This is a genomic window from Bacillus sp. HNG (assembly GCF_003400205.1).
Classification (GTDB): domain Bacteria; phylum Bacillota; class Bacilli; order Bacillales; family Bacillaceae_L; genus Ferdinandcohnia.
Window position 1 is genome coordinate 1 of sequence record NZ_QUQV01000022.1, and the last position, 52,827, is coordinate 52,827.

Annotated in this window: 56 protein-coding genes and 2 riboswitches; of the genes, 44 read left to right on the forward strand and 12 right to left on the reverse strand. The window is 36.7% G+C overall.

Annotation, left to right across the window (positions count from 1 at the left end):
• Positions 1 to 141: 141 nt before the first annotated feature.
• From DZB84_RS22230 to phoU, 9 genes are all read left to right on the forward strand, one after another.
• Entirely contained in the window at positions 142 to 624 is a 483-nt protein-coding gene (locus tag DZB84_RS22230; RefSeq protein WP_116354487.1) for a DUF456 domain-containing protein, read from the forward strand.
• 162 nt (positions 625 to 786) lie between these two features.
• Positions 787 to 1,395, forward strand: a complete 609-nt coding sequence (sodA, locus tag DZB84_RS22235) for a superoxide dismutase SodA (protein ID WP_116354488.1) — start codon at positions 787 to 789, stop codon at positions 1,393 to 1,395.
• A gap of 328 nt (positions 1,396 to 1,723) precedes the next feature.
• Positions 1,724 to 3,010: an MFS transporter gene (locus DZB84_RS22240; RefSeq protein WP_116354489.1), complete on the forward strand. Its 1,287-nt coding sequence runs from the start codon at positions 1,724 to 1,726 to the stop codon at positions 3,008 to 3,010.
• A gap of 149 nt (positions 3,011 to 3,159) precedes the next feature.
• Positions 3,160 to 5,301, forward strand: a complete 2,142-nt coding sequence (locus tag DZB84_RS22245) for a peptidoglycan D,D-transpeptidase FtsI family protein (RefSeq protein ID WP_189655339.1) — start codon at positions 3,160 to 3,162, stop codon at positions 5,299 to 5,301.
• A gap of 402 nt (positions 5,302 to 5,703) precedes the next feature.
• A complete protein-coding gene (locus DZB84_RS22250) occupies positions 5,704 to 6,690 on the forward strand; it encodes a PstS family phosphate ABC transporter substrate-binding protein (protein ID WP_116354491.1) in 987 nt (328 codons plus the stop codon).
• A gap of 114 nt (positions 6,691 to 6,804) precedes the next feature.
• Positions 6,805 to 7,746, forward strand: a complete 942-nt coding sequence (pstC, locus tag DZB84_RS22255; protein ID WP_116354492.1) for a phosphate ABC transporter permease subunit PstC — start codon at positions 6,805 to 6,807, stop codon at positions 7,744 to 7,746.
• A gap of 1 nt (position 7,747) precedes the next feature.
• Positions 7,748 to 8,632, forward strand: coding sequence for a phosphate ABC transporter permease PstA (gene pstA / locus DZB84_RS22260; RefSeq protein ID WP_116354493.1), 885 nt, complete (start codon positions 7,748 to 7,750; stop codon positions 8,630 to 8,632).
• 27 nt (positions 8,633 to 8,659) lie between these two features.
• Positions 8,660 to 9,466: a phosphate ABC transporter ATP-binding protein PstB gene (gene pstB / locus DZB84_RS22265; protein WP_116354494.1), complete on the forward strand. Its 807-nt coding sequence runs from the start codon at positions 8,660 to 8,662 to the stop codon at positions 9,464 to 9,466.
• Between the two features lie 38 nt (positions 9,467 to 9,504).
• Positions 9,505 to 10,164 carry a phosphate signaling complex protein PhoU gene (gene phoU, locus DZB84_RS22270; protein ID WP_116354495.1) on the forward strand — a complete coding sequence of 220 codons (660 nt, stop codon included), beginning with the start codon at positions 9,505 to 9,507 and terminating at the stop codon, positions 10,162 to 10,164.
• A 124-nt stretch (positions 10,165 to 10,288) separates the two neighbouring features.
• Here phoU and DZB84_RS22275 read toward each other — a convergent pair whose 3' ends face one another.
• Complete coding sequence (locus tag DZB84_RS22275; RefSeq protein WP_116354496.1) at positions 10,289 to 10,648, reverse strand: hypothetical protein; 360 nt, start codon at positions 10,646 to 10,648, stop codon at positions 10,289 to 10,291.
• A 193-nt stretch (positions 10,649 to 10,841) separates the two neighbouring features.
• Here DZB84_RS22275 and rpmG point away from each other — a divergent pair, with 193 nt between their 5' ends.
• From rpmG to DZB84_RS22335, 12 genes are all read left to right on the forward strand, one after another.
• Positions 10,842 to 10,991 carry a 50S ribosomal protein L33 gene (gene rpmG, locus DZB84_RS22280; protein ID WP_116354497.1) on the forward strand — a complete coding sequence of 50 codons (150 nt, stop codon included), beginning with the start codon at positions 10,842 to 10,844 and terminating at the stop codon, positions 10,989 to 10,991.
• A gap of 301 nt (positions 10,992 to 11,292) precedes the next feature.
• On the forward strand, positions 11,293 to 11,862 hold the full coding sequence (locus DZB84_RS22285) for a 5-formyltetrahydrofolate cyclo-ligase (RefSeq protein ID WP_116354498.1): 570 nt from the start codon (positions 11,293 to 11,295) through the stop codon (positions 11,860 to 11,862).
• Complete coding sequence (locus tag DZB84_RS22290) at positions 11,855 to 12,646, forward strand: DUF92 domain-containing protein (protein WP_116354499.1); 792 nt, start codon at positions 11,855 to 11,857, stop codon at positions 12,644 to 12,646. The genes DZB84_RS22285 and DZB84_RS22290 overlap by 8 nt, the downstream gene beginning before the upstream one ends.
• A gap of 42 nt (positions 12,647 to 12,688) precedes the next feature.
• Positions 12,689 to 12,868, forward strand: a complete 180-nt coding sequence (locus tag DZB84_RS22295; RefSeq protein ID WP_116354500.1) for a hypothetical protein — start codon at positions 12,689 to 12,691, stop codon at positions 12,866 to 12,868.
• A 143-nt stretch (positions 12,869 to 13,011) separates the two neighbouring features.
• Entirely contained in the window at positions 13,012 to 14,556 is a 1,545-nt protein-coding gene (locus tag DZB84_RS22300; RefSeq protein WP_223254533.1) for a rhomboid family protein, read from the forward strand.
• Positions 14,557 to 14,681: 125 nt separating this feature from the next.
• Positions 14,682 to 16,151 (forward strand): spore germination protein, encoded by a 1,470-nt coding sequence (locus DZB84_RS22305; protein ID WP_116354502.1) that lies wholly within the window; start codon positions 14,682 to 14,684, stop codon positions 16,149 to 16,151.
• Positions 16,152 to 16,278: 127 nt separating this feature from the next.
• Entirely contained in the window at positions 16,279 to 16,491 is a 213-nt protein-coding gene (locus DZB84_RS22310; protein WP_116354503.1) for a YqgQ family protein, read from the forward strand.
• A gap of 19 nt (positions 16,492 to 16,510) precedes the next feature.
• The gene (locus tag DZB84_RS22315; RefSeq protein WP_116354504.1) at positions 16,511 to 17,473 is read left to right on the forward strand and encodes an ROK family glucokinase; all 963 of its coding nucleotides are present in this window, start codon (positions 16,511 to 16,513) and stop codon (positions 17,471 to 17,473) included.
• Positions 17,474 to 17,774: 301 nt separating this feature from the next.
• Complete coding sequence (locus DZB84_RS22320) at positions 17,775 to 19,673, forward strand: LTA synthase family protein (protein WP_116354505.1); 1,899 nt, start codon at positions 17,775 to 17,777, stop codon at positions 19,671 to 19,673.
• Between the two features lie 101 nt (positions 19,674 to 19,774).
• The gene (locus DZB84_RS22325; protein ID WP_116354506.1) at positions 19,775 to 20,968 is read left to right on the forward strand and encodes a M14 family metallopeptidase; all 1,194 of its coding nucleotides are present in this window, start codon (positions 19,775 to 19,777) and stop codon (positions 20,966 to 20,968) included.
• A 379-nt stretch (positions 20,969 to 21,347) separates the two neighbouring features.
• Positions 21,348 to 25,019, forward strand: a complete 3,672-nt coding sequence (locus tag DZB84_RS22330; protein ID WP_116354507.1) for a S8 family serine peptidase — start codon at positions 21,348 to 21,350, stop codon at positions 25,017 to 25,019.
• A gap of 345 nt (positions 25,020 to 25,364) precedes the next feature.
• Complete coding sequence (locus tag DZB84_RS22335; RefSeq protein WP_142759859.1) at positions 25,365 to 26,492, forward strand: YqgU-like beta propeller domain-containing protein; 1,128 nt, start codon at positions 25,365 to 25,367, stop codon at positions 26,490 to 26,492.
• 46 nt (positions 26,493 to 26,538) lie between these two features.
• On the opposite strand, the gene DZB84_RS22340 is transcribed toward DZB84_RS22335, so the two are convergent.
• Entirely contained in the window at positions 26,539 to 26,712 is a 174-nt protein-coding gene (locus DZB84_RS22340) for a DUF2759 domain-containing protein (RefSeq protein WP_116354509.1), read from the reverse strand.
• A 333-nt stretch (positions 26,713 to 27,045) separates the two neighbouring features.
• Here DZB84_RS22340 and DZB84_RS22345 point away from each other — a divergent pair, with 333 nt between their 5' ends.
• Positions 27,046 to 27,681 (forward strand): MBL fold metallo-hydrolase, encoded by a 636-nt coding sequence (locus tag DZB84_RS22345; protein ID WP_116354510.1) that lies wholly within the window; start codon positions 27,046 to 27,048, stop codon positions 27,679 to 27,681.
• A 189-nt stretch (positions 27,682 to 27,870) separates the two neighbouring features.
• Positions 27,871 to 28,989, forward strand: a complete 1,119-nt coding sequence (locus DZB84_RS22350) for a class I SAM-dependent methyltransferase (protein ID WP_116354511.1) — start codon at positions 27,871 to 27,873, stop codon at positions 28,987 to 28,989.
• 27 nt (positions 28,990 to 29,016) lie between these two features.
• Here DZB84_RS22350 and DZB84_RS22355 read toward each other — a convergent pair whose 3' ends face one another.
• On the reverse strand, positions 29,017 to 29,259 hold the full coding sequence (locus tag DZB84_RS22355) for a DUF2626 domain-containing protein (RefSeq protein WP_116354512.1): 243 nt from the start codon (positions 29,257 to 29,259) through the stop codon (positions 29,017 to 29,019).
• Positions 29,260 to 29,336: 77 nt separating this feature from the next.
• Positions 29,337 to 30,029: a helix-turn-helix transcriptional regulator gene (locus tag DZB84_RS22360; protein WP_116354513.1), complete on the reverse strand. Its 693-nt coding sequence runs from the start codon at positions 30,027 to 30,029 to the stop codon at positions 29,337 to 29,339.
• A gap of 366 nt (positions 30,030 to 30,395) precedes the next feature.
• Between DZB84_RS22360 and comGA the strand changes: the two genes are divergently transcribed.
• From comGA to moaA, 9 genes are all read left to right on the forward strand, one after another.
• Complete coding sequence (gene comGA / locus DZB84_RS22365; protein ID WP_116354514.1) at positions 30,396 to 31,466, forward strand: competence type IV pilus ATPase ComGA; 1,071 nt, start codon at positions 30,396 to 30,398, stop codon at positions 31,464 to 31,466.
• Positions 31,453 to 32,493 (forward strand): competence type IV pilus assembly protein ComGB, encoded by a 1,041-nt coding sequence (gene comGB, locus DZB84_RS22370; RefSeq protein ID WP_116354515.1) that lies wholly within the window; start codon positions 31,453 to 31,455, stop codon positions 32,491 to 32,493. Before comGA ends, comGB begins: the two co-directional genes overlap by 14 nt.
• A 14-nt stretch (positions 32,494 to 32,507) precedes the next feature.
• Positions 32,508 to 32,831 (forward strand): competence type IV pilus major pilin ComGC, encoded by a 324-nt coding sequence (comGC, locus tag DZB84_RS22375; RefSeq protein ID WP_116354516.1) that lies wholly within the window; start codon positions 32,508 to 32,510, stop codon positions 32,829 to 32,831.
• Positions 32,794 to 33,261, forward strand: coding sequence for a competence type IV pilus minor pilin ComGD (gene comGD, locus DZB84_RS22380; protein WP_116354517.1), 468 nt, complete (start codon positions 32,794 to 32,796; stop codon positions 33,259 to 33,261). The genes comGC and comGD overlap by 38 nt, the downstream gene beginning before the upstream one ends.
• Complete coding sequence (locus tag DZB84_RS22385) at positions 33,245 to 33,583, forward strand: type II secretion system protein (protein WP_116354518.1); 339 nt, start codon at positions 33,245 to 33,247, stop codon at positions 33,581 to 33,583. The genes comGD and DZB84_RS22385 overlap by 17 nt, the downstream gene beginning before the upstream one ends.
• Positions 33,573 to 34,007 carry a competence type IV pilus minor pilin ComGF gene (gene comGF, locus DZB84_RS22390; protein ID WP_116354540.1) on the forward strand — a complete coding sequence of 145 codons (435 nt, stop codon included), beginning with the start codon at positions 33,573 to 33,575 and terminating at the stop codon, positions 34,005 to 34,007. Before DZB84_RS22385 ends, comGF begins: the two co-directional genes overlap by 11 nt.
• 2 nt (positions 34,008 to 34,009) lie before the next feature.
• Positions 34,010 to 34,393 (forward strand): competence type IV pilus minor pilin ComGG, encoded by a 384-nt coding sequence (gene comGG, locus DZB84_RS22395; RefSeq protein ID WP_116354519.1) that lies wholly within the window; start codon positions 34,010 to 34,012, stop codon positions 34,391 to 34,393.
• A 74-nt stretch (positions 34,394 to 34,467) separates the two neighbouring features.
• On the forward strand, positions 34,468 to 34,659 hold the full coding sequence (locus DZB84_RS22400; protein WP_116354520.1) for a YqzE family protein: 192 nt from the start codon (positions 34,468 to 34,470) through the stop codon (positions 34,657 to 34,659).
• A gap of 422 nt (positions 34,660 to 35,081) precedes the next feature.
• Entirely contained in the window at positions 35,082 to 36,104 is a 1,023-nt protein-coding gene (gene moaA / locus DZB84_RS22405) for a GTP 3',8-cyclase MoaA (protein ID WP_116354521.1), read from the forward strand.
• A gap of 311 nt (positions 36,105 to 36,415) precedes the next feature.
• Here the strand turns inward: moaA and DZB84_RS22410 are convergent, their stop codons facing one another.
• Positions 36,416 to 36,772, reverse strand: coding sequence for a DUF2512 family protein (locus tag DZB84_RS22410; protein ID WP_116354522.1), 357 nt, complete (start codon positions 36,770 to 36,772; stop codon positions 36,416 to 36,418).
• A 61-nt stretch (positions 36,773 to 36,833) separates the two neighbouring features.
• A complete protein-coding gene (locus tag DZB84_RS22415) occupies positions 36,834 to 37,178 on the reverse strand; it encodes a YqzG/YhdC family protein (RefSeq protein WP_223254534.1) in 345 nt (114 codons plus the stop codon).
• Positions 37,179 to 37,278: 100 nt separating this feature from the next.
• Between DZB84_RS22415 and DZB84_RS22420 the strand changes: the two genes are divergently transcribed.
• Both DZB84_RS22420 and DZB84_RS22425 read left to right on the forward strand, forming a co-directional pair.
• Positions 37,279 to 37,902, forward strand: coding sequence for a hypothetical protein (locus tag DZB84_RS22420; protein WP_116354524.1), 624 nt, complete (start codon positions 37,279 to 37,281; stop codon positions 37,900 to 37,902).
• Between the two features lie 102 nt (positions 37,903 to 38,004).
• Positions 38,005 to 38,604 (forward strand): hypothetical protein, encoded by a 600-nt coding sequence (locus DZB84_RS22425; protein ID WP_116354525.1) that lies wholly within the window; start codon positions 38,005 to 38,007, stop codon positions 38,602 to 38,604.
• A gap of 45 nt (positions 38,605 to 38,649) precedes the next feature.
• On the opposite strand, the gene DZB84_RS22430 is transcribed toward DZB84_RS22425, so the two are convergent.
• Both DZB84_RS22430 and DZB84_RS22435 read right to left on the reverse strand, forming a co-directional pair.
• Positions 38,650 to 39,246 (reverse strand): hypothetical protein, encoded by a 597-nt coding sequence (locus tag DZB84_RS22430; protein WP_116354526.1) that lies wholly within the window; start codon positions 39,244 to 39,246, stop codon positions 38,650 to 38,652.
• A 112-nt stretch (positions 39,247 to 39,358) separates the two neighbouring features.
• On the reverse strand, positions 39,359 to 39,742 hold the full coding sequence (locus tag DZB84_RS22435) for a helix-turn-helix domain-containing protein (RefSeq protein ID WP_116354527.1): 384 nt from the start codon (positions 39,740 to 39,742) through the stop codon (positions 39,359 to 39,361).
• 310 nt (positions 39,743 to 40,052) lie between these two features.
• Between DZB84_RS22435 and DZB84_RS22440 the strand changes: the two genes are divergently transcribed.
• From DZB84_RS22440 to DZB84_RS24725, 7 genes are all read left to right on the forward strand, one after another.
• Positions 40,053 to 40,676 (forward strand): TasA family protein, encoded by a 624-nt coding sequence (locus tag DZB84_RS22440; protein ID WP_116354528.1) that lies wholly within the window; start codon positions 40,053 to 40,055, stop codon positions 40,674 to 40,676.
• Between the two features lie 132 nt (positions 40,677 to 40,808).
• Positions 40,809 to 41,396, forward strand: coding sequence for a TasA family protein (locus DZB84_RS22445; RefSeq protein ID WP_116354529.1), 588 nt, complete (start codon positions 40,809 to 40,811; stop codon positions 41,394 to 41,396).
• A gap of 116 nt (positions 41,397 to 41,512) precedes the next feature.
• On the forward strand, positions 41,513 to 42,352 hold the full coding sequence (gene tapA / locus DZB84_RS22450; RefSeq protein ID WP_189655340.1) for an amyloid fiber anchoring/assembly protein TapA: 840 nt from the start codon (positions 41,513 to 41,515) through the stop codon (positions 42,350 to 42,352).
• Positions 42,349 to 42,930 (forward strand): signal peptidase I SipW, encoded by a 582-nt coding sequence (sipW, locus tag DZB84_RS22455; protein WP_116354531.1) that lies wholly within the window; start codon positions 42,349 to 42,351, stop codon positions 42,928 to 42,930. Before tapA ends, sipW begins: the two co-directional genes overlap by 4 nt.
• 51 nt (positions 42,931 to 42,981) lie before the next feature.
• Positions 42,982 to 43,608: a TasA family protein gene (locus DZB84_RS22460; RefSeq protein ID WP_116354532.1), complete on the forward strand. Its 627-nt coding sequence runs from the start codon at positions 42,982 to 42,984 to the stop codon at positions 43,606 to 43,608.
• 159 nt (positions 43,609 to 43,767) lie between these two features.
• The gene (locus tag DZB84_RS25695; RefSeq protein WP_116354533.1) at positions 43,768 to 44,064 is read left to right on the forward strand and encodes a DUF5658 family protein; all 297 of its coding nucleotides are present in this window, start codon (positions 43,768 to 43,770) and stop codon (positions 44,062 to 44,064) included.
• Between the two features lie 14 nt (positions 44,065 to 44,078).
• Positions 44,079 to 44,282 (forward strand): hypothetical protein, encoded by a 204-nt coding sequence (locus DZB84_RS24725; protein WP_142759860.1) that lies wholly within the window; start codon positions 44,079 to 44,081, stop codon positions 44,280 to 44,282.
• A gap of 41 nt (positions 44,283 to 44,323) precedes the next feature.
• Here the strand turns inward: DZB84_RS24725 and DZB84_RS22470 are convergent, their stop codons facing one another.
• The 4 genes from DZB84_RS22470 to DZB84_RS22485 form a co-directional block, all read right to left on the reverse strand.
• On the reverse strand, positions 44,324 to 44,650 hold the full coding sequence (locus tag DZB84_RS22470; protein WP_116354534.1) for a helix-turn-helix domain-containing protein: 327 nt from the start codon (positions 44,648 to 44,650) through the stop codon (positions 44,324 to 44,326).
• A 168-nt stretch (positions 44,651 to 44,818) separates the two neighbouring features.
• Complete coding sequence (locus DZB84_RS22475) at positions 44,819 to 44,947, reverse strand: anti-repressor SinI family protein (RefSeq protein WP_116354535.1); 129 nt, start codon at positions 44,945 to 44,947, stop codon at positions 44,819 to 44,821.
• Positions 44,948 to 44,976: 29 nt separating this feature from the next.
• A riboswitch (cyclic di-GMP riboswitch) is annotated at positions 44,977 to 45,066 on the reverse strand.
• A 378-nt stretch (positions 45,067 to 45,444) separates the two neighbouring features.
• Complete coding sequence (locus DZB84_RS22480; protein ID WP_116354536.1) at positions 45,445 to 46,239, reverse strand: YqhG family protein; 795 nt, start codon at positions 46,237 to 46,239, stop codon at positions 45,445 to 45,447.
• Positions 46,217 to 47,908, reverse strand: coding sequence for a DEAD/DEAH box helicase (locus tag DZB84_RS22485; RefSeq protein ID WP_116354537.1), 1,692 nt, complete (start codon positions 47,906 to 47,908; stop codon positions 46,217 to 46,219). The genes DZB84_RS22480 and DZB84_RS22485 overlap by 23 nt, the downstream gene beginning before the upstream one ends.
• A gap of 297 nt (positions 47,909 to 48,205) precedes the next feature.
• A riboswitch (glycine riboswitch) is annotated at positions 48,206 to 48,298 on the forward strand.
• Positions 48,299 to 48,509: 211 nt separating this feature from the next.
• Here DZB84_RS22485 and gcvT point away from each other — a divergent pair.
• The 3 genes from gcvT to gcvPB are packed head-to-tail and all read left to right on the forward strand — an operon-like array spanning position 48,510 to position 52,464.
• Positions 48,510 to 49,637 (forward strand): glycine cleavage system aminomethyltransferase GcvT, encoded by a 1,128-nt coding sequence (gcvT, locus tag DZB84_RS22490; protein ID WP_116354541.1) that lies wholly within the window; start codon positions 48,510 to 48,512, stop codon positions 49,635 to 49,637.
• Between the two features lie 27 nt (positions 49,638 to 49,664).
• On the forward strand, positions 49,665 to 51,011 hold the full coding sequence (gcvPA, locus tag DZB84_RS22495; RefSeq protein WP_116354538.1) for an aminomethyl-transferring glycine dehydrogenase subunit GcvPA: 1,347 nt from the start codon (positions 49,665 to 49,667) through the stop codon (positions 51,009 to 51,011).
• Positions 51,004 to 52,464 (forward strand): aminomethyl-transferring glycine dehydrogenase subunit GcvPB, encoded by a 1,461-nt coding sequence (gene gcvPB / locus DZB84_RS22500; protein ID WP_116354539.1) that lies wholly within the window; start codon positions 51,004 to 51,006, stop codon positions 52,462 to 52,464. Before gcvPA ends, gcvPB begins: the two co-directional genes overlap by 8 nt.
• The last annotated feature ends 363 nt before the right edge of the window (positions 52,465 to 52,827 follow it).

Below are 52,827 nucleotides of genomic sequence, written 5' to 3' on the forward strand. Positions count from 1 at the left end.
TTTGCATGTGAAAAATGTGGGGGTGAAATGTATCCTGAGTATTATAAAGGGGTACATGGCATAGAGTACAAATTATCGGATATTCTCTAACCATGAAAAGGACCGGGCTATGCCCGGTTTTTCTTATAAAGGAGGGTACTTATGAGCTTTATTATGTGGACAATTATTATTGTATTGTTTGTTATCGCCTTTGTTGGACTTGTCTATCCTATCATTCCGAGTGTGCTTTTTATCGCCGGTGGCTTTTTGGTTTATGGATTTTTTCAAGGCTTTGATTCGTTGAGTATATGGTTCTGGGTTATTGAAGGATTGTTTCTCCTTCTCTTAATAGGGGCAGATTACGCAACCAATTTATTAGGAGTGAAAAAATACGGTGGGAGCAAGGCGGCTGTTTGGGGAAGTACGATTGGACTTCTTGTTGGCCCTTTTGTAATCCCGATTTTTGGTATTGTCGTCGGTCCTTTCCTTGGAGCCTTTCTAGCTGAATTACTCATACATAAAAAAAATCTTAAGGAAGCTTTTAAGAGTGGGATAGGCTCTCTTATTGGTTTTCTAAGTGGAGTTCTTGCAAAAGGAGTCATTCAAGCAATCATGATAATCTATTTTTTGTTTGTCGTGCTTTAAGAATAAAATCGAATCTTCAGTGGAATCTTAAATCTGGTGTTGTGACAAAGCTTTTTATTTGAAAGATTATACTTATTTTGGTAATCTAACAAGTGAGGGCTGTTGAAGACGTATTCGTTTTCAAAAGGTTCATTATTACATATTTTTAAGGAGGAATTTACCATGGCATACGAATTACCACAATTACCTTATGCTTATGATGCACTAGAACCACATATTGACAAGGAAACAATGAACATTCACCACACTAAGCATCACAACACGTACATTACTAATGTAAACAATGCGATTGCTGGTAAAGCTGATTTAGAAAGCAAATCAGTTGAAGAATTAGTTTCTAATCTTGATGCTGTTCCAGAAGATATTCGTACAGCAGTAAGAAACAATGGTGGTGGACATGCAAACCACAGCTTATTCTGGACAATTCTTTCTCCAAACGGTGGCGGTGAGCCAACTGGCGAACTAGCTGACGCTATTAACAGCAAATTTGGAAGCTTTGAAGCATTTAAAGATGCGTTCTCAAAAGCAGCAACAACTCGTTTCGGTTCTGGTTGGGCTTGGTTAGTTGTTAACAATGGTGAGCTTGAAGTAACAAGCACTCCAAACCAAGACTCTCCATTAATGGAAGGTAAAACTCCAATCCTTGGTCTTGATGTTTGGGAGCACGCTTACTACCTAAACTATCAAAACCGCCGTCCTGATTACATTGCAGCATTCTTCAATGTAGTAAATTGGGAAGAAGTAGCAAATCGTTATAACGCTGCAAAATAATACAGAGTAAAGCCAGTGGATTCGTTCACTGGCTTTTTATTTTGGCTCTTTTTAAAAGAATGTTGCTATTATGTAAATCAATTGAACGAAACAACAATGTTTGTGAAACAGCCTTTATTTTATATCGAACTTTAAGTAACTTGCGCTTTTCCTTATGTCAAACTTTAGGTGCCATCGGCTCGAGGTCACAAGTCAATGACTTTTAAGGAAAAAAAAGCGCCTTCTGTCAGTGCCTGTTGCGATTGGTACGCAGCTAAAGCATTTCTTTGTATATCTCCTTTTTTTTATCACACAATAATGAGTGTAGTTAGAAAAGGGGAGTCAGCAAATGTTTCGTTTTAAAAAGGTACTAGGTGATGTACCCATACACAGAGATTTAATTTTGTTACTTGTCATTGGTGGATTATATGCACTAAGTATCGCTTTATCAAACACATTCGTTAACGTTTACTTATGGAAGCAATCAGGTGAATTTAAAGATTTAGGCTTATATAATTTGGCAGTTGTCGTCTTGCAACCATTAACCTTTATCCTTGCTGGGAGATGGGCTAAAAAAATTGATAGAGTGATCGTACTTAGGCTTGGAGTTTCATTCTTAGCCATTTTTTATATCACTGTCTTATGGATTGGTGAGAGTGCCTCGCACTATTTGTTACTTTTAGGAGCACTACTTGGAATTGGCTATGGTTTTTATTGGTTGGCCTTTAATGTCTTAACGTTTGAAATTACAGAGCCCGAAACACGTGATTTTTTTAATGGATTTCTAGGATTGCTTGGTTCATTTGCAGGAATGATCGGTCCAATTGCAGCAGGAATTATCATTTCCTCAATGAAGAGTTTTACAGGCTATACCGTCATATTTGGAATATCCTTGGGCTTGTTTGCTGGAGCAGTTGTTCTTAGTTTTTTCTTAAAAAGACGAAGTGCTGAAGGCGATTTTGTTTTTAAGAGAATTCTGGAAGAACGAAAATATAATTCAAATTGGAAGCATATCCTACATGCCCACTTTTTTCAAGGAATCCGTGAAGGCACCTATGTATTTGTTATCTCAGTTTTTGTATTCGTGGCAACTGGTAGTGAACTGGCTTTAGGAAAATTTGGATTGATAAATTCAGCCGTATCCTTTTTGGTTTATTTTTTAGCAACGAGGTTAATCAAAAAGAAAATGCGCAAAAAGGCAATTCTTGTTGGTGGTTTATTGGTTTATCTGGCTATTTTTGTGATTCTTTTTGAGGTAACTTATGCAAGGCTGATTTTATATGGTGTTATTATTGGGCTTGCATATCCAATTTTGCTTGTTCCATATAACTCATTAACCTATGATGTTATCGGAAAAGGGTGGAATGCAAAAGAAATGAGGATTGAATATGTGGTCGTTAGAGAAGTCTTTTTAAATATCGGAAGGATTCTATCGATTGTATTGTTTTTGATCACGATCACATTTTTTAATGAAAAGCAAAGTATTCCGATTCTTTTAGCCATTATCGGGGCTGGGCATTTACTACTATATTTTCCAATCAGGCGAATTGAAACTCCTGATGCAGCAGGTAAAGTTCAATCAAAATCAGCTGCAAACCGAAAACTAATTGAAGGAGAAGGTGGATCCACCGCATAAAACCAGTTTTTATCATGGAAAAAAGTTTGAGTTTCTTATACAATAGAAGATAAAGGCACCTAGCCTGGCTAGGTGTTTTTTTCATTCATAAGAAATTAACCCATTGATAAAATTAGTAATAGGCAAAAAAATAAAGGTAGTTGATGCTCATGATTAAAAAGAAAAAATCACATGTCCCTTTTCGTTTAAATATGCTGTTTTTTGCTGTCTTTTTACTATTTTCAGCCCTGATTTTACGACTTGGGGTTGTTCAAATTGTTCACGGTGAAAAATTTCAAAAGGAAGTTGAAAAAACGGAAAATGAAATTGTCAATCTTCCTGTTCCACGGGGGAAAATATACGACAAAAATGGAAATGTCATCGTAGATAATAAAGCTTTAAATGCCATCACTTATACTCGTGCGAGAGACACGAAGCAAGAGGCTGTACTAGAGGTGGCGGAAACACTTGCGACGTTAATTGATATGAAGACGGATAAAGTTACAGAGCGTGATCTGAAAGATTTTTGGATGCTAAAATACCCAGACGAAGCAAAAGAAAAGGTTCAGCAAGAACTGACGAAAGTGGAGAATGGGGAGATTGAACTATCAAGCAAAGAAATCTATAAACTTCAAATCGAGAGGATTACGGAAAAGGACCTTGAAAAGATAACTGAACCCGAGTTAGAGGTAGCTGCGATTTTTCGTGAAATGACGAAGGGCTATGCACTTGTCCCTCAAATCGTAAAAAATGAAAATGTGACACCTGAGGAATATGCGGTCGTCAGTGAAAACCTTGAAAACTTACCGGGTGTCAATACCACAACTGATTGGGTTCGAGATTATAAATATGATTTTACGTTAAAGTCCATACTTGGTAGAATCTCTGAAACGGATGAAGGACTCCCAAGTGAAAAACTTGATTATTATTTAGCACGAGGATATAACCGTAATGACCGAGTTGGATTAAGTTATTTAGAGGCACAATATGAATCCGTACTTCATGGTCAAAAGGCTAAAGTCGAAAATGTCATTAAAGGAAATGCAGTTCAGGAAACAATCTTAATATCAGAAGGACAACGAGGAAGTGACCTTGTTCTTACCATCGACATGGAACTGCAAAAAGCGGTTGAACAAATTCTTGAAGAACAAATGCTGGCTCATAAACAAATGAGGAATACACAATATCTTGACCGAGCATTTGTCGTCATGATGAACCCTAATACAGGTGAAATATTAAGTATGGCCGGAAAGGTCTATACAAAAGGCGAAGACGGAAAAATGGGCTTCCAGGATTATGCACTTGGGACAATGAATGCCGCTTACGAAATGGGTTCCACTATTAAAGGTGCCACCATGTTAACTGGTTATGATACGGGAGTCATTGATATTGGTTCAATGTACTATGACACTCCAATCCGAATTAAGGGAACACCCACAAAGTCATCTTGGAAAAACTTAGGCCCGACAAATGATCTAAAAGCACTTGAAATGTCATCTAACGTATATATGTTTAGGACCTTCCTTGATTTAGCAGGTGGACGCTATGTCCCTGGACAATCGATTTCAATCGACTATGGTGCGTTTCAAACAGCCAGAAATTATTTCAGTCAGTTTGGTTTAGGGGTAAAGACAGGAATTGATTTACCGGGTGAAGCCTCTGGATATCCTGGCCCATTGTTTGGACCTGGTTTGTTAATGGACTTGGCGATTGGACAATATGACACCTACACAACTTTACAATTAGCACAGTATGTGTCAACGATTGCAAATGATGGATACAGAATGCAACCGAAGATTGTAAGGCAAATTCATCAACCAACGATGGAAGAAAATGAATTAGGCCCAATTCAAAAACCATTTGAACCAACTGTGTTAAACAAAGTCGATATCGATCAGAAATATTTCGATCGGGTTCAACAAGGATTTAAGCTCGTGTTCCAAGGGGCAAATGGTACGGCTCGTAGTGTATTTGCTGGTAAACCATATAATCCTGCTGGAAAAACAGGTACAGCACAATCATTTATAAATGGGATAGAAGCTGTTAATAGTACACTTGTTGGGTATGCTCCATTTGACAATCCCGAGGTAGCATTTGCTGTTGTCATACCATACGCATATTACGGAAACACATCACATAATATGAACCTTAAAGTTGGGGAAGCCATTTTAGACAAATATTTTGAACTAAAAGAAAAGAGAGCTACACAACCACAGCAAAAAACAGAGACAACCGAGACACCAGAAACAACAGAAACGGATTCACAACAAGAAACTCCAACAAATGACGGTGAAGAACAAGGAACTGAATAACGTTTATGCAAAGCCTAGCGATTTCGCTAGGCTTTTTTCTATGCAACTCCAGCGCCAATACCCTCGAGGTCGAAGCGTTTTCTATCAACGCCCGTCATTGCTTGTCGGACTTGCACAGGACAAGGAAAGCTTCGACAGCATGATCTTCGCACGAAGAAAATGCATAGCATTTTCGAGGAAGTGCTGATGTCAAGGTTTGCCACAGGACGTGAGTAGACGTTCAACACAAGGCGCTTGCGCTTTTGTACTTGCAAGTTACATCGACAAAAATAGGGTATATTCATCATTTTATTTAAATTTACAAAACCTTTACATTCAATTCATATGAGATTAATAGTATGCGAGTATTCTTATTTTTGTAAGACAAAGCAAGACTAACTCACTCTTAGGGGGAATTAAGGAATGAAACACTTGAAGTTCTTAGGTTTAGCAATGATCACAATCGCGATGCTTGTATTAGCTGCATGTGGTAACAACGAGAGCAACACAGAAGGTGACGAGTCACAAACAGGTAATGGTGATGCGGCTGAAGAAAAATTAGAAGGCAGCGTTGTGATTGATGGATCTGGTACTGTATTTCCTTTCATGTCTAAAATGGCAGAAAATTATATGACAAATGAACAAGAAGATGTATCCGTTGAAGTTAGCCGCGCTGGAACAAGTGCTGGTTTCAAAAAGTTTTTAGTTGAAGATGGCGGAACAGATTTCAATGATGCTTCACGTAAAATTAAAGACGAAGAAGCAGCAACTGCTGAAGAACTTGGAATTGATGTCAAGGAATTAAAAGTTGCACTTGATGGCTTAACATTTGTTGTAAACCCTGAAAACGATTGGGCGGAAGAGCTTACACAACAAGAAGTAATTGATATTTTCCTAGCAAGTGCTGGTAAGAAAAATTGGTCAGATGTTCGCTCTGATTTTCCAAACGAGCCAATCAAGACATATGGTCCAAACGAAAACCATGGTACTTATGAATTCTTCTGGGAAAACATTCTAGATGAGCAAGATCTAGTAGCTGAAGCAAATCTACAACAAGAATACTCAACTTTAGTAGACTTAGTTTCTAAGGATAAAAATGCAATTGCATTTTTCGGATATGGTTATGCAGCAAACAACAAAGAAAAAGTGAAAATTGTTAAAATTGACTTTGGTAATGGCCCTGTAGAACCTAGCACAGATACAATCAGTGAAGATGGTGACTATGCTCCATTTACTAGACCAGTATTTACGTACCTTAATGTAAATATGGCTAAAGAAAAAGCACAAGTATTAGACTATGCAATTTATACAATGAAAAACGCTGCTGATGTAGCATCTGAAACTGGATTTGCTCCACTTCCAGAAGCTGAATTACAAAAAGCAGTTGAAGAATTAGAAGGTTTAAAATAATATCCTTTAATTGAAGGTGAGAGCGGACTATGCTTCTCATCTTCAACCTGATTATAGATAGAAATATACATTTTGGTCTCGATAAATGATGAAATGGATTGAAGGGAGTTTATCATGAAGGAAGGTTCTAAAGATTTAAATGTGCGTGAACTGATTTCACAAAACAAAAGCACTAAAAGCATGAACACAATCATTGAAAAAGCCATTCCAAAAGGCTTACTTTTAATTGCAATTGTATCGATTTTAACTACAATTGGAATTATCTTTACTCTTCTATTTGAAACATTCGAGTTTTTTAAACGTGTACCGTTTCTCGACTTCTTTACCGGTACCATATTAAAACCCCTTGGCGAAAATGCACAGTTTGGGGTATTACCTCTTTTAACAGGAACGGTTATTTCATCGACTATAGCAATGCTAGTCGCAATCCCAATCGGTATGATGTCTGCTATTTATTTAAGTGAGTATGCTTCAGACCGAGTTAGAAGAATTTTAAAGCCAATTCTTGAAATTCTTGCAGGGATTCCGACAATTGTTTATGGTTTCTTTGCATTAACGTTCGTGACTCCTCTTTTACAATATATTATTCCTGGTCTTGAACCTACCAATATCCTCAGTCCAGGTATCGTAATGGGAATAATGATTATACCTATGGTCGCATCATTATCTGAGGATGCGATGAGCGCAGTGCCAAATGCTATGAGGGAAGGCGCACTTGGACTAGGCTCAACTAAACTTGAAGTTACATGGAAGGTTGTTATTCCTGCTGCAATGTCTGGAATTATTGCTTCTTTTGTTCTTGGTATATCAAGAGCAATTGGTGAAACCATGATTGTTACTCTTGCTAGTGGGAGTACCAAGAACTTTACTTTTGATATTACTCAATCAATGCAAACCATGACTTCTTATATAGTAGAAGTTAATAGTGGTGATGCACCTGCTGGCTCAACTTTATATTACAGTTTATATGCAGTAGCAATTACACTATTCGTATTCACATTGGTTATGAACTTACTTGCACAATATATTTCTCGCAAGTTTAAGGAGGAATATTAAAATGAAATATGTAAATGCTGCACAGGTGCAAAAGAAACTTAATTCACGATTAGCAATAAATAAAATTGCAAAAACGATATTTTTAATTTCAATACTATTCAGCTTAGTAGTTCTAACCATTCTTTTTTATCGCGTTATTTCTCAAAGTCTAGGTTGGATCGACATTCAATTTTTAACGAGTAAATTATCAACTGTTGCTGAAAAAGCTGGGGTTATGGGTGCCATTCTTGGAACCCTTTGGTTAATGGTCGTTGTAGCTCCGATTACTCTTATTCTTGGTGTTGGAACAGCTATTTATCTTGAAGAGTATGCTACAAAAGGACGCCTTCAACGCTTTATTCAAACAAATATTTCCAACCTTGCTGGTGTTCCGTCAATTGTATTTGGAATTTTAGGATTAACTGTTTTTGTCCGTGGATTTGGATTAGGAAATATTGTATTAGCTGGTGGACTTACAATGTCACTATTGGTACTTCCTATCGTTGTTGTGGCAAGTCAAGAAGCAATTCGTGCTGTACCTAACTTTTTACGTGAAGCTTCATACGGAATGGGAGCTACAAAATGGCAAACGATTAAAAATGTTGTTTTACCAGCGTCGTTACCAGGGATTTTAACAGGAGCTATTTTGGCTCTTTCAAGGGCAATTGGAGAAACTGCTCCACTTGTTGTTCTTGGAATTCCGGCCTTATTAATTCCATTTCCTGATAGTATTTTTGATAAGTTCACTGTATTGCCAATGCAAATTTATTACTGGACACTTGATTCTGCACTTGTTGCTGAATACGCAAATCTAGCAGCAGCTACAATTGTGATTTTGCTAATCATTCTATTCTTAATGAACTCAATTGCAATCATGATTCGAAACAAGTTCCAAAGAAGGTTCTAATCTGAATAAAGGGGAGAAACTCAAAAGATGACATTCCAAGTAACTACAAATAAAAATGAAAAAAAAGATCAAATTGATAAAAAAATTGTGTATGATACAAAGGATTTAAATCTATGGTATGGTGAAGATCATGCACTAAAAAATATTAACTTTCCAATCTATGAAAACGAAGTAACGGCGATCATTGGACCGTCAGGATGTGGGAAATCAACCTACATTAAAACATTAAACCGCATGGTTGAGCTAGTACCAATCGTACGTATTTCTGGTGAGATTTTATACCGTGGGAAAAATATTTTCGATAAATCCTATAAAGAAGAAGAACTCAGAACCCGAGTTGGAATGGTATTCCAGAAGCCAAATCCATTTCCAAAATCGATTTACGACAATATTGCCTACGGACCACGAATCCACGGAATTCGAAATAAAAAGATATTAGATGAAATTGTGGAAAAAAGTCTACGCGGGGCGGCGATTTGGGATGAGGTAAAAGACCGTCTTCATGAAAATGCATATGGTCTTTCTGGTGGTCAGCAACAAAGAATTTGTATTGCAAGATGTCTGGCTATTGAACCTGATGTAATTCTAATGGATGAGCCAACTTCCGCACTTGATCCAATTTCAACTTTGAAAATTGAAGAGTTAGTTCAAGAACTTAAGCAAAACTTTAGCATTATTATCGTTACACATAATATGCAACAAGCAGCGCGTATCTCTGATCGAACAGCATTTTTCTTAAGCGGAGAAATCATTGAATACGAAAAAACAGATAAAATGTTCTCAAACCCATCCGACAAGCGCACAGAAGACTACATCACAGGTCGTTTTGGATAAATAATTTGGGTAAATAAAATAGATAAGGGGAGAAGGGTATGGCTATACGCACGACATTGGATAAAGATTTAGATCGCCTTAAAGATTTACTCATTGAAATGGTAAACCTATCAAAAACTGCTGTTGAAAAATCTGTGCAGTCACTTGCACACCAAAATATCGAAATGGCAGAGCAAATCATTGAAGAAGACCAAAAGATTAACGATCTTGAAGAAAAAATTAATAACCTAATCATTCAGTTAATCGCCCAACAACAGCCTGTTGCATCTGACCTACGTACGATTATTGCTGGATTAAAAATCTCAAACGATATTGAGAGAATTGGTGACCTTGCTGTAAATATTTCTAAATCCGTCATCCATATTGGTGCTGGGCCGCACATCAAGCCAATTGTGGATATTCCTAGAATGGCGGATATGGCATTAGACATGTTAAATAACGTAATTAAAGCCTATATCGAAAAAGATATAGAACTTGCCATTACAACAGCTAAGGCTGATGATGAGATTGATGCTTTATATGGAAAAATTATTAAAGAACTCCTTGAATTAGTGCCAAGTAAACCTGATTCATTTAATCAAATCTCTCAACTATCCTTTGTTGCCCGTAATCTTGAAAGGATTGCAGACCATACAACCAATATGTCAGAACATATCATTTTTATGGTTAAAGGAAAAAATGTCGATTTGAATGCCTAGTAAAAAACTCAAGCCGAAATAAAAAGGCTTGAGTTTTTTTATGTAGTCATATAGTAAATCGTCCCGTAAACAATCGTTGATATAATAATTCCGATTGCAATTCCACGTAATAAATTTTTATCCATTAAATGAGCCCCATTTTCTTTGCTTGTTCTAGGATAAGTCGAACTTCTTCAACTGGTAAATTTGTTTTGTTTCCGATCTCTTCATAACTCAGGCCTTTATCATACAAAGATAAAATGGAAGCATTTGATAAAGACATGGCACTTGTTTGTGGCGTTCCTAATTCATAATCAATATCATTTGTAAGAAGTTCTTCCTCGAGGATCTTCATTTTTTTCTTTAAAAGGTACGTTTCCTGAACTACAGAAAGAGAAAGTTGATCGATTTCTTCTTGCATCATTTTAATCCGGTCCTTTCCATAAAAGGAGATGACAAGAAGTAGGATTGCGATACCTAATAATATAATAAATGCGTATTCCATATCTTCACTCCATTCCATTCTAATCTTATCGTAACTTATGAATGTGGACAACATTTAGTACACTGTAAGATTGTATTTTGGTATAGTAATTATGAAATTATATTCTCCCAAAAATAGGACTGGAATTTTGATTAGTAAAATGGTATGATAGGTAGGTCTGATTAAAGCTTTATATGTTTGGAGGGAAATAAAGATGCGTGTAAAAATCACTTTAGCTTGCACTGAAACTGGTGATCGTAATTATATTACAACTAAAAATAAGCGAAACAACCCTGACCGTCTTGAACTTAAGAAATATAGCCCAAGACTTAAAAAGGTTACTCTACACCGCGAAACAAAGTAACAGTAGGAAGCAATTTCCTGCTGTTTTTTTTATAGGCTTAATTCTATTGTGCGAAGGGAAAAGCAGTTATAGTCCTTCCTGTGATTTCAGCGGATGGTACGAAATCCTTAAAATGCAGGCATTTTCTTCGTGCGGTGTAGTTTCAAGGAAGCAACCTCAACGTCCTTCGGATCGCCCGCGGAAAGCGAGTGCCAGGTGCGGAAATCAACAGCAACAATCTTTTATTTCAAAAACAACATAGTTTACGAAAACAGCCTTTTTATATTATATAATTACAGTAATGTTGAGGGAGGAGATTACGGTGAAGACGAAACGGGACTTGAGAAAAGAAATGAAAGAAACTTTACTTTCGATTGATAGAGTTACACTAAATAAATGGTCACAGGAAATCACAGAACATGTTCTTTCATTACCTGAATGGGTGAACGCGAAGACAATCGGTATCACGATTTCTGGTGAATATGAGGTTAATACAAAATATTTAATTGAAAAAGCCTGGGAATCAAAAAAGCGGGTGGCAGTTCCAAAATGTCATTCAAAGACAAAAACAATGACATTCCGTGAAATTACATCCTTTTCACAGCTAGAGGTCGTCTATTATGGATTACAGGAACCAATTGAAGATCAAACAAAAGAAGTTTTACATAATGAAATGGATGTTTTATTCGTCCCAGGCTTATGCTTCGTGACAAACGGATATCGACTTGGCCACGGTGGAGGCTATTATGACCGATATTTAACAGAATATGGAGGAAATACTGTTTCCTTAGCTTTTCCGGAGCAACTAGTAGAGGAACTACCTGTTGAAGCATTTGATATTCCTGTGCAGAAAATTGTAACAAACACAAAGGTTATCATTGCCGATGATTAATCTTCTAATTCAAATCCTTGCTTCCATTATTGTAGCAGTAGTAGGGTACCGTCTTAAATCGTTAACCATAAGTGGGGCTGTCGGAACAATAATTGTAGGAAGTGCTGTATCGATCGGCTTTGGCTATCGAGGCTTACTATTATTAGGAGTCTTCTTTGCTAGTTCGAGTTTGTGGAGTAAATTCAAGACAGGAAATAAAGACAGCCTCCAAAATAAAGTGGAAAAAGGGGAGCAACGGGACATCATCCAAGTCTTTGCTAATGGTGGAATCGCCGCTGTTGCAAGTTTATTATTTACATGGACTGATTCAATTATTTGGCTATACTTATTTGCTGGCTCCATTGCAGCAGCAAATGCTGACACATGGGCTTCAGAAATTGGGACACTTAGTAAAAAGCAGCCATTTCTCATTACAAAAATGAGGCGGGTGGATGCTGGGACGTCAGGAGCCGTTTCATTATTAGGAACGATTGCTGGCTTTTTAGGTGCTCTTCTTATTGCTGCCGTTTCATTTTTAGTCTGGCCAGAGCTTTCAGTCATTCTGTTAGTTGGACTTACCCTGGTGGGTTTCAGTGGAAATGTAATAGATACGATCATGGGAGCAACCATCCAGGTTGTTTATAAATGCTCTGTCTGTGGCTTGGAAACGGAAAAAAAGGTACACTGTGGACAAGAAACAACTTATTTAAAAGGTCTACGTTATTGCAATAATGATGTTGTGAATTTTATCTCAATCCTCTTTGCATCTGGACTTGGCACATATTTCCTTTCGTATATAGGATAAAATGAAAGGGATAATCAAAAAGTATATCTAGGAGGGATAGAAATGCTAAGCTTATTGACCCGAATAGCTTTACTTTTTGGTGGGATTTATGCTGTTTACAGATACCGTTATCGAATTTTTAATACTGTTTTCGGTAGCCCAACAGTTCGACGAATTTTTATTAGTTCGTCAATGAAAATCCCATTTATTCGAAACAGAATGATTCACCAAGCCTTCCGATAGAAGAAGAAAACCTGTTGATTGCCTTTCAACAGGTTTTTTCATTTTTTTAAGACAGAAACTTGGTAACAGTTATAGTAAAACGTTTATAATAAAAGAAACTCTAAAGGATGTTCAACGCGCATTTTTTGACAAGGGGGGATTTGGTGTTTAAACAGGATTATCTTTATTGGAAATTGATCGAGGAGCTTCAGTTAGAGGGCGGCTACCGAATTCTCCAATTATCAAAATCAACGAATGAAGTTTGGTTAGAAGGCACACATAAAAATAAACCAAGAATTATCCGTATCCTACGCCACGATTTGGATTGGAGTAATTGGATGCAGAGGGACATGGAAATCGCAGCACAGCGACTAGAACAGCTAAGAAAACGCCTATTTATCCGTAAACTAGATGCTCTAAATATATATATTACGACATACCCACCTGTAGATGACTGGAAATACCGATTGGAAAGCCCACTCGTAGCAGGTGCAAAAGGACTTACTGCTTTACATACTGTTTTAATTGAATCAGAACATATAAATACAGGCTTACAGGAAGTATCAAAGTTTGTTGATTCTAATTTTGAAATAAATGATTCCATCTATATAGATGTTGAAACGATTGAAAACATCAAACGTGAGGTTATTAGCGTTGCAAATAAACGGATTTCAAGTGAAAAGCAGATTTTCCAAAATGGAAAACCGTTTTTTACATACATCTTAATTGCAATTCAATTAGTGATGTTTGCTATTTTAGAATTGCACGGAGGGAGTACAAATACGGAAACCTTACTGAAATATGGGGCAAAGGAAAACTTTCGGATTTTAAATGGTGAATGGTGGCGTTTTTTCACGCCTATGATTTTACATATTGGATTCTTTCATCTTCTTATGAACACCTTTGCGCTCTATTATTTAGGGACTGAGGTCGAACGGCTGTATGGAAAAGTAAGATTTTTATTGATTTATCTTTTTGCCGGATTCGTAGGAAGTTTAGCAAGTTTTGTGTTTAATGCAAATATTTCTGCAGGGGCTTCTGGAGCCATTTTTGGTTGCTTTGGTGCTTTATTATTTTTTGGAACTGCCTTCCCATCTTTGTTTTTTAGAACAATGGGGCCAAATGTGATTGGCATTATTATCATCAATCTAGTCCTAGGTTTTATGATTCCTGGAATCGATAACTCAGGTCATATTGGAGGCTTGGTTGGAGGCTTTTTAGCGGCGAGCATTGTGCATTTACCTAAGCGTAAGGAATTTGTGAAGCGATTAAGTGGGCTTCTGGTGACAATCGTAACAGTTGGTGTCCTTTTTTATGTCGGATATGTGGTTCAGCCACATTCTGATAATCCACAATTTGTCGTGCAAACAGCACAAGAATATATCCAATCAAATGAGTTACAAAAAGCATATGAGATGCTAAAAACGGCCGAGGAAAAAGGGACTGACTCACCTGAAGTCTATTTTTATTTATCTTATACCGAGATTAAACTCGGTAAGTTTGAGGAAGCACGAGACCATTTAGAAATTGTCACGACCAAGGCACCCGAAATTTCTGAAGCACATTTTAATCTAGCTCTAGTCTATGTCCAGCTACAGGAATATGAAAATGCAAAAAAGGCTGTGGAACAAGCGATTAAAATAGATCCTGACAATCAAAATTACGAAGATTTATTAAAAGAAATAAAAGCTATGGAAAGTGGCTCATAGTAAAAAGCGTCTATTTAGGCGCTTTTGTTTATTTTCCCTAAATAAGTATGTTTTTCCAGTTTTACGTCAATCATGGATTAGTAGCCTAGAACAAGTTGCTTTTGGACGTGATTGGAGTGATACAAATGGGAAATGAAAAAGAAAAGCCAAAACACCCGGTCTCAACAAATTTACAGGAAAATATAAATTATTTAAAAGAAGCTCTTGGAGTAGATAAAAGCTTTGATGTCATCCAACTTGACGTAGAATACGCAGGCAAGGATATGTCTATGTTTTTAATTGACGGTCTTGTCAAAGATGATATGCTACATCTTCTACAAAAATTTCTCGCAAAACAGGATGAAAATACTTTAAAAATAGATGGTTTAGAAAAACTTCTTAAAACGTATATCCCTTATGTTGAAGTTGAAAGTGTAGATGACCTTGAGAAGGTTGTTGACACCGTGCTTGCAGGCCCAACAGCACTAGTCATTGATGGTTTTGAAAAGGTAATTTTAATTGATGCAAGAACGTATCCTGTTAGAGGGCCAGAAGAGCCTGATACTGAACGAGTGGTAAGAGGAGCAAGGGACGGCTTTGTTGAAACGATCGTCTTTAATACTGCATTAACGAGAAGAAGGATTCGCGATAAATCACTTCGGATGGAATATATGCAGGTAGGGCGACGTTCCAAAACAGATATTGTTATTAGTTATATAGAGGATATCGCCGATCCTGCACATGTTAAAGAAGTAAAAGATGCAATCTCAAAAATTGACACCGATGGTTTACCGATGGGTGAGAAAACAGTTGAGGAATATATATCTGGCCGGCACTATAATCCTTATCCTGTTGTTAGATACACAGAGAGGCCAGACACAGCAGCAGCCCACCTTTATGAAGGTCATATCATCATTATGGTTGATGGTTCGCCGAGTGTTCTCATCACACCAACTACATTTTGGCACCATATGCAACATGCTGAGGAATATCGGAATAGTCCAGTTGCTGGACTATATCTCCGCTTAGTTCGCTATGTTGGTGTGTGGGCATCTCTCTTTTTACTACCACTTTGGTATTTATTTGCTGTTCATCCAGAACTGCTGCCAGAAAATCTTCGATATATCGGCCCAAATGAGGAAGGCAGATTACCATTGATACTACAGTTCTTTTTAATTGAAATAGGAATTGATATGTTAAGAATGGCAGCGATTCATACGCCGACCTCCTTGGCTACAGCACTAGGACTTGTCGCTGCGATGTTAATTGGACAGGTAGCCGTTGAAGTGGGACTATTCACGAATGAGGTTATTTTATATCTAGCCATTGCCGCAATTGGGACCTTCTCAACACCTAGCTATGAGATGAGTCTTGCTAACCGTTTGGCTCGATTATTTTTGTTAGTAACAACGAGTATTTTTGGGGTAATCGGATTTGTTGGAGGGATTACACTCTGGATTCTCTACCTTGCTCGAATGAAGTCCTTTAACGTCCCGTATTTATGGCCGTTTATTCCATTTTCCTACAAAGGTTTTAAAGATGTCTTATTCCGAGCACCAATTCCGTTGAAACGAAATAGACCAAAAGTATTGCATCCACAGGATCCAGATAAATAATAATTACAAGGAGTGTTCGAAGAAGAGCACTCTTTTTACAATTTTAAGGAGAATTAGGTGAAAGACTTGCGTGTTCTCCTTTTTTTGAATAAGCTAGATTATATTGTGGTATGCAGAAGGTGAAAAGGTGAAAACAATTTATGATATTCAACAATTTTTAAAAAAATTTGGAACCATCATTTACGTCGGTGACCGCGTCGCTGATCTTGAACTGATGGAATCGGAGATCCACGAGCTTTACAATTCACAGCTCATTGAAACAAAAGATTATCAATCAGCCATCTTTCTCCTCCGCCAAGAGATTGTGATCGAAACGGAGAAAAGAGCTAAAAACAAATAAACAAGGGAATGGAATACATATGGAAAACTTATTAATTGGTATCGATTTAGGTGGAACAACAATCAAGCTTGCTTTTATTACCCAAGAAGGTGAATTCATTACTAAATGGGAAATTCCAACTGATAAATCAGGAGATAAGATTATCCCAGACATTGCTGATGCTATTGAAGGAAAAATGAATGAATTACAGCTAAAGAAAGGACAATTTGTAGGTGTGGGGATGGGGGCACCTGGTCCTGTTAATTTCGAGGAAGGCGTTTTTTATAAAGCAACCAACCTAGGCATGAAGGAAATGTTCCCATTAAAAGCAGAGTTAGAGAAAGTAATCGGTTTACCAGCAGCAGTTGATAATGATGCGAATGTAGCAGCTATCGGTGAAATGTGGAAGGGTGCTGGTGAAGGAGCAAATAATCTTATCTGTGTAACGTTAGGAACTGGAGTTGGCGGAGGTATTATCGCCAACGGTGAGGTGGTTCGTGGAGCAAATGGTGCAGGTGGTGAGATTGGTCATATCACCTCCATACCTGAAGGTGGTGCTTTATGTGGCTGTGGCAAGACTGGCTGTATTGAAACAATTGCATCTGCAACAGGTATTGCACGTTTGGCAAAAGAGGCGATTCAAACGAAAAATGAATCAAGTCTTATCCGTGAACAGTATGACAAAGCGGGTGAAATCACCTCTAAAGATGTTTTTGAAGCCGCAGCAAAAGGGGACGAACTCGCGAAGAACATTATTGACAACGTAACGTATCATCTTGGTTTGGCTTTAAGTCATGTTGCGAATGGATTAAACCCTGAAAAAATCGTTGTCGGCGGTGGTGTCTCAAAAGCAGGTGATCAATTACTGCACCCATTAATAAAACAATTCAAGCGTTTTGCGTTTCCGAGTGTTGCGGAAGCTACCGAAATTGCAATCGCTACATTAGGAAATGATGCAGGTGTGATTGGTGCCGCATATTTGGCAAAAACAAAGCTGTCTTAAATAATCCCAAAGTACTAGGAAAAAGAGATTTCACAATGAAATCTCTTTTTTTGCATTTGTGTTAGAAAATTTAAAAGATTGTTACTTTTTATTACTATGAAACTTTCTAGTCAACTATTCGTCTTATATGTATATACATAATGTACATCATATTATTCTAAAAAAATTAGGTTGTTTTGATGATTGATTTTTGATAAAAAAAATATTAAGATTAGGATTAGGTTTTTTGGAATTACCTTTAAATGGAATTAACAAACGTTGTAATGGTGCTCCGCGGGCTTGAAAACAAGGAGGTATTTTGATGATTAAGTCATCAACATTATCCAAATCAAGGTTTATTTTTTTAGCTGCTTTTATGCTTTGGATAAAAACATATATCGTATATAAAACTAGCTTTGATATTAAGATAGAAAACTTGATGCAAGAGTTTATTTTACTCATCAATCCATTAAGTTTCTTATTGCTGTTCTTTGGTATTTCCTTTTTTATAAAGGAAAAACATCGTAACAAATTTATTATATTTGCTAGTTTACTATCTTCGTTTATATTGTTTGCAAATGTTGTATTTTACAGGTTCTTTAACGACTTTCTTACTCTTCCCGTTCTCTTCCAAACAAGTAATATGGGGGATTTAGGAACGAGTATTACAGGGAATTTGAAGTTTTCAGATCCACTAATGTTCATCGATGTCGTCATTTTGATTTTGATTAACAAGTATAAACCAAGCTTTACTATGGCTGAAGAGATAACAAAGAAGGAAAGAAGATCATATTTCATCCTAGTTGCTGCCGTGTTCTTCTTTAATCTTGGATTAGCTGAAGCACAGCGACCACAATTATTAACGAGAACATTCGACCGCGAAATGTTAGTGAAGAACATTGGGACATACAACTATCAAATTTATGATATCGTCCTTCAATCAAAATCTTCTGCACAACGAGCTTTGGCCGATAGCAGTTCATTTATCGAAATCGAAAATTACTTGAAAGCAAATCAAAAGGACCCAAGCGATAAATTTGGCATTGCCGAAGGAAAAAATGTCGTCATTATTTCGATGGAATCCCTTCAAAACTTTGTCATTAATGAAACGATAGATGGACAAGAAATCACACCATTCTTGAATGACTTAATAAATGAAAGCTATTACTTTGACAATTTTTATCATCAAACGGGTCAAGGTAAAACATCAGATTCTGAATTCTTATTAGAAAATTCATTGTATCCACTTGGTCGCGGGGCTGTTTTCTTTACACATGCAACCAATGAATTTACAGCAACACCTGAGGTTATTAAGGACTATGGATACTTTTCGTCAGTTTTTCATGCGAATAATAAAACCTTCTGGAATCGAGATATTATGTATGACTCTTTAGGATATGACAAATTCTTTGACGTTGAGAGCTATGAGGTAACAGAAGAAAACTCGATTGGTTGGGGCTTAAAGGATAAGGATTTCTTTGAACAATCTATTGAGCTTTTAAAATCTCAGCCACAGCCGTTTTATTCAAAATTTATTACATTAACGAATCATTTTCCTTTTGAACTTGAGGAAGAGGACCGAATGGTAAATGAATTTGACTCCAATTCTAGAACGTTGAATCGTTATTTTCCAACTGTTCGCTATATGGATGAGTCTATTAAAGTCTTTTTCGAGCGACTTAAAGAAGAGGGAATGTACGAAAATACAATCTTTGTTCTATACGGCGATCATTATGGAATCTCAGAAAACCATAATAAAGCGATGGCACAGTATTTAGGAAAAGAAGAAATTACACCGTTTGATTCAATCGAACTACAAAAGGTACCTTTAATCATTCACATTCCTGGTGTGACAGACAAAAATCCAGAAGTGATTTCAACTGTAGCTGGACAAATTGATTTAAAACCAACCATCTTGAGCCTTCTAGGTATGGATATTCAAAACGATGTTCATTTCGGAAGTGATGTATTTTCAAAGGAAAAATTACCGTTTGTTGTATTAAGAGACGGTAGCTTCATCACAGATAATCATATATTTACAAAGAATGCCTGTTATGACACAGCAACTGGTGAAGAGACGGATATCAGCTCCTGTGAGCCGTTCATGGAAAAAGCAGGATTTGAATTAGATTATTCAGATGAAATTGTTTACGGGGACCTTCTCCGCTTTTATAATGGAACATCCTATCGTGAACCAGTATCGGAAGAGTTTGCAGAATAATAAATTGAAGCCTTGGCCAAATGGTCAAGGTTTTTCATATGACATGAAGTACAGCCTTTTACTCATAGAATTGTAGGAGAAGTAACTAAGGAGGGTTTTTGGTGAAGATAAAAGTCCGCCCAGGTGACACGATATGGTATTATAGTCAATTGTTTTCAATCCCAACACATTTACTTATCGATTCCAATTTACATGTGAATAGTCAAAATTTGCAGGTGGGAGCAAATGTGAATATTCCGGGTTTTGTATTAAAACCTTATACAATTGGTGCTGGTGATACATTATGGAAACTTGCTAAATCGCGTACACTTTTGGCTGATGCTTTATTTTTAGTAAATCCAGGGATTGACGCAGAAAATCTACAAGTCGATCAACTTATTCAATTACCAGAGAGAGTTGTGGATTCGGTCGTTAATGGAAATCGGAAATATGATTATGAAGATCTGATGAAGGATATTCATGAATTACAAACGATCTATCCATTTCTACAAACACGTTCAGTTGGAAAGAGCGTATTAGGAAAGGAATTAGTAGAGTTACGATTAGGAAGAGGCGCAAAAAGAGTTCATTGGAACGGGTCTTTTCATGCGAATGAATGGATAACAACGAATGTGATCATGACCTTTTTAAATGATTATTTGCTAGCACTAACCAATATGGCACCAATACGTGGGTTTTATGTAGAGCCACTCTATTTAAAAGCAATCCTATCGATTGTTCCAATGGTAAATCCAGATGGAGTCGATTTAGTTCATAATGGTCCTCCTGAACAGGAACCATATAAACAGGAAGTAGTAAAAATAAACAATGGAAGTTTGGATTTTAAAGACTGGAAAGCAAATATTCGAGGTGTCGACTTGAATAATCAATTTCCGGCTAACTGGGAAATTGAAAAAAAACGAAAAGAGCCTAAGTCACCTGCACCACGAGACTATCCCGGTAATGCTCCATTTACAGAGCCTGAAGTCATTGCGATTGAAAAATTAACAAGGTCCTCCAATTTCTCCTGTGTATTGGCCTTTCATACGCAAGGAGAAGTCATTTATTGGGGCTATGAAGGGCTGGAACCTCCTGAAGCGGAAACACTGGTAAAGGAATTTTCGAGAGTTTCGGGTTATGAGGCAGTACGTTTTGTTGATAGCCATGCCGGCTTCAAGGATTGGTTTATTCAAGAGTGGAGACGCCCGGGATTTACGTTTGAATTAGGTAAAGGAGTTAATCCATTGCCACTATCTCAATTTGAAGAAATTTATCAGGAAACGCTGGGAGCCTTTTTGGCTTCGTTGTATATGTGAAGATTATATTTAAAAGTAGTGGACGATACCAGAAGTTATCTGGTGGGGAGTTAATCCCAACAAAATAATTGGGAACTCCCCATAATTTTATTGATCTTTATGACTATTTCTTACCCGGTAGTTCTTAATTAAGAATAGTTTGTTCTTTTTATAGTTTTAATTTTCAAATTACTATTGTATAATTCAATTTAATGAAAGAATTTAACTTTCATTCCTTTTTTGCAAAGAATGTTCTTTTTGAAGAACGAATGGAGGTGGTAAATTAATAGTTTCAAAGAATTTATTTAAAAAAGGAGGGAAGTAGTTTAGTGAGTTTTTAGATAACTCTAAAAATGACCAATAAAATATTGAAGAAATCAGTGGAGTAGGGGGAAGTAAATTGGGGAAAAGAAAGTTTACGAAACTATTTAGTAGTATTCTAGCTTTTATAATGGTGCTTTCGCTAGTAATGCCTGTATCAGCAATTGAAGCGGAACAGGCTGAGAATACATCTTTTAAACAAGAACTACAAGATGAAAAAAACATGCTATTAAAGGCAGCGATTGCGGAGCAAAATTCGACCTCTGAAGGATTACCAAAGCTACATAAGGATTTACAGGATAAGTCAGGTAATGAACTGATATCAGTCATTATCCATTTATCGGAAAACCCAGTAGCATTAGAAAAAGGGATCAATGAACTAAAAGGAAAAACTTTATCAAACACTAAGATTAAAGAAATCCGCGACAAAATTAAAAGACAGCAAACATCAGTCGATAAAGAACTAATTGCAAAGGGTATCCAAATTCAAAAAGGTTTTGCATATGATACCGTGCTTAATGGCTTCTCTGCTAAAGTAAAGGCAGATGACCTTAAAAAACTTCTAGACATTAGAGGCATCACTTTAGTTGAACCAGATGCAATTGTTTATGCAACAGAAGAGGACAAGCAAACAGATCCATCTTCATCTGAGCTTGAAAAAGACGTAAAATTCGAGACACAAATGAATACTAGCATTGACCACTTAGGAATTGAGCAAGTTTGGAATGAGGGGTACAAAGGAGCAGGAATCAAGGTAGCTGTGCTTGATACAGGAATTGATCCAGACCATCCGGAATTCCAAGGAATATATAAGGGCGGTAAGAACTTTGTAATACACGACTCTAAGTATGCTCGCGATCGTGCTGAAAATGATCCGCGCGAAACGTCACCTAAAGACCGTGCGGCAGGTCAGCCAGAATTTGATACAGATGGCAGATCCTTCTATACAGATCATGGTACACATGTGTCAGGAACAATTGCTGCGATTGGTGCGAATAAATATGGAATTAAGGGGGTTGCCCCAGAAGTTGATCTATATGCATATCGCGTCCTTGGTGCGTATGGTAGTGGAGCAACATCTGGAATTATTTCTGCCGTTGAAACTGCAGTTAATGAAGAAATGGATGTCATTAACCTCTCACTTGGTGGAGGCAGCAACTCAGAAAATGATAGCTTAGCATATGCATTAAATAACGCGATGATGGCTGGAGTCATTGCAGTGAATTCATCAGGTAACTCAGGCCCAAATCGTGGATCAGTAACAACGCCTGGTACATCACGTCTTGCAATTGTTGTTGGTAATTCTACGAATCCGGAAACTCAACATAATGCTGAAGTAATCGTAACTGTTGATAATGATTACAACTACTCGAAACAATTAAACTTCATGGGAACAACTTTCGGTCAAGATTTAGCAACCCAACTAGATGGTGAGTATGAGCTAGTTGCAATCCCAGGAGTCGGTAATAAGGCTGACTTTGAGGGGATTAATGTAGAAGGAAAGGTTGCCCTTATTTCCCGTGGAGAACTTGCGTTTGTTGATAAAATTGCCAATGCTAAGGAAGCCGGGGCAGTTGCAACGATTATCCATAACTTCTCAGGTGGAACCAATGCACCTGACGTTTCCGGTGTGTTTTTAGGTGATTCATTTGCCTTCATTCCGACAATTGATATGTCTGTAACAGATGGAGATGCAATTCGCAAAGCGCTTGCGAATGGAACTGGTACAGTCACATTCGGAAACTTTGGTCAGGAGCATTCCGTAGGTGATGAAGTAAATAATTCTAGTTCACGTGGCCCATCGACACCGAACTTTGATATTAAACCAGATGTATTAGCACCTGGAACAAATATTATGTCATCCATTCCAGCTTACAAATGGGATTTCCCAGATGCAAGTTATGAAGAGTCATATGATCGTTTTACAGGAACGTCAATGGCTGCTCCACATATTACTGGAATTGCAGCTTTAGTTAAACAAGCAAACCCAGATTGGGATGCGTTTGATGTAAAAGTAGCTCTATCAAATACTGCGAAACTACTTAATACAGAAAAATATGACGTTTTCGCACAAGGAGCCGGTCGTGTAGTCGCGTATGAGGCTGCATTCCCTAATGTTCTTGCTTATGCTGAAGACGAAGCGGTACTTGATGCTAGTGGCGAAATTGTTCCAAACATTAAAGGTACAGTAACTTTCGGACCGCAAAGCCTGGATAAAAATATTTCAGTCACGAAGCAAATTCGTGTGAAAGATCTTAAAGGAGTAGGCGGAGAGTTAAATGTAACGGTTGACGTAACAAAATCGTTTGGCGATGCTAAGGTAACAGTTGATAAAACATCATTCAGTTTAGCTCCGAATGGAGAGCAGCTATTAAACGTAACATTAACTGCTTCTGCAGCTAATACTAAAGCTGGTGACGAAATATTAGGTTATATCAATATTAATGGTGGTGCTAATAAAATTTCACTTCCTTTTGCTGCTGACTTCGGAGGGGTAGCACCAACTGAAATTAAGGATATGACCATCACAGAAACAGACCTATCCTTCAATGGAGACGGTGTGAAAGATGAAGCGATGCTTTACTTCACACTTACAGGAGATGTAAGTACAAACTATATTGAGCTTTGGAATATTGAAGATCCTAACGGTGGACATTATGGCGATGGCTATATTGGCTATTTACATGCGGGTAATTCCTTAGGAGCTGGTTCATATCAATTAAGAATTGCTGGACAATACAGACCTTGGGCACCACCTCAAGAACCTTCTAATATTCCTGATGGCCTGTACACAATTGACTTTTCTGCACTATCAAGTAATGGTCCTATTGGCGACTATGTCGGTCCAATTGTTGTAAAATCCACAAATCCTGAGATTTCAGGGAAAGTTAAAGGAAACAAATTATCGGGATCTGTTGTAGATAAGTATGTGGATTATAAAGATGTTCTAAAACCTTACGGACTAGATTATGATCTAAACACAAAGCTCACAGCTACTTATGTTGCCACAAGCAATGGAGAAGCTGGTAGTGCCGTGCCATTTACACTAAATCAAGATGGTTCATTCGAATTTGAGGTACCAAAAGCAGCAGAATTGGTCACAGTACATGTTGAGGACGCTGCCGGAAATAAGGGAAGCGTAGAATACACTATTGAAAAAGAAGATGAAGTAGAAGTTAGCCTAGCTGTAGACAAATCTGAAGTTTCAATCGAAGAAGGTGAAAATGCAACGATCGTTGTTACTCAAACAACTAAACAAGGCGACAACATCACTGAAAAAGATGTTACTGCAGATGCTACTTACACAGTAGCAGACGAAGCAGTTGCATCAGCAGAAGCAGGTGTCATAACAGCTAAAGCTGCTGGTGAAACAACTGTTACGATTTCTTACGGTAATAATGCAGTAACTGTTGATGTGACAGTAGTTGAGGGTGAACCTCAGCCAGAACCTGAGAAGGAAGTTAGCTTAGTCGCAGATAAGGATTTAATACTAGTCAATAAAGGTCAAACAGGTTATGTGAAAATCACTGAAGTAACTATAATCGGTGATGAAACAGCTTATGAAGATGTGACAACAAAAGCTACCTATACACTAACAAATTCTAGTGTTGCTACAGTTCAAAATGGCGTTATTACTGGTAAATCTTATGGTGTAACAGAAGTGACGGCTACTTATAATGAAAACTCAGTGAAGTACCTTGTTTCAGTGGTTGATATTTCTAATCCAAGACCACCAAGACTAACACGATAATTAGCTTAAAAGATTAGGTAATTGTTCTATCTCGCTCGATATAAAAGTAAAATTAAAAATGAATCCAAAATTACTGCCTGGCCCCGTAGTACTTAATGTGATGGGGGCCAGGCTCTTCTTTTTGAAGAAATTTATCAGGAAACGCTGGGAGCCTTTTTGGCTTCGTTGTATATGTGAAAGTGGTGTAAAAAAGCCGTGTTTTCTTCGGCTTTTTTTCTTGCTTTGAAACTTTTTAACATGCATAATCGTATTATCTGTTAAGAGAATAAATACTGGGTAGAAGACTCAGTATTGTATTAAAAGGCAGTATATGTTTAATTGGATAAAGAGGTGATTATCGAGTTGGTGAGAAAATGGATTTACGTTTTTATGTTTCTTTTTCTACTAACTGGCTGTAACTCTCATCAACCGTTTGATATTAGTGATGTGCCAAAAAGTAGTAATAAGAATGTTTCGAAGGGTCCTTTGCCATCTGAATTTTTGGGTGAGAATCAGCAATTACAACCACTAGATCTTCAGGGAGAAGAATTCAATATTGTAGGCGATTGGTATGATGATGAAAATATTCTTTATGTGACCGATAAGAACGGAACTTCTAGCATTTACAAGTACCATCTATTTACAGGTGAAAAGGAGTTATTTTTGAAAACCACAGCTCCTGTATTGACCATGAAAGCAAATGAAGACCACTCTTTGTTTTTAATACATACTTCGGATTCCCAAAACCAGGTCAAGTTAACAGCAGTCGACAAATCAGGCAATGTACAATACGAATGGAAAGTGAATTCCTTTGATTTGTTTTATAGCTGGAATCCATACAATATACATCAGGTTTTCGTTACTTCGTTTTTAGAGGATTGGTCATTTCAAACCCATTTGCTTGATATTAAGGCACAACAGACAACGAAATATGAGGTATTTCAACCGTTTATTCAATGGATAGATTCAAACACAATTTCCTATTTAAAATGGGACCAAAATTCGCTTGATTTCTTTGCACCGCTTTATTCGTATCATTTAAATACGAAAACAGAGGGTCTTTTATTTGAAAACATTATTTCTTTTGCAACCTATAAAGATTTGCTTGTTACATATGAATTAGTCCAAGGAGAGGATTCGGTTGCAAAGATTAGTTTTTTCAATCCTGAAAAAAATAAACAGTTACATGAATATAAAATGCCCCTTTTGAGTGACTATTCAAAATGGTACATTCCGTCTTCAGACTACATTGTGGGGCAAAAGAAGTTCTATTCCTTTAAGCCATATTCGAAAGGTGCATTTGATACGTATGGAGAAAAATTTGAGCTTGTTTCCTATGATATGAGTACTGGGAAGGAAGAAGTCATACTTGAAAAGGTAGATGATCAGCCAATTAATTTTTCTCCAAATGGTTTCTTAGGATTATACGGATTTCAATTCGAAAAGTTAATTGATTTGAAGACAAAAAAAGTTGAGGATCTTATTTTATATTAAAGTAAAAAGCCATCGAGTATCCGATGGCTTTTTAAAACTTTTCATATTAGTGAGCTGTTGGGAAACCATGTTTCCAGATTGTCATGATTGTGAACCAGCCTAATACTAAAAAGATTCCTGTTGAGAAAAGTATCGCTAAAAGGTTTTTTTCGCGTAATGAACGAATAATACCAAATGCAGCTAAAATGACGATTAAAGAAAAGATAATCATTAGACCCATGTGTCTTACCCCCTTGCTATAATCAATGTTTCAGTTAATAGTCGCCTTTACTTAATATTCAATACTATTTTCCCCATAGTATGAAAATTTACAACATCACAATCAGGTAAAATGTTGTTCCAAAAGGCTGAAAACCCTTTATGTAAAGAAATAGATAGATTCAATTTATATTCTAATGGTTTTAACCAGTTTTGTCGAGGAGGAAAAAGTGACACTTTGAAGACAAATGATCTCTTTTAGAAAAAGCACGTGTAGCAATTAGTAAAGCGCTTTTTCGTTTTTGTCTGTTAGTGTAAAATAGATGGTAGATTATAAAGCAATGGAGGTAAAATGATGAAATGGCAAAGGATTCCGCTAGGACCGTTACAAACAAATGCATACATACTTGCAAATTCGAAGAAAGAATGTGTCATTTTTGATCCAGGTGGAGATGGGCAAAAATTAATGACTATTTTACGACAGCAAGGGCTAACACCAATTGCTATTCTTTTAACACATGCTCATTTTGATCATATTGGTGCCATAGATGATTGTCTAGCCCATTGGAATGTTCCTGTATATATCCATGAAAAAGAGAAAAAATGGCTAAGGGATCCTGCTTTAAATGGATCGGCATATTTTATTCCAGGGCAAGAAATTTTGTCAAATGTAGAGCCAACCATTCTTCCGAAAGAAGGAGAATTTTCTGTTGGTGACTTTACATTCGGTCTTTTTTACACACCAGGGCATTCGCCAGGAAGTGTTTCATTTTATTGTAGAGAGCTTGGAGTTGTCTTTTCAGGAGACGCCTTATTCCAAGGAAGTATCGGTAGAACAGACCTTCCCGGTGGAAGTCATGACCAATTACTGGACAGCATACATAAAAAATTACTCACTTTACCAGAAGAAACAATTGTCCTTTCAGGACACGGTCCAGAAACAACTATCGAAGCCGAAATGGACTCAAACCCATTTTTAAACGGGTTTTAACTAAAAAAGGAAAAGTCTAACTCAATTAGTTAGACTTTTCCTTGGGGATGTTTTAGCACTAAGAATACCTTCTTAACGCTCTCAAGACTTATATATCCGTATAATGGGAGGGATATTGTAAGCTACTAAATTTACAATATAATAATATAAACACTGTGTCAATGGTGAAAACTAGCAAAAGGTGAGAAGATGCAACGCATACTAAAAGAACTCATAAAATCATCTCCAAACAACGAAATAACATATGAACAATATATGAATACCGTTCTTTATCATAAAGAAAAAGGTTATTATATGAAGAACGAAGAGAAGGTAGGGAAAAAAGGAGATTTTATCACAACCAGCAATATTTCCGATGTTTTCGGTAAACTATTTGCATCGATTTTTCATAAACTAATCATGCTAGAAAAAATAGCACCGTTTATTTGTGAAATTGGAGGAGGAAACGGGAGATTCGCAAGAGCAGTATTGGACGAATTACATAATACCTACAGCGATACATATCAGAAAATCACATATATCATGGTTGAAACAAGTCCGTACCACCGACGCTTGCAGCAGGAGCTTCTCCCGATAGGTAAAAAAGTAATCCAGTTTCAAAGTTTGGATGAAGCTAAAAAGAATTTTCCGATATTTAATGGCATTCTTTTTTCAAATGAATTGTTTGATGCTTTCCCAGTGCGAGTAATTGAGAAAAAAGATGATAGCATCTATGAAGTGAAAATCACACTAAATAAGGATGATCAGCTTTGTGAAATTCTTGAACCGCTTGCGGATAAGCGTATTATGCACTATTTAGATTGTACGAAGATCGCGCTTGTTAATGGACAAAGATTTGAGGCCCCACTTTCAATGCTTACTTATCTAGATGAGCTAAATGATTTTCTTGGAAATGTGGTTGCTTTTACGGTTGATTACGGATATACAAATGAGGAATGGATGGAACCTGCTAGAAGGAAGGGAAGCCTTCGTGGCTATTACAAGCACCATTTAATTAACAATCCACTTGAATATCCGGGGAGTATGGATCTTACCACCCATATTCATTTTGACACGCTTATTTCAAATGGGACAAAGTACGGTCTTGAATTTGTGAAGAAATTAAGACAGGATGAATTTTTACTAGCTGCGGGGATTCTGACGTTTTTACAGGATAACTTTGATTCGAATCCTTTCTCGGAAAAAAGTAAACAAAACCGTGCCATTCGTTCACTAATCATGGATGGAGGAATGAGTACTACTTTTCATGTACTCATCCAACAAAAAAATAGCAAAATAAATTGGGATCATGTTTTCCATGGCAAATAAAAAAAGCGATGTTCCCATCGCTTTTTTTTAGTGACCTCCGCCTAACGGCATCATAAATGTGGTGTAGTAAGAGAAGGCACAGAAGAAAACAGTTAAATATGCGCCAAACACGTAAATATACATTCTTTCAGACAATTTTAAGTAGCTTAAAAGGACGAAAAATCCGGTTTGTGCAAAGAAAATTAGTGCTAGAACATCCATACCACCAACGTAGAACATTACTGAAAAGATACCTGTCCAAAAACCTAAAACACGGTACATACGTTCCATATGTATATTTCCCTCCCTTGTAAATGATAAACACTCACTTTTATTATTATAATGTAACGATTACATAAATGTAAACATTACTTTGCGACAAATGCGCGATAACTGCAAGAATTACATCCGAGAATTATGTTTTCTGACTCTTCTAGCACCACATCGTCAAATAGTAAATCAAACATTCCTCTTAGAAAGGCATGATGCATGCCACAAACCGCTTCAAAATTTTCTTGTGCAATTTCTTTAAAAGGACAATTATTAATTTTTAAGAAAATTTTTGTCTTATCCTTATTATGGTCTAAATCTGGATAAAAACCCGCCACCGTAGATGCCTTTTTTAAAATATCTAACTTTTGATCAAAGGTTAGTTCATGAATCGAAACGGGAATCTGATGGTTGACCAATTCTTCACCAAATCGTCTACCTGTTAGTTCAAGTGCTTTTTTACCTACATCACCAAGTGCTGCCATTGTTTCAATTGCAATTTTTGAAAGCAACTGATAATCGCGATATGGAAAATTAATTTGAATATGGTCATTCGATAATCGGTACAGACGACTAGGTCTGCCACCTTTTCCGGTTTTCTTGGCTTCTGAAACAAGCATATTTACATCTTCGAGCTTTGTTAAATGAAGTCTAGCAACATTTGGATGAATATCAAATTCCTCTGCGATTTCTTGTACGGTGACCTCTTCATTTTGTTTAATAATGTATTGATAAATATAGTATCGTGTTGGATCTGCTAAAACGTTCGTAATCTTTAGTGTCTGTTCCACCGTTATCACTCCTTACGAGCCTAATGTTACTCTCATTATAGTACAGTTAAATACCATCAATAAGTGATTTATATCACTTGTAGGTAAATGTTCACAAAACTACAAAGTATTTTACATCTTGATTAGCATACTTTTTAAGCTACCTACATATAATGTATTGATTCCTCCTAATGATAGATAAAATCTTGAATTGCTTTTAAAAAATACAACCATAATGGCAGTGGTTGTATTTTTTATTGCTTAAAAAGTTCAAATAAAGTTCACAATTAATTTTTTGAAAAAAGAAGGAGTTTGTAGATTTTTGTTGAAATATGATACCTGCAAGAGAAAATAAATAAAATATGAGTTCAAGAAGGAGTGAATTATTTGAGTGAAATCGAACAACTCGGTGATCAATTGATCGAGGATGCTTGGTCAATGAGTGCATCTGATATTCACTTTGTCCCCAAAATCAATGATGCCATGATCCAATACCGACTCGATAGTGATTTATTCAATAAGCAAACAATCCCAAAAGATGTTTGTGAACGCTTGATTTCCCATTATAAATTCCTTGCTGGAATGGATATTGGAGAAAGGAGAAGACCGCAAAATGGCGCGATAACCCTAAATCTCAAAGGCGTAACCATTAACCTTCGATTGTCTACACTACCCACACCCTACAACGAAAGTCTAGTCATACGTATCCTACCCGAAACACCATCTCATTCTCTTGCAAACTTATCGCTTTTTCCAAATATGACAACTAAATTACTTTCCCTTTTGAAACATTCACACGGACTTATCATATTCACAGGGCCAACAGGCTCAGGTAAGTCAACCACACTCTATTCCTTACTACACGCAACGAAGAAGCTGTTCAACCGGAATATTATTACATTAGAGGATCCAATCGAAAAAAGAAGTGAAGATGTCCTACAGGTTCAGGTGAACGAGAAAGCTGGCATCACATATGCCCATGGTTTGAAGGCAATTTTGAGGCATGATCCCGATATTATAATGGTAGGCGAAATACGGGATACTGAAACTGCTAAAATTGCAGTCCGTGCAGCGCTCACAGGTCATTTGGTGCTGTCAACGATGCATACGAGAGATTCAAAGGGTGCGATTTATCGGCTCTTAGAATTTGACGTATCATTGCAGGAAATTAAACAAACCTTGATTGCCATCGCGGCACAAAGGCTTGTTGACCTAAAATGTCCATATTGTGAGGGCAAGTGTTCACCGCTTTGTAAGAAGCATCGTAAGGTAAGAAGAGTAGGTGTGTACGAGCTATTAAATGGACATGCCTTAACGGAAGTAATGAAGGAGGCGAGGGGTGACCAGGCAGATTATCACTATGAAAAATTAAAGGATGTCATCAAAAAAGGGATTGCCCTTGGATATTTATATCCGGATGCGTTAGAAAGATGGGTTGTCAATAATGACAAAGAATAGAAATAAAAATTGGACATTAAAAGAGCAGTCCTTATATTTAAGTAGAATCGGGGACCTACTTGACCAAGGCTATTCTTTTGAACATGCATCACAGTTTTTACTCTTTCAGCTTCCGAAAAAACATAGTCAAGATGTGTCGTCCATTATTGAAAGTTGTAAACAGGGCGAATCTTTGTACACAGCTTTTAGTAAAGTCGGTTTTCACAAGGATATCTTAGGATATATTTATTTTGCGGAGCAGCATGGCGATGTCTCTTTTGCTCTTCGCGAAGGAAGTGCTATGCTACAAAAAAAGCTCAACCATCTTGATAAAGGAAAGAAACTCATTCGCTATCCATTAGCCCTTTTGTTTTTTGTTGGTTTTATGTTCACAATGATTGAAAAAATTTTATTACCACAATTTGAAAGTCTGTTTACCTCCATGAGTTATGAACAAACGATGATTTCTAAGTTTTTATTAAGGCTCCCAGAACTAAATCGATATTTGTTCCTCATCTTCGGTTTGCTAGTAATCATTGGCTTCGCGTATTATTTCCTTCATTTTCAAAAACGAACTCCCGTTGAAAAAATGAAGCTACTTTTAAAGATACCCATTTTGAAAAAAGTAACGATTATGTTTAATTCTCATTTCTTTTCCGTACAGCTCAGTAACTTGTTAAAGGGTGGTTTGTCTATTTTTCAAGCCTTAACTATGTTTGAGCAGCAGCTTCACTCTCCGTTTTTTCGAGAAGAAGCAAAGGAAATGAAGATGTTATTGAGAGCAGGTAACCGTTTTGAAGAAATTTTGAGAGTACGAGAGTATTACGAGGCTGATTTAGCAATGATCATTCTGCATGGCCAATCAAACGGAAATTTAGCAAGCGAGCTCCAGCACTATAGTCAATATGTTATGGAAAAAGCCGAGGAAAAAGTGACGAGATTATTAGCCATTGTGCAACCAATCTTATTTGTAATTATTGGAATCATCATCATGCTCATGTATGGAGCTATCATGATTCCAATGTTTCAGCTATTAAACGGAATATAGAAAGGAAGATTTATTTGAAACTAAAGAATCAAAAGGGATTTACTCTTGTAGAAATGTTAGTTGTTTTATTAGTCGTTTCAATCTTGCTTTTGATAACAGTACCGAATGTGACAAAACATAATTCTGTCATTAAGAATAAGGGTTGTGAGGCAATGGTTAAAATGGTTGAGGCTCAGGTGCAGGCATATGAGATGGAGGAGGGTAATGGTCCACTAACATCTTTGGATCAATTGGTTGATGGTAAATATTTAAATAAGGCTCCTGTTTGTCCTAATGGAGACGATATTTATTTAGACTCAAATGGAAAAATTGATCATAAAGAGCCTACCGCAGGTTAACGATAAAGGCTTTACCCTAATCGAAGCATTGATTGTCCTATCCATCGTCATTATCATTTCCTCCATTAGTCTTCTACAGCTTAGGCCCCTGCATGAATCGAAAAAAATGGACCAGTTTCTGGAGCAGCTTCAAAACGATATTTTCTTAAGTCAGCAATATGCAATCAGTAACAGTGATCCGACAACCCTTTATTTTAGTTCAAGTGGTTCATATTATCGTCTCACAAGGGGGAATTCTCAGGAAGTGTTACTTCTTCGGAAAATAGACCCGGCAATCCGCATTCAATTTACAACGTTAGGACAGTATTTAGTTTTCACAAGTAATGGAAATATTCAACGTGCTGGTGAAATTAGATTCCGATATAAAGATAGAATCTATGTAGTCACGTTCTTATTAGGAAAGGGTAGGTTTTATGTTAGTAAGGGATAAACGAGGATTTACGATGGTAGAGATGCTTCTGTCAGTTTCCATCTGGTTCATGCTTTGTGTGACGCTTCTTCCGCAGTTAATGCTTATCATCACCGAACGAAAGAATACCGAAATTTTCAATATAGGAACTCAATTACTCTCTGAAGAACTACAAAAAGAGTATAACGGGGAACCATCATTAAATCATTTAGTGAAATACGGGGTTACTTACACATTTTCAAAAAAGTTTAATGAGGTGCTTCAAAAATCGGAGCTATGTGTCACTTGGGAGGACAAGCTTTCAAAAACGTATGAAAGATGTGGATATCTAAATGGTGAATAATGAAAAGGGTTTTACACTTATTGAAATGCTCGTTACCTTTTCAATCCTGCTTGTTATTCTTGCTTTTATTGCACCTTTCTTAAGTGTCATTTTTCGGGATAATGGTGAACAATTTAACAAGCTAGAATGGCAAATCTTACTTCAACAAATGAAAATGGAAATCCGTGAAGCGAGAGAAATCACCGTTTCAAGTCGTGAGTCAGTTTCGTTTTATAATGTAGCGGGTGATGTAGTAAGTTTTGAAAAATATACGAATAAAATACGAAGAAGGGTAAATTCAAAAGGGCATGAATTGTTACTTCAACATATAACAGATGTCACATTTGAACCAAGAACCAATGGTTTTATGATTAAAGTTGTGACGGTTGATGGCAAAACGTATCAAGCCTTAATTTCATCCCTAACAGCAGTGGAGGTTACGTAAAGATGAGAAATGAAAAGGGCTTTATCCTGCCAGTTACTATAGCGATTTCGTTTTTGTTTTTTCTCGTTTTTACCTCCCAGATCAATGCTTATCTTACGGAAAAAGCCTTCTCAAACGAAACGGAAGAAATACTAATTATGGAGAATTTAATGCAAGTGGGAGTTGGAGACTTAAAAGCGACATTTCTGAATGAAGAAGAAAGCGCAGAATTAACGGGTAGTTTCAATTATCCAACAGGTAACATCACTTACACCGTTTCACCCCTAACATTAACAACGTCGCAGATTACTTTAACATGTAAGACAAATGAACAACGTAAAAGCAGTGCTCGCTTTGTGTATGATTATGAGTCAAAAGTGATTAGCTCTTGGCTTGATTTACGCTAGAACAAATTTTTATGGTTACATTTATATAATGGTGGAAATAATAACACTAAGGCTCGAAAAAGGTAGGTGTAATTATGTCTACAAACGATTATGTAAAATTTGTAACCCAACAGTTTGTAAAGTTTATAGACCAACCGAAAGAAGTTCGGAAAGCTACAAGGCAGCAGCGTAAGGAAGAACAGGCACCATTAACAAATCGGTGGTTTGGAATTATGCCACTAGCCGTTTCGCTTATGTTTAAGAAGAAGAAAAAAAGAGGGAGCTGACATTTGGTTGTCAGCTCTCTTGTTCCTTAATACCATAAACCGCCACCATACGGATAAAATGGTGGGCGATATGGATATCCCTACTCACCATACATATGGATTGAAAAGGGTGCTACCAACAAGCCCCCCTGCTAATCCACCAAGGAATGGTCCGCCTTAATATAGTCTTTTCTATAGGCTCTCATTTGATTCTTCCAGTTTCGTGATATCCCCAGTATGAGGACAACTATCTTTTTTAGTGATGGGCTATAAGCTGCTCCTTATTCCTGCCTTATAAGAAACCATTGACCAGAAGTAGTGGCCGTGTGTCCACTTATTGAAAATTTAGTTGGAGAGAAAATACGTAGTCTTGGTTTCTATTCACAATCATTTATTAGTATGATAGAGTATAAGTTACATATTAAGTAGGAGTGACAGGTTAGATGACTACAAAAGAAGAGAAAATTGTTGATCAGTTGAATCGACCTTTACGTGATTTGCGTATTTCTGTCACAGATCAATGTAATTTCCGTTGCTCTTATTGTATGCCTAAAGAAATTTTCGGGGATGACTATCCATTCTTACCGCAAGGAGAATTATTATCCTTTTCTGAAATAGAAACGTTGACAAGAAGTTTTGTCAAACTAGGTGTGCAAAAGATTCGGTTAACTGGTGGAGAGCCTTTAGTAAGGAAAAATGTCCATGAGCTTGTTGAGCGTTTAACTCATATAGATGGTATTAAAGATATTGCCCTCACAACAAACGGGGTATTTTTACCGAAATATGCAAAACAATTAAAGGAAGCAGGGCTTCAGCGTGTTAATGTAAGCCTTGATGCAATAGACAATGATATATTTAAAGGAATGAATGGCCGCTCCGTGGGTGTGAAACCTGTTCTTAAAGGAATTGAAGCCGCACAGGAAGCAGGACTCCTTGTGAAAATGAACATGGTCGTTCAAAAAGGTAAGAATGATTCGCAAATTTTACCGATGGCTCGATATTTTAAAGAAAAAGGCATTACCCTTCGCTTCATTGAATTTATGGATGTTGGTACGACAAATGGGTGGAATTTCGAACAGGTTGTTTCGAAAAAAGCGATTCACGACCTAATCAATAGTGAAATGCCGTTGGAACCAGTAGATGCCGAGTACTTCGGTGAAGTAGCAAAACGCTATCGTTATGTGGGCACAGACGTAGAAATCGGCTTCATCTCATCTGTTACAGAATCATTCTGTTCTAGCTGTACAAGAGCAAGAATTTCTGCAGATGGTAAACTGTATACTTGTCTGTTTGCAACAGCTGGTCATGATTTAAAATCATTAATACGTTCAGGTGCATCCGAGAGTGATATTGATGAAGCACTTAAATCGGTGTGGCAGGCACGACGTGATCGTTACTCAGATGAACGTACAGAGGAAACGGCGAAAAAACGCAAGAAAATTGAAATGTCGTATATCGGTGGATAAAGTGAAATTTCAATCAGTGAGGGGCTCCATTCCCCATTGATTGTTAGTTGAACCAATCGGGCTTTTACGGGCAGTTACCCCATCTAATCTTTATCGTTTTACAAAAGGTTTTGACGTGGGGGTATACTGCCCGTTAATGCGGGATAACTAAAAAGAGGTGCTAAATCAGCACCTCTTTTTCAATGTCTAGCTCCAGGCGGCGATTGGCTATCTGGTCATAAGCCAATGGATTCGGAAGTGAAAATTACCTTCTTATCTTCGCTTAGTCTTATGCTAGTCGCCTAAAGCTGCGCTTGCGCTTACTGTATTAATCATGCGGTTGATTTTTCAGTTCTTCCTGACCTTACCAACCAGCGGTGGACAGGAATTTCCACTAATGTAATAACAAGGGCAGTTAGAATAGCGCCCCAAAGGGTTACTCTTGCACCGTCTAGGAATAAGGAAACAAAATATACAAGAATTGCCGCAGCAATGAAATCTGCAATATCAGTCATTACAGTTGTATTTCTTCTAAGCATCATAACTTCCATGAAGTGACCAACAATGGCCAACACGACTCCGACCACGATTGGTTGATACCATGATACATAATCAACACTATCAAAAATACCAGAACAAATAGCTACAACCAAAGGTAATAAAATAATCTTCATAATAAATCCAGTCATAGCATATACACCTCCTTTAACGGGTATTTTTTACATAAAAACAAGAGAATATGTAAATATGCTAGCGATCTGTTTCTACAACCGTAATGTTTTTTACTCTCTCCGTATCCGGTTCAAAGGTGATATTCACAATAACACCAAATTCTCGATTATCTTGTTTTAACCAAAGCTTGAAACGTTCAATATACATTCCATTTTTCTTATATCTTCCAACATGTAAATAATCTACAATTTGGGCAGACGGATATCGTTTTTGTGTCTCTTCCATCGCGAGCCTTCCCCATTTTGCATATTCAGGTACCGGTTTTTTAGATTCAGCTGTAGTAATAGAGGAATCATTCAAGAGAAAAACAGTCGGGGATAACAACAAACTAAAACAGCATCCAATCAATATTTTCCGTAACATGACAAACACCTCGCTTTTCACTTAGATTTCCCATCTAACCGGTAAAATTATACAGATGAAATGGGAATGTATGGTATTATGAAAAAAAGGGGGAGTGCTGATGAGAAGGGCTTTAAAAAACTTTATTTGTGTTCTTGTTTTGCTTACTTTGTTTGCATGTAGTACGGAAAATGCTACCGAAAATTCAAAAGATGGTGTGCTTACTCCAGTCAAACAAAATGAAAGAAATTCACAAATTATTAGTTCACTCGGCTTTGATACATTGTTAATGTACGACCTTGATATAAAAAACGAAGACATCAAAATAATTCATCTTTGGATTGAACACTATAAGAATGGGGAAAAACAAGAAGATCTCTTAAAGGGTGCAACCGGTACTAGTGAAAAAATGACAGTAGCCGCTTCAAAATTGGACTTCAAGATAGATGATTCAACTACCTATTCACGTTGGACTTATTCCATTGCTGATGGAACCGCGATTTCAACATTTAAGTCATTACCGATTGAACTATATAAAGAAAATTTAGGAATGGGTCAAACATGGGTCGACGATAAAATAAAAATAGAAGCGGAAAAACCGATTACCTTAGCCTTAATCGCAAGGTATGATGGAAATGGTGTTGGAATTGGACTAGAAGATGAAGTGATAAAGAATACAATTAAAGATAGTGATGAAGTAATTATTGTAAAAGCGATGATTAGCAAAAAAGAAGATTATCAATGAGAAAGCGATCGATTCCGGGTCGCTTTTTTCCGTGCTGTATGATATGTCCACCAAACGCACATATTATCATTATGTGGAATGTTGTATATGGGAGGAAAGCTCATGCGGAAACAACTATTTTTTTTGGTGATTATCCTATTAAGTGGAGCATTACTTGTTAGCTGTAAGGGTGATGACAAAGCTAAAGAAAAAAAAGACGCAGCTGAAACAAAAATTCAACAAGTGGAAGATAATATAATCAACCTTGGCACATTAGGGTTCACAACAGATGACCTCGTAAAAAATTGGAATGAAGCTCAAGCAGAAATGAAGGATTCCGATAAAATTGACCAAATAAATGTAAGAAACGGAGAGTTTAAACACGATGTTAATAATGGAATGATTCTCGAAGGAATTGTAAATGAAACAACAAACGAGGTCATCCGATTATCCATCGTGAAAAAAGACCTAGAATCAGATAACCTCAACACAACCTTAGACAAATATGAGGACACAATCGCTGCTTTTTTCTTATTGGTTGCAGTAACAAACACAGAAGAGGCAGTCAAAGATCAGGACATCGGAAAAGTCACATATAAATTAGGTCTCCTTCGAGACAAGGATAAGAAAATTAATGGAACCGCTACACTTAATAATGTCACGTATAAGGCTGAGGAAAATGAGCGGGGATTGGTATTGTCGGCGGTGGAGAAAAAGGATTAAATGAAAAACCTTGAAAGGATTAATCCTTTCAAGGTTTTTTTAACTTTATTCGCCCTTGTCTTGTAGTAAAACTGTTTTTAGTTCTTCAACAATTGCATCAAATTCTTTACCATCAGTTTCGATACCATGTTGTTTTGCAGTATCGATAATGTTATTTCTTCTAGATTCCGGTTTCATTCTTAGTTCTTCGTATTTATTGGAGGAAGGCTCGGTTAATTCAGGTTTTTCACTATATTTTTCTTTTAATTCTGATATAATCGCTTCTTCTGATTTACCTTCTACTTCAATCCCAATTTCTTTAGCTTTCTGCTGAAGTATTGTAGAACGTATTTCAGTTTCTATTTTTTCCTGAGTTTTACCTTCGGTATTAATACCCAAATCTTTGGCATGAATTCTTAACTGTTCACTATCTCTTCCCGGACGACGAAAATCACTAGAAGGTTTTGGATTAGTTGTTTCTACAGTAATCTGTTCTTCTTTGCTTTTCGATTCCGTATCCTTTGTACTTTCATTAGACGGTAAGACCGTGCTTTCTTTTTTAATGCTATTGTCTATATCTTCACTTGCTAAAACCGGTAATAATTGAGTGAAGCCTAAACATATTACACCTATTAAACCAGTTATCAGAAATCTTTTTTTCATAGTTATAATCTCTCCTTTCATTAAATAATAGTAGGTTGATCTTAACAGGATTCAAGAACAATGAATTACATCATCACTATTTCCATAGTTGTTCCATTTTAATCTAAATCATTTATTGTTTTGTCACGTTATCAATACTATTCCCTCCTTCGTTTTTTATGTGATCATTTTTCCAGTTTCTGAATTTAATGAAGTTCTGAATTTCACGGAAATCCTCTTTGCTTAATCCATCATCAATTGCATTCATTAAAAGCTTTGTCCACTCCTTATCAAGTATTTCGTTTGTAATTGTGTCGGTTTTTTCCTCTCCTAATAAATATTCAATACTTGTATCAAGTGGTTTTGAAATCTTAGTTAAGAATTGAAGAGAAGGATTTTTTTGTACATCTCGTTCAATATAACTTAAATAAGACTTTGAAACTCCAGCACGTTTCGCAAGCTCTGTAATGGTGAGCCTTTTTTGCTTTCGTAAATCTTTAATCCTGGATCCAATCATCTTCCTTCTCCTTCATATATTGAATACCTACACGTTCATTATAAGGAACTTTTTGTTCTTAATAAAATAATAAAATAGTAAGAAAACAAGAGGTAATTCGAGAAAAAGAATGATTAACGTTCTTTATTGAGAAAATATGGCTGATTTTGGGATTTTTCAAATATAAGACTTATGGGCTATACTCACATTGTAAGTTCGTTAGAAAGAACAAAAATTGAACTTTACTGAGTACATATCTGGTTGATCTCCTTATCAATACATAAGGATTCAATAAAAAAATTTATTAAAGGAAAAAAGAGGAGGAAACAAAATGAGTTTGAAAAAGAAATTAGGTTTAGGGGTAGCATCAGCAGCACTAGGATTGGCATTAATCGGTGGGGGAACATTTGCTTACTTTAGTGACACAGAAGTATCAAACAACACATTTGCAGCGGGTACATTGGATCTAGCTGTCAACCCATCAACAATTATTGATGTTGGAAACATCAAGCCTGGAGACGTCATGGTACGTGAGTTTGTTTTAGAGAACAATGGCTCACTTGATATTTCATCGGTTGATTTATCTACTGTTACTAATGTAATTGATGCTAATAACGACAATAATGATGATCTTGCTAAACACATTAAGGTCTTATTCCTTGAGAACGTCGACAAAACAGGTGCCGCTTGGATTTTTGATGAGTATAACGATGTAATCTCTGAAACAACTTTATATGACTTACAAAATATGACTCCAGATGCAGTTGAAAATCTAGATACATTCTGGCTCTGGTTACTGGGTGAAGAAAGTGGATTAGCAGCTGGTGACACGGACCAAATGTTTGTGGCATTCGAATTTGTAGACAATGGTGAAGACCAAAACCAATTCCAAGGTGACTCATTAGAGCTTGAGTGGACATTTACTGCTCATCAAACTGAAGGTGAATTAAGATAATAGTTCATAAATGAAACAGGGGAAGGGGATTCTATCTCCTTCCTTGCTTACATACTAAGTCAAGTCAAACTAGTTATTTCAAACAAAAAAATGTTCTTTATAAAAAACAAGATAAGTAAAAGGAGATAGAAAATGAGTATTAAGAAAAAATTAGGATTATCTGCTGCAACAGCTGTTCTAGGTTTAAGTTTAATAGGTGGAGGAACATTCGCATATTTTAATGATACTGAAGTAACGAATAATACATTCGCTGCTGGAACGTTAGATATTGGGTTAAAGGGTGTAGATGATAGAGAAGAAGTTGATTTGAGTATTGACAATATGAAGCCAGGTGATTGGAAAGTCCACCAAATCCGTATATATAACGAAGGAAGTTTAGATGTTAACGATGTAAAACTAAATGTAGATTATGAAGTTTCTGATGCAGATGGGAATAATAACGGTGAAGATTTTGCTGACCATATTTTAGTACACATTATGAAACAAGGATCAAGGGAAGTTGTAGCTGATTGGGTACCTCTTTCTGAAATTGAAAATTTAGTTGTGGCTGAGGACTTAAAACCTGAAAGTGGAAGACCATACCAAACTGATCATAGACAAACATTACGAGTTGACTTTAAATTCCATGATAATGGTCAAGATCAAAATATCTTCCAAGGGGATTCAATAGACTTTAAATTAAGTTTTGAAGCAAGTCAAAAAGAGGGAGAATTAAGGTAACTTAATGGAAGGAGGCATCCCTCCTTCCACTTTATACATATTTATGAAAACATATGCTCAACTTTGTTTTCATAAATATGTATAAATATTGTTATGAAGAAGGGCGGAACATAAATATGAGTGAGAATAGTAGATTGTTAAGAGGGATAAAACAAAGAAAAAATCGATTTTTTGCCGTTCTTAAAATAGCATTAGTATTCTATTTAATGATTTTCTCAATAAAATATGTGACATCAAGTACTGCTGCCCACTTCACTTCTAGTAAAAAAGCAAATGTAACACTTACAGCAGGTACATGGGCGGATAATAGTAAATTAGCGTTTATTGATAAAGGCAATATAAATTTAAAAGCATGTCCAGCAAAAATGGAAGTAACGATAAAGAATATTAGTGATAGCGATATGAAAACACCAAGTAAATTTGAAATTTACTATATTGATAAGGATGAGAATGGCGGAAAAGATAAGGGGGGTAACCCGAAAATTCAAGGAACGAAAATAGATATTCCCGAAGGGCAGGATGTAATACCTCCTTTAGCAAGTGGAGAACAAACACTCCTTAGCTTTGTTACAAATCAAGATTCTGAAGAGGGCTTTTACACGTTTTATGCATATCAAACAAATAAATCTGTTGAGGATGTTTGGAGTGTAAAAGTAAAAGTAAAATGTCAACATAATCAATCGGTAAACGAACAAAGTGAAGCACCTAAAGAAGAGACACCTAAGGAATCAGTAGAAAATGAGAATACTGAAACGCCGGAAACAAAAGCAATAGAAGAAACAGGGTCAGATAAAGCTGCAGATCAGACACCAGAAAATAATGAACAAACTTCCACAAATAAAAGTGGAGAAATACCTGGAAGTAATAGTGCTACCCAAACTCAAGATGCAGTAAATAACTCAGTTCCTGATGAAACTATAAATGTTGAAGGTAATAAGGAGAAGGATGAACAATGAAAAAGAAAATTTTTAAATGGTTAAATCATTTAGTTACCGGTTTATTGGTAGTTTTATTAATATGCGTTGCGTCATTAGTTGTTACGTCTAAACTCTCTGGAGGGGAGCCATCTGTATTTGGATATCAATTGAAAACAGTTTTATCAGGTTCGATGGAGCCGGGTATAAAAACAGGTTCGATTATCGCAGTAAAAACAGGTGGAGATATGACTCGTTTCAAAGAGGGCGATGTTATCACGTTTATGGAGGAGGATGAAAAACTTATCACCCACAGAATTACTGAAGTTATTAAAAATGATAATCAGCTGATGTATAGAACCAAAGGAGATAATAATAATACAGAGGATATCAATCCAGTATTAGCTCAAAATGTGGTTGCGGAATATCGTGGATTTACCATACCATATCTCGGTTACTTTGCAGATTTTGCAGACTCAAAAAAAGGAACTGTTTTATTAATGATCGTACCTGGGATTTTAATATTCCTATATTCTATTTTCACACTTTGGAGAACAATCTCGAAAATTGATTTAAGTAATAAAACGAAAGATGCTGTTGAAGAAACTAAAATTAATTAAGGATCAATATTTTAATATTGATCCCCTTCTAGGGAAGGAAGGGAGCATATTATGAAGATGAGAAAGGACTTGCTTAGAATAATATTTTTTATTTCAGTGTGTACTCTCATATTTTTTCTTCTAGTGAATCAAGTTTCAGCATCTCAAGCTAAAACTAATACGGTAATAGATATCATGACAACCCCAGAAAAAGTATTGTTTGATATTGATAATTTTAAGCCTGGCGACTGGGCTACTAGAACTTTAACAATAAAAAATAGTGGTTCTGAGGATTTTAAATATCTAACGTCGGCGAAGCGCAAGTCAGGGTCAAAAGAATTATATGAAGAGTTATATCTTACTATATCTGATAAAAGTGGAGAGCTTTTTAAAGGGAAGTTAAGTGAATTTAATACAATCGATCCTAGATCAATTGCGAGTGGAAAACAAGAAGAATTAACTTTTTCGGTTGAATTTCCGTCCCATTTAGGTAACGAATATCAAGGTTTAACAACTGAGGTTGAACTTAAATTCTATGCAGAAGGTACATTAGGTGGGGCACTTCCTGTTGACGGACCAAAACTTCCCCAGACGGGAACCAATACCTTTAACGTTTTAATTGCAGGAATTGCTTTAGTCTTAAGCGGCAGTATTTTATTTTTTATTTTAAAAAGAGTACGCTTAAAAACTGTTCGCTAATCTATATAGATTGATAAGGTGATTGTATTTGTAATGATGTTCTTTATTAAGAATTGTTTTAATTAGAAATAGGAGCTGACTATTTCTCTCCATTGACAACGTTGTGTATTTTTTAAAAGATTCTCATCATGGATTCATATTAATTTAGTGAGGTTCCTAATGAAATTTATCCTCATACTCCTAGCAATCTTAAATCTATTAGACGCTTGTGTTACGCATTTTGGAATACTTGGCGGTCATATTTCTGAAGCAAATCCAATAATGTACACATTATACGAATTCCATCCATTTTTATTTCTTTTTGTAAAAGCAATGCTTTCCATATTTTTAATTGTACTTATCTTCATAATTCGTTTTCCAGTGAGTAAAATAATTCGTACTTTATCCTATGTAGCTACTGCATTCTACGTCTATGTTTTTTCCCTCCATGGCTATTGGATTATTCAAATATTTTAGATGGAGGAAACCCAATGTATACGAAAACATGCCCAAAATGTAGCCAGCCTTCCTTTTGTAGCAGTAAATATGGTGAATGGGACTGCCCGATATGTCAAGCCGATCTTTCAAGCCTTCGTGCACGTGATGCTGGTGATGTTTTTCCTTCGACTTTACATAAGAAATACACAACTACCCAGCAATCTGAATCCCATTCCGCTTTCGAAACATACATATAAAATAAAAAATGCTTCAGGCAACTAATGTGCCGAAGCATTTTTTATTTATTGTCCATTTTCCATTTGTTGAATTCTAAGAATGATCGAAATTCCTCTTTGGAAACTCCTGATTTCATAGCCTCTCTTACAAGCCTTGTCCATTCTGAATCAAGTTCTACACTTTCAGGTTCTGACTGCTCATGGAGTAATTCGTTTACGGTTACGCCTAGTACTGTAGATATTTTTTCAAGAAACTGGATAGAAGGGTTTGATTGGAGATTCCGTTCAATTGAACTTAAGTATGATTTGGCAACTCCTGCGCGATCTGCTAGTTCAGATAGTGATAATTGTTTTTGTAGGCGGTATGTTTTAATACGTTGACCAATCATGACTTTTCACCTTCCTTCCTATAGATATTATAACATATAACGAAGAAAATGTTTTATAATAAGAACATAAAATTAAAAAATAAAAAGAACTCAGTATAATACCCGAGTTCTTGGCATCCATGTATTTCTAGCCTCTTGCAAGAAAAACTTTATATGAAATTATGTCTGTTATGCTGTTTTACTTTGGAGGAAAGCTTGAATATCCTGGATGCTCATTCCCATCTCCACTGCCTCTAATATAAGGTCGATCCATTCGTGATCCAATTGCTCGTTTTTGTTTTTTACTTCATTTAACATTTGTTTTCCTCCCAAAATACATTAGTATTCCAGGCAGTCCAGCCATCATAATTGATTTCTCCAACCTTAGACCTGTGACTTTGCGTCCCTATTTTTCAATAGGTTTGCCTTTGTCTGTTCGAACCTAAGCTGACTGACCTAAAACGATAGTCCATATATGTATAGAACCTTTGTATTACATTTAGAAGTATAAAACATAGGAATTAATGTTTCTGTAAAAAACTGTCGATGTCAAAATATTTATAAAATATAAATAATTAACTAGGTAACCTATCGAAATATGGTTATTTTTTCCTACATTTGTAGAATGAACTCGAAGAATAAGGAGAATGGCCAATGATTTGTTAACTAGTTAAAAGGTATGGTTAATGTATAACGATATTCTAATACGATTTTTTGTAATTTTTCCAATGAAATGCAAGGTATTTGTCGAACGATTTTTTAGAAAAATACCTAAAAAAAAGTAACCTACCCCCAAAAATGAGGATAGGCCTATTTTAGATCGCGTTTTGACAAAGATAAAACAATCCACCATTGATAATTTCGACAAGAACTTTCGGTTCGTATTGGTCCTTAAGTGCTACTTTTTCAATTTCATAGCTTTCTGGTTTTTCGTCGATTCCCTCATAAAAGGCGTCTAACAGAGCTAAATCCTCATCCCAGCGTTGTCTCGCTTCATCTGCCCAAGCGTGATTCTGTGATTCCACGTAGCCCCTCACATATTGCTGTAGGCGATTGACACCACTTTGAGGCTTAACTAACGGTGACATCGTATACGTTAAATCAGGAATTTTTGGTGTAAGTGGTAGTTTTTCAAGTTTTTCCTGAAAATCCTCAACAATGATTCCATTAATAAGCTGTATGCCTAGTGACATTAATACATCACGCTTTCGGTCACTTTTATAGGAAACCTTCACATTTAACCCAAGCCATGGGAAAAGGGGGGTATTTCCTTGAACACCCGGAGGCTTTTGTTGATACAATCGAATATAGCTTGCTAGCTTTTTTGTAGATTCAAAAATTTGGTGCAAGCGAGGAGCACCGAAATGGATAAAGTCACCTTTTACATTGTCGGGCGTTTGGTCCCGATCTGTAATCAATGTTAGCTTCATCGGATTCGGTTCTCCACCTGTTTTTTCAACATATGTCCAATAAAAGGGTCGGTTCATGAGTTGTTTATCCAAATCAATTGTCAATTGCACGGTCATATACCCAGGATGTTTTTCAAGAATTTCACAATGATTTGAAACAAAATAATTCTCAAGAAAATTAACGATTTCCTGTTGCTGCACGCTGCTCACCCTCATTTTGTTCTTCAAAACTAATAATCGAAGTTAAATTTTCCATTTTAATTCTCATTTCACCCTCACTCCGAGATTGAAGCATGATATCTTGTATATGATCTTCAATATTTCCAAGATCCAGCCTTGTTAAAATATCGTCTAGTTGACCAATGACACGTTCAAACAGATTAATTTTTTCATATAATAGCTTTAAAATATGCTCTTCAACCGTGTTCTTAGTTGCGAAATTATAAATATGAACATCCTTTTCCTGACCAAGACGATGAATACGTCCAATGCGCTGTTCAAGTCTCATCGGATTCCAAGGAAGGTCATAGTTGATAATATGGTTACAGAATTGCAGGTTAATCCCTTCTCCACCAGCCTCAGTTGCAATCAAAACCTGGAATTTTCCTTTAAACAATTCTCTCATCCAATCCTTTTTCCCACGCTTGAATCCACCTCTAAATGGAACCGATGATATTCCATTTTGCTGCAGAAACCATTGCAAGTACATTTGCGTCGCACGATATTCGGTAAAAATGATGACTTTATCATCTATTTGTTTGATTAATTCCACTGCTTTCTCAGCCTTTGAATTTTGCGTGACCTGTTCGACCTTTTTCATAAGTCCCATCACCATATCCTCAGGTACGGCAGCACTGCCATCCTCATTCTTCTTTTCAAGCATCTTTTTCAATGTGAAATAGACGGCCTCACGACTGCTGCAAGCCTCTCTTTGTAAAGTCAGAATAGAGAACATACTGGACGCAAATCCTGATAAGCTAGACCGATAGGCAGAAATCGCATCATATAGCTCCTGTTCAGTCTCTGAGAACTCAATCGGAACGGTTTCAACCTTCCGTTTTGTCCATTCAATTCCCGTATCATCACGGCGATTACGAATCATCACTTTATTGACCAATTCTTTCAAATGCTCATGATCATCAATCGAGCGGCTCTTTTTTCCGAATGATTCCTCAAAATTTTCCTGATTACCTAAATGTCCGGGCTTAAGTAACGACACAAGGTTGAAGATTTCATCAATTCGGTTTTGAATAGGGGTAGCTGTCAATAGTAAACAAAATTTCTTTTTTAGATTTTGAACAAATTCATAGTTTTTCGTTTTATTGTTTTTTAGCTTGTGAGCCTCATCAATGATGATTAAATCGTAATCCTGCTCATACACAATTTCCCGATGTGGACTTCTTTTGGCTGTATCTATTGATGAGACAATGACATCATATTGTTCCCACATATAGCTTTTTTTCTGCTGGACCGCAGGAATATAAAACTTTTGATTTAATTCCGAAGCCCATTGGGATACAAGAGAGGCTGGAACAAGAATCAAAACTTTTTTTACAAGTCCGCGAATCATATATTCTTTTAAAATCAGGCCTGCTTCAATTGTTTTTCCAAGCCCTACCTCATCGGCTAAAATTGCTTTTCCATTCATTTTTTCAACCACTTGCTTCGCAACCTCAAGTTGATGGGGAAGTGGTGTTAATTGTGGTAAATGCTTAGGAGCCTGAAGACCCTCGAATTCAGGTATCGACTGGTGTTTTTCTACTTCATATGCAAGCTTATATAACTCCCAGTTCGCCCAAGGACCGTCATCGTCAATTCTTTGCAAAAAGTCACCTTGCCACGACTGATCAAATTCAAAATCGACATTCATATTTTCACAGTCCTTTCTTAGTTGAGTATGATTTTCGTATAGAAAAAACAGAACTTTTCTCCAAAAACCGAACATTTCATCATAAAAATAAAATAATGTTAAGAAAATAATATATTGCCCAAATCGCTGGATGATGGTAGGATGAAGATAGTTAGAAAACGCTTCTCTATGTTCTTAACAAGGGTTTAGCGTTCTATCTTTATTATGAAAATGTAAGCTTTTGGGCTGGACATGATAAAATTTTCCATAGTCATTTCGTTAGTGTTACCAAAAAAATGAAAAATATGAAGACCGCGAATGATAACAAGGGGAGAGACTACTTTTTGTAGCGCCGAAGGAGCAAGCAAAGACAATTGTGAATCTCTCAGGCAAAAAGACTCTTGTTTGACGCAACTCTGGAGAGAGCCAGTATGGCCACCAAAGGGGCAAACCTAACTAGAGTTCAAAGAGGGGACATTCCCGAAGTTTTTGAACATCTTTTTAGATAAACTTTCAGGTGCAAGGACAGAGACTTCACAATGCTGTGGAGTTTATCTGTCCTTTTTTTACGTTTTCAGAATCTTTTGGTTTTGTGACGAAGCCCCAAATACCAATTTAAATGATGATATGTGAAGGAGGAATCGGGTTGACTGAATTAAAACGAACACCATTATTTGATGAGTATCAAAAGCATGGAGCCAAAACAATTGATTTTGGTGGCTGGGATCTCCCAGTCCAATTCTCAAGTATTAAAGAAGAACATGAAGCTGTTCGTACAAAAGCAGGTCTTTTTGACGTTTCTCACATGGGTGAAATCGATGTGAAAGGCAAGGACAGTTTAGCATACCTTCAAAAATTGATGACAAATGATGTTTCAACTTTAAAAGATGGCGCAACACAATATACTGCGATGTGCTATGAAAATGGTGGAACAATCGATGACCTACTTATCTATAAAAAATCCGATGAACATTACTTATTAGTTGTAAATGCCTCAAATACAGAAAAAGATTTTGATTGGTTAAAAGAACATGTCTTTGGCGATGTAAAAGTAGTCAACATTTCAAACGAGATTGGACAACTTGCAATTCAAGGACCACTAGCTGAAGTAGTTTTACAGAAACTAACAAATACAAATTTAAATGAAATTAAATTTTTTAAATTCCAAAACGAAGTTGAAATTGCAGGAAAGAAAACACTTGTTTCAAGAACCGGCTATACAGGAGAAGATGGTTTTGAAATATATTGCCAAGCTGAAGATACAGCCGTCTTATGGAATGCCATTTTAGAAGCTGGTGAACCAGAAGGGGTTTTACCTTGTGGATTAGGCGCGCGTGACACATTGCGATTTGAAGCTAATCTTGCACTTTATGGACAAGAACTATCTAAAGATATCACACCAATCGAAGCTGGAATCGGCTTTGCGGTGAAGCCAAATAAAGAAGCTGACTTTATTGGAAAAACAGTATTAAAACAGCAAAAAGAAGAGGGAGCTCCTCGAAAAATCGTGGGAATCGAAATGATTGATAAGGGAATTCCACGTCATGGTTATGAAGTTTATATTGGTGACGAGAAAGTGGGCGAAGTTACAACAGGCACACAATCACCAACCCTTCAAAAAAATATTGGTTTAGTTCTTATTAAATCTGAGCATGCCGAACTAGGAAGAGAAGTTGAAGTTCAAGTTCGTAAAAAGCGTCTTAAAGCAGTTGTGGTGGCAACACCTTTTTATAAGCGACCAAAAAAATAAATGGAGTTGTGGGAAAGGGGTACATTCATGAAACATCGTTATTTACCAATGACGGAACAAGATAAAAACGAAATGCTTCAAGCAATCGGCGTATCCACAGCCGATGAGCTTTTTAGTGATATTCCAGAAAGTGTCCAATTTAAAGGCGAGTACAAGATCAAAAAGGCGAAATCAGAGCCTGCATTAATGAAAGAACTTTCTGCACTTGCTGCAAAGAATGCTGATTTACGCCAAAATGCTTCATTCTTAGGAGCAGGTGTGTACGATCACTATATGCCAGTTATTGTCGACCATGTAATTTCACGTTCAGAATTTTATACAGCTTATACACCATACCAACCTGAAATTTCACAAGGTGAGCTACAAGCTATATTTGAGTTCCAAACCATGATTTGTGAGCTAACAGGAATGGATGTAGCAAACTCTTCAATGTATGATGGTGGAACAGCTTTAGCTGAAGCTGCAATGCTCGCATCTGGTCATACAAAAAAGAAAAAGGTACTTGTATCTCAAGCAGTACATCCCGAATCAAGATTGGTTCTAGAAACCTATGCAAAGGGTCAATACATTGATGTTGTTGAAGTCCCAACAAAGAACGGTGTAACGGATGTTGATGCGCTTAACTCCTTGATGGATAACGATGTAGCATGTGTTATCGTTCAGTATCCTAATTTCTTAGGTCAAATTGAACCGTTAAAAGAAATTGAAGCAGTTGCTCACACTGGAAAGAGCTTGTTTGTTGTATCAAGTAATCCATTAGCACTTGGAGCTTTAACACCTCCAGGAAAATTTGGTGCAGATATAGTTGTCGGGGATGCACAGCCATTTGGAATCCCAGCAGCGTTTGGCGGACCACACTGTGGGTATTTCGCGGTTACATCGAAATTAATGCGTAAAGTTCCGGGCCGTCTTGTTGGTCAAACAGTTGATGAAGAAGGAAAACGTGGCTTTGTATTAACGCTTCAGGCGCGTGAACAACATATCCGTCGTGACAAAGCAACATCAAATATTTGTTCAAACCAAGCTCTAAACGCATTAGCGGCATCTGTTGCAATGACGGCACTAGGTAAAAAAGGTGTAAAAGAAATTGCAACCCAAAATATTCAAAAAGCCTACTACGCAAAGCAACAATTTAAAGAAAATGGCTTCGAAATCCCATTTGACGGTCCAATTTTTAATGAATTTGTTGTAAAAGTAGGTAAATCTGTAAAAGACGTAAATGCTCGTTTAATAGAAACAGGAATAATCGGCGGATACGATTTAGGCCGTGACTACCCAGAACTTGAGGGGAATATGTTAGTGGCAGTAACTGAACTTCGTACAAAAGAAGAGATTGATACTCTTGTAAAAGAATTGGGGGATAGCCATGAATAAGCAAAATCAACCATTAATTTTTGAACTATCAAAGCCAGGGCGAATTGGTTATAGTTTGCCAGAATTAGACGTCCCTGAGGTAAATATTGATGAAGTTATCCCTAGTGACTATCTTCGCGTAGAGGAGCCGGAGCTACCAGAAGTATCAGAATTAGATATCATGCGTCATTACACTGCGTTATCTAAACGTAATCATGGGGTAGATTCAGGATTTTATCCACTAGGATCATGTACCATGAAATACAATCCAAAAATTAATGAAAATGTGGCTCGCTATAATGGATTTGCTCATATCCATCCATTACAAGACGAGAGTACAGTTCAAGGTGCGATGGAGTTAATGTATGATCTCCAAGAGCATCTAAAAGAAATTACGGGAATGGATGAAGTAACCCTTCAACCAGCGGCGGGTGCACATGGTGAGTGGACTGGATTGATGATGATCCGAGCATATCATGAAGCAAACAATGATACGGCTCGTACAAAAGTAATTGTTCCGGACTCAGCACATGGTACAAACCCAGCGTCTGCAACAGTAGCAGGTTTTGAGACGATTACAGTAAAATCTGGTGAAGACGGACTTGTAGATTTAGAGGATTTACGTAGAGTAGTTGGACCAGACACTGCTGCATTGATGCTCACAAACCCTAATACTTTAGGTCTTTTTGAGGAAAACATCCTAGAAATGACAGAAATCATTCACTCAGCCGGTGGTAAAGTATATTATGATGGAGCAAACTTAAATGCGGTATTAAGTAAGGCTCGCCCTGGAGACATGGGATTTGACGTTGTTCACTTAAACTTACACAAGACATTTACTGGCCCACATGGTGGTGGCGGTCCAGGTTCAGGTCCTGTTGGAGTAAAGGAAGATTTAATACCATACCTACCAAAACCCGTACTTGTTAAAACAGAGGAAGGTTATCATTTCGACTACAACCGACCACAATCAATCGGGCGCGTAAAACCTTTCTATGGAAACTTCGGAATCAATGTTCGTGCATATACGTACATTCGTTCAATGGGACCAGATGGACTAAAAGCTGTTACTGAAAATGCTGTTATTAATGCAAACTACATGATGCGCCGTCTAGCACCATATTTTGACCTACCATATGATAAACACTGTAAGCACGAATTCGTTTTATCTGGCAGACGTCAAAAGAAATTAGGTGTTCGTACACTAGATATTGCAAAACGATTGCTCGATTTTGGCTACCATCCACCAACCATCTACTTCCCATTAAATGTGGAGGAATGTATGATGATTGAACCAACTGAAACAGAATCAAAAGAAACGCTAGATGCATTCATCGAAGCAATGATCCAGATTGCGAAAGAAGCGGAAGAAAATCCGGAAATCGTTCAAGAAGCACCACATACAACGGTTGTTAGTCGACTAGATGAAACATTAGCAGCAAGAAAACCTGTTTTACGCTATCAAAAACAATAAACATTTATATATAAGAGATTCGTCCTGTTTTGGATGAGTCTCTTTTTTTACCATTAATTACCGTGGTTAAAAGTATTGAAAAATGAATGGGAGGCTGATAATATAGATTAAGTCATCACCGCAACGTGAATGATTGAGTCACAACTTTTAAAGAAGAAAAATTGATTTTTAAAAAGTTGTTGACACAAACGATTGATAAATGATATATTAATAAAGTCGCTTTTGAGCGGCGAGTTAAAAGTTCTTTGAAAACTGAACACAATACAAGCGTCAACGTTAATTCTAAGTAACAAACTTATTGAGCAATCAATACTCTTATTGGAGAGTTTGATCCTGGCTCAGGATGAACGCTGGCGGCGTGCC

What these genes read in the sequence shown, in the direction of transcription:
- DZB84_RS22230 (WP_116354487.1), top strand. Translation starts at nt 142, where the DNA reads ATGAGCTTTATTATGTGGACAATTATTATTGTATTGTTTGTTATCGCC.
- sodA (WP_116354488.1), top strand. Translation starts at nt 787, where the DNA reads ATGGCATACGAATTACCACAATTACCTTATGCTTATGATGCACTAGAA.
- DZB84_RS22240 (WP_116354489.1), top strand. Translation starts at nt 1,724, where the DNA reads ATGTTTCGTTTTAAAAAGGTACTAGGTGATGTACCCATACACAGAGAT.
- DZB84_RS22245 (WP_189655339.1), top strand. Translation starts at nt 3,160, where the DNA reads ATGATTAAAAAGAAAAAATCACATGTCCCTTTTCGTTTAAATATGCTG.
- DZB84_RS22250 (WP_116354491.1), top strand. Translation starts at nt 5,704, where the DNA reads ATGAAACACTTGAAGTTCTTAGGTTTAGCAATGATCACAATCGCGATG.
- pstC (WP_116354492.1), top strand. Translation starts at nt 6,805, where the DNA reads ATGAAGGAAGGTTCTAAAGATTTAAATGTGCGTGAACTGATTTCACAA.
- pstA (WP_116354493.1), top strand. Translation starts at nt 7,748, where the DNA reads ATGAAATATGTAAATGCTGCACAGGTGCAAAAGAAACTTAATTCACGA.
- pstB (WP_116354494.1), top strand. Translation starts at nt 8,660, where the DNA reads ATGACATTCCAAGTAACTACAAATAAAAATGAAAAAAAAGATCAAATT.
- phoU (WP_116354495.1), top strand. Translation starts at nt 9,505, where the DNA reads ATGGCTATACGCACGACATTGGATAAAGATTTAGATCGCCTTAAAGAT.
- DZB84_RS22275 (WP_116354496.1), bottom strand. Translation starts at nt 10,648, where the DNA reads ATGGAATACGCATTTATTATATTATTAGGTATCGCAATCCTACTTCTT.
- rpmG (WP_116354497.1), top strand. Translation starts at nt 10,842, where the DNA reads ATGCGTGTAAAAATCACTTTAGCTTGCACTGAAACTGGTGATCGTAAT.
- DZB84_RS22290 (WP_116354499.1), top strand. Translation starts at nt 11,855, where the DNA reads ATGATTAATCTTCTAATTCAAATCCTTGCTTCCATTATTGTAGCAGTA.
- DZB84_RS22295 (WP_116354500.1), top strand. Translation starts at nt 12,689, where the DNA reads ATGCTAAGCTTATTGACCCGAATAGCTTTACTTTTTGGTGGGATTTAT.
- DZB84_RS22305 (WP_116354502.1), top strand. Translation starts at nt 14,682, where the DNA reads ATGGGAAATGAAAAAGAAAAGCCAAAACACCCGGTCTCAACAAATTTA.
- DZB84_RS22315 (WP_116354504.1), top strand. Translation starts at nt 16,511, where the DNA reads ATGGAAAACTTATTAATTGGTATCGATTTAGGTGGAACAACAATCAAG.
- DZB84_RS22320 (WP_116354505.1), top strand. Translation starts at nt 17,775, where the DNA reads ATGATTAAGTCATCAACATTATCCAAATCAAGGTTTATTTTTTTAGCT.
- DZB84_RS22340 (WP_116354509.1), bottom strand. Translation starts at nt 26,712, where the DNA reads ATGGGTCTAATGATTATCTTTTCTTTAATCGTCATTTTAGCTGCATTT.
- DZB84_RS22345 (WP_116354510.1), top strand. Translation starts at nt 27,046, where the DNA reads ATGAAATGGCAAAGGATTCCGCTAGGACCGTTACAAACAAATGCATAC.
- DZB84_RS22350 (WP_116354511.1), top strand. Translation starts at nt 27,871, where the DNA reads ATGCAACGCATACTAAAAGAACTCATAAAATCATCTCCAAACAACGAA.
- DZB84_RS22355 (WP_116354512.1), bottom strand. Translation starts at nt 29,259, where the DNA reads ATGGAACGTATGTACCGTGTTTTAGGTTTTTGGACAGGTATCTTTTCA.
- comGB (WP_116354515.1), top strand. Translation starts at nt 31,453, where the DNA reads ATGACAAAGAATAGAAATAAAAATTGGACATTAAAAGAGCAGTCCTTA.
- comGD (WP_116354517.1), top strand. Translation starts at nt 32,794, where the DNA reads ATGGAAAAATTGATCATAAAGAGCCTACCGCAGGTTAACGATAAAGGC.
- DZB84_RS22385 (WP_116354518.1), top strand. Translation starts at nt 33,245, where the DNA reads ATGTTAGTAAGGGATAAACGAGGATTTACGATGGTAGAGATGCTTCTG.
- comGF (WP_116354540.1), top strand. Translation starts at nt 33,573, where the DNA reads ATGGTGAATAATGAAAAGGGTTTTACACTTATTGAAATGCTCGTTACC.
- comGG (WP_116354519.1), top strand. Translation starts at nt 34,010, where the DNA reads ATGAGAAATGAAAAGGGCTTTATCCTGCCAGTTACTATAGCGATTTCG.
- DZB84_RS22400 (WP_116354520.1), top strand. Translation starts at nt 34,468, where the DNA reads ATGTCTACAAACGATTATGTAAAATTTGTAACCCAACAGTTTGTAAAG.
- moaA (WP_116354521.1), top strand. Translation starts at nt 35,082, where the DNA reads ATGACTACAAAAGAAGAGAAAATTGTTGATCAGTTGAATCGACCTTTA.
- DZB84_RS22410 (WP_116354522.1), bottom strand. Translation starts at nt 36,772, where the DNA reads ATGACTGGATTTATTATGAAGATTATTTTATTACCTTTGGTTGTAGCT.
- DZB84_RS22415 (WP_223254534.1), bottom strand. Translation starts at nt 37,178, where the DNA reads ATGTTACGGAAAATATTGATTGGATGCTGTTTTAGTTTGTTGTTATCC.
- DZB84_RS22420 (WP_116354524.1), top strand. Translation starts at nt 37,279, where the DNA reads ATGAGAAGGGCTTTAAAAAACTTTATTTGTGTTCTTGTTTTGCTTACT.
- DZB84_RS22425 (WP_116354525.1), top strand. Translation starts at nt 38,005, where the DNA reads ATGCGGAAACAACTATTTTTTTTGGTGATTATCCTATTAAGTGGAGCA.
- DZB84_RS22430 (WP_116354526.1), bottom strand. Translation starts at nt 39,246, where the DNA reads ATGAAAAAAAGATTTCTGATAACTGGTTTAATAGGTGTAATATGTTTA.
- DZB84_RS22435 (WP_116354527.1), bottom strand. Translation starts at nt 39,742, where the DNA reads ATGATTGGATCCAGGATTAAAGATTTACGAAAGCAAAAAAGGCTCACC.
- DZB84_RS22440 (WP_116354528.1), top strand. Translation starts at nt 40,053, where the DNA reads ATGAGTTTGAAAAAGAAATTAGGTTTAGGGGTAGCATCAGCAGCACTA.
- DZB84_RS22445 (WP_116354529.1), top strand. Translation starts at nt 40,809, where the DNA reads ATGAGTATTAAGAAAAAATTAGGATTATCTGCTGCAACAGCTGTTCTA.
- tapA (WP_189655340.1), top strand. Translation starts at nt 41,513, where the DNA reads ATGAGTGAGAATAGTAGATTGTTAAGAGGGATAAAACAAAGAAAAAAT.
- sipW (WP_116354531.1), top strand. Translation starts at nt 42,349, where the DNA reads ATGAAAAAGAAAATTTTTAAATGGTTAAATCATTTAGTTACCGGTTTA.
- DZB84_RS22460 (WP_116354532.1), top strand. Translation starts at nt 42,982, where the DNA reads ATGAAGATGAGAAAGGACTTGCTTAGAATAATATTTTTTATTTCAGTG.
- DZB84_RS25695 (WP_116354533.1), top strand. Translation starts at nt 43,768, where the DNA reads ATGAAATTTATCCTCATACTCCTAGCAATCTTAAATCTATTAGACGCT.
- DZB84_RS24725 (WP_142759860.1), top strand. Translation starts at nt 44,079, where the DNA reads ATGTATACGAAAACATGCCCAAAATGTAGCCAGCCTTCCTTTTGTAGC.
- DZB84_RS22470 (WP_116354534.1), bottom strand. Translation starts at nt 44,650, where the DNA reads ATGATTGGTCAACGTATTAAAACATACCGCCTACAAAAACAATTATCA.
- DZB84_RS22475 (WP_116354535.1), bottom strand. Translation starts at nt 44,947, where the DNA reads ATGTTAAATGAAGTAAAAAACAAAAACGAGCAATTGGATCACGAATGG.
- DZB84_RS22485 (WP_116354537.1), bottom strand. Translation starts at nt 47,908, where the DNA reads ATGAATGTCGATTTTGAATTTGATCAGTCGTGGCAAGGTGACTTTTTG.
- gcvT (WP_116354541.1), top strand. Translation starts at nt 48,510, where the DNA reads ATGATATGTGAAGGAGGAATCGGGTTGACTGAATTAAAACGAACACCA.
- gcvPA (WP_116354538.1), top strand. Translation starts at nt 49,665, where the DNA reads ATGAAACATCGTTATTTACCAATGACGGAACAAGATAAAAACGAAATG.
- gcvPB (WP_116354539.1), top strand. Translation starts at nt 51,004, where the DNA reads ATGAATAAGCAAAATCAACCATTAATTTTTGAACTATCAAAGCCAGGG.